The sequence below is a fragment of the Amycolatopsis tucumanensis genome (genome assembly GCF_021654135.1).
In the GTDB taxonomy this organism is placed as follows: Bacteria; Actinomycetota; Actinomycetes; order Mycobacteriales; family Pseudonocardiaceae; genus Amycolatopsis_E; species Amycolatopsis_E tucumanensis.
The window spans coordinates 112,177-165,748 of record NZ_JAKGSD010000004.1; the positions used below are offsets into that span (position 1 = coordinate 112,177).

Sequence of the window (53,572 nt, forward strand, 5' to 3'; positions counted from 1 at the left end):
CGGTGCTGGTCGGCGACAGCAGCACGACGTCGCAGGAGTGCGTGCCCGCCGTCAGCACCGAGCACAACCGGCTCACCGCGCCGGCGAACTGGCCGTAGGCGGGCCAGTACGGCTGCCGCCAGCACGTCGACGGCGGCGCCCACTCCCACCAGCCGCCCGCGGTCGAGTAGTACACCGCGTGCGGGTCGTAGAGCGTGGCGCCGCGGCGCAGGAACGGCGCGAGCCAGTCGTAGGTCTCCTCCAGCGTGCCGCCCCAGCCCGACGAGTGGAACGCCTCGATCCAGGTGCGCGGGTGCCCGTGCGCGTGGGCGAGCGAGCTGTGCACCTTCGCGTCGCCCCAGTGGTCGCTGCCCGGCGCGCCGAACCCGGAGTGGGTGCCGAGGTAGTCGCCGTAGATCCGCACGCCGCCGACCGGGTCGCCTTCGCGGGCCGGGCTCGCCTGGTCGAAACCGCAGATCAGCCCGCGGTGGCTGAACCACTGAGCCAGTGGGTCGAAGAACGCCCGGCGCGCCAGGCGGGCACGGTGTTCCTGGTAGTCCCGGCGTACCCGGGCCGACTCGGCGTCCGCGCCCTCGTACAGCGCGGACAGCCGGGGCAGCAGGTCGTAGCCGTACTCGGCGGCGAAGGTCTCCGCGAAGTCGTGCCCCCACGTCGGCAGCGGCGGCAGCTCGTCCTGGAAGAACCCGGGGATCACCGTGCCGAACCAGCGCCCGACGTGCCGTTCCAGCTCGCCGTGCACCTGATCGAGCAGGGCCGCGCAGGCGTCCGGGTTGAAGTAGTCGAAGCCGCTGACGTGGTGGCCGACCGTGCCGTCGGGGTTCCGGTGCAGGGCGAGCCCGGCGAACTCCGGGCGGGCCGCGGTGAGGCGGCCCTGGAAGTTCGCACCGGAGAACCCGATCTGGTCGTACATCCACAGCTGGAACCCCAGCTCGGCGGCGTCCGCGCACGCGCCGTCCAGCAGCTCGATCCACTTAGGACTCAGGAACGGCGGGTCGTCCGCCAGCGATCCGAACATCGGGCCGGTGGGCGCCAGGCATATCACCACCGCCTGCCGGACGCCCTGCGACACCAGCTGTTCCATCTGCCACCGGACCCGGTCCCCGGTGACCCGGCCGCCGCTCCACCACCAGATCGGCAGCGGGGAGAACTCGGGGCCGGGATCGGTGAACCGGGTCAGCAGCTCGTCGGAACTCATGCGGTGGCGCGCTCCGCCTCGATCTGCTCCAGCGACTTGCCGGACGTGTTGGGCATGAAGAAGAACCCGACGCCGCCGCTGATCACCAGGAACAGCGTGAGCAGGCCGCCTGCGACGGTGAACCCGCCGCTGGCCAGCGTCGGCAGGAAGAAGCTCCACACGCCGAGCAGCGTCCGGGCGACGCCGAAGGTGAAGCCCTGCGCGGTGCCGCGCAGCATCGTCGGGAACAGTTCCTGGCTCCACACCTTGTAGAACGCCTCACCGGCGAGCGAGCAGCCGACGCCGAACAACACGATGTTCGCGATGATCACCGGGATGTTGAACGGCAGCACCACGTAGATGCCGTAGGCGACGATCTGCATGACCGCGCCGATGCCCCACATCCACTTGCGCGTGTGGTGGCTGCGGTCGGCGAAGCGCATGAACACCAGCGTGGTGACCAGGATGCCGATCAGGAACCCGGCGCAGGACAACGCGACACTGGCCGCCTGGCTGCCCGCGTTGAGCGTTTTGATGACGTACGGGGTGAAGATGCCGCCGGTGCCCGCCGCGATGTTCCAGAACACGTAGACGAGGCCGGTGAACAGCAGCGCCTTGAGGTGCGCGCCCTGGAAAAGCGCTTTCAGCTGGTACTTGACGTCCTTGGTGGACGACGCCGACGTCCAGCGCGCGGACTCCGACAGGCCGCGGCGCATCGCCCACGTCACCAGCGCGATGACGAACAGGTGCAGGAACACGATCCGCGTGCCGAGCAGGTCCAGCGGGGTGAGCGCGAGCGACAGCAACAGCACGATCACCGGGCCGAGGTTCCACGCGACCTGCGTGAACCCGAGCAGCTTCCCGCGCGCCTTCGACGGGGAGAACTCGCCGACCAGCGCCAGCGACGTCGGCACGTCCGCGCCGACCGCGACGCCGACGACGAAGGTGCCGATGAACAGCATCGGCGTGTTCACCGCGAGCGCGATGCACAGGATGCCTGCCGCGTAGACCAGCAGGTCGTACTTGTAGATCCGCTTCCGGCCCAGCTTGTCGCCCAGCCTGCCGCCGATGAACGCGCCGATCGCGCAGCCGATGGCGTTCGGGCCGATCGCGGCGAGCGCGCCCACCGCGCCGTCGGAGAGGCCGAGGTAGCTTTGGAAGAGGGCGAGACCCGCGCCGAGCGCGACGATGGAACCGGCATCCAGGTAGGAGGCCATGCCCGCGAGCACGGACCACCGCCACTGCTGGCGGGTGATCGTGCCGCCGTCCTCGACCGAGCTCGTGCCGACGGTTTCGCGTGAGGTCATGTGGTTCTCCTCGTCTTCGTTGACGCAGGACACATTTTGAAACGTATTAAGGACGCAGGTTAGCGTTTGAGTGGGGGAATAACAAGCTTCCGTTCGGCCCATTGAACGTTTCATGCGTGCTACGCTGTGGTCCCTGGGAGATCGAGGGGACGCATGGTTGGCATCAAGGATGTGGCCCGGCGCGCCGGGGTCTCCATCGGCACGGTGTCCAATGTGGTCAACCGGCCACACATCGTTTCCCCGGCCACCCGGTCACGTGTGCTGTCCGTGATCGAGGAGCTGGGGTACGTCCGCGACGAGTCCGCCCGGCAGCTCCGGGCCGGCCGCAGCCGCATCATGGCGCTGCTCGTCCTCGACCTCGCGAACCCGTTCTTCGTCGACGTCGCCCGCGGCGCCGAGCAGGCCGCGCACGACGCGGGCCTGAGCGTCATCACGTGCAACAGCGGGCAGCGCGTCGACCGCGAGGAGTCGTACCTGTCGCTGCTGGCCGAGCAGCGGGTGCGGGGGCTGCTGCTGAGCCCGGTCGACACGTCGGGTGCGGCGCTGGAGACCTTCCGCCGCAGCGGGATCCCGTACGTGTTCGTGGACCGGAAGGTGCCTGCGGACGAGGCGAGCTCGGTGTCGGTGGACGACCTCGCGGGCGGCGAGCTCGCCGGGCGGCACCTGCTGGAGACCGGGCACCGGCACGTCGCGTTCGTGAACGGGCCGCGGATACTCACGCAGTGCCGCGACCGGGAGCAGGGGCTGCGGACCGCGTTGGAGGGGTCCGGGGCGGAGCTGTCGGTGATCGAGACGAGCGAGCTGGACGTGGTGTCCGGGCGGGACGCCGGCGCGCGGCTGCTCGGGATGAGCCCCCGGCCGACGGCGGTGTTCTGCGCCAACGACCTGCTGGCGCTGGGTGTGCTGCAGGCGATGGTCGGCGCGGGCGTGCGGGTGCCGGACGAGATGGCGATCGTGGGCTACGACGACATCGAGTTCGCCGGCGCGGCTGCGGTCCCGCTGACGTCGGTGCGCCAGCCCGCGCGGCGGCTGGGGCAGACGGCGGCGGAGCTGCTGATCGCGGAGACGGCCGATCCGGAGAACCGGCCGCCGCACCGGTCGGTGGTGTTCAAGCCGGAGCTGGTCGTCCGGGCCTCGACGCAGTACCGCCGCTGAGCGGTTCGCATCCGCGGCGCCGACTGGGGTGGCCGGGATGCCCCAGGCCGGGGCGAGGGCGCTCAGTGTTTGGCCACGTAGCGGCGCCAGAGCCGGCGCGGTTCCGGCTCGCGCGGGGCGGGCACCAGCAGGTGCGTCAGGCACTCCTCGCAGGTCCGGCCCGGCGGGGCGGTCATGGCGGCGGGGAGGAACCGCGCGCCGCACACCGCTTCCAGTTCCAGGCCGGGTGCCATGGCCGTGTCGGGGACCGCGTGCTCGGCCGTGCCGTCCGCGCTGGTCACCCAGACCGGGTGGTCGTCCGGGGTCGCTTCCACCGCTTCTCCCCTCCGCCGCTGCTCCGTCCGGGCCTACCCGCGGCCGTCCGGCTCATGCCGGATTCACCTGGCCGTGGCGGTCACCTCGGCCCGAACTCGAGGTTCAGGCAGGCCAGCCGCCCGCCCGCCGTCCCGGCGTGACCCGGGTCCGTGTGCGTGTGCGTCTCGTGGATCACGACGGAGCCGGGTAGCCGGTCGCCGTAGGTCCAGTCCACCCGCGACACGGCGAACCCGCTGCCGTTCGCGGAGGTGGTGAAGTCCAGCCAGATCTCGTTGCGCGGGTTGGCGTACGCGGGGTCGGTCGACGGCTGCACCGGGTCGGGAACGTGCTGGTAGTGCGGCCCCGAATCGTTCGGGGACGCGCCGCAGGGCTTGGTGTGGACGTGGGCGCCGTACTCGCGGCCGGGCAGCAGGCCGCGCACGGAAAGCGTGGTCAGCGTGCCCGTCACCGACGCCGTGAACGCCCGCGCGCTCGCCCCCTCCGGCACGAGGGCCGTGTTGTAGCGCACGACGGAGGCGCCGACGCCCACCTGCGCGGCGGGCGCGGCGGCGGCTTCGGCCGGCCAGAGGGCCGGCAGCGCGGCCGCGGCGAGGAGCAAGGGGACGATTCGCATGATGTTCCATTTATCGGTCATTCTGTGACCGCGCAAATCCTCCCATAGGCTGATCTCCGTGAACGGCCGTGACGAAGAGACCCCGAACCAGCGCCTCGCGCGCAACGTGAACGAACTCCTGGGCGAGCTGCGGGTCGCGCAGGCCGGGGTGCAGATCCTGTTCGGCTTCCTCCTGACGGTGGTGTTCACCGGCGAGTTCCGCGCGGCCAGCGGGTTCGAGAAGGCCGTGCACCTGGTCGCGGTCCTCCTCGCGGTCGTCTCCACGGCGCTGCTGTCCTCGCCCGCGGCGTGGCACCGGATCCTGTTCCGCGCGGGCCGCCGCGACGACATCCTGCGCGCGGGCAATCGCGCCGTACTGGCCGGCCTGGTGTGCCTGGCGGCCGCGATCACCGCGACGGTGTCGCTGATCGCGAAGGTGGTCTACGGCCCGATCGCGATGGCCGTGGTCGGTGGGCTGGTCGGCGTCACGTTCGCGGTGCTGTGGTTCGTGGTCCCGAACTTCCTGTCCAACCACTCGGGCAACGACACGCGCCCGTCCCCGGTGCCGCCGAGCGACTCCGCGACGGCCGAATGACCGTCAGTACAACCGGTGCAGCCAGGCGCGCCAGATCAGCGCCGTCGGCACCACGGAAGTGAACACGGTTCCGATCACGAACAGGATCACTGCCTGTGACTGGGCCGCCGCTACGAGCAGGAAAAGCCCCAGCACGGGCGAGCAGAGGATCCCGAGCACGGACAGCAGGATGCCGGACACGCGCATCGGCCGTAGTTCGGCAAGCCGCTGCGCCAGCCGTGGGTTTTCGGCGGCCAGTTGCCGCTCGATCTCCGAGAGCCGTCGCTGTTCTTCGCCGTGGAGTGCCATCGCCTGCACCGCCTCTACCGACCAGTATCGCTCGCCGACGGGTCCTTGTCACGATGTGATCTGCGCTGTGCTTTGGCTGTCGTTCCGTGCGCCCTCACGGTGAGTAGGTAATATTACCTCCCGTTAACCCGATCGCGGGAACCAAAGGGCGAGGGGAGAGCGTCCGATCCTGCGAGAACGAACCGTGTGGGAGTGCACGCGCGGGCGAGGGAGAAGGTGCTGTTGATGAGCAAGACCGACGAGCGCGTCATCGGTGACACGCCGATCTTCGAGGCGCTGCGCGAGGAGTTCGACTTCGACCGCCTGCTCGAGGACCTGGTCGAGGAGCCGAAGCAGGCCGAGTGAGACGTTACGGTGGTGGCTGTGAGCGGTGATCCCGGCACGGCCACCACCACTCGCCGATCGCAGGCCCCCGTCTTGGCGGCCGTGGCGGTCGGCGGTGGGATCGGTGCGCTGGCCAGATACGAACTGGCCACCACCTGGCCCACGGCCCCGGGCCACTTCCCCTGGACCACGTTCGCCATCAACGTCAGCGGCTGCCTGCTGATCGGCGTCCTGATGGTGCTGGTCACCGAGGTCCGCGTGGCGCATCCCCTGGTCCGGCCCTTCCTCGGGGTCGGCGTCCTCGGCGGGTTCACCACGTTTTCCACCTACGCCGTGGAGATCCACGGGCTGCTGAAGCCCGGCTCGGCGGGCGTCGCGCTCGCCTACTTCGGTGGCACGCTCCTCGCGGCTGGGCTCGCGGTCCTCACCGGGGTCGCCGTCACGCGCCGGCTGGCAGGCCGATGACGGCCGTCCTCGTCGTCGCCGGCGCGCTGGTCGGCGCGCCCCTGCGCTACCTCACCGACCGCGCCGTGCGGTCCCGGCACGACGGCCCGTTCCCGTGGGGCACGCTGCTGGTCAACCTGGCCGGCTGCCTGGTGCTCGGCGGCCTCACCGGCGCCGGCACCGCGTTGCCCGCCCCGCTGCTCGCGCTGCTCGGCACCGGTTTCTGCGGCGCGCTGACCACCTACAGCACGTTCAGCTACGAGACGTTGCGGCTGGTCGAGCAGAAGGCGTACTTCTACGCGGCGATGAACATCGTGGTCAGCGTCGCGGCCGGGATCGGTGGCGCGTATGCCGGATTTGCCGCTGTGCAGGCGTTTTTGCCGGTGTGACGAGGACCTCGCGCCGTGCCAGGCTGACGCCATGACCGATGCGATGCGGGCCGAGACCGTCAGGATCACCGGGCACGGTGGCGACGAGATCGAGGCCTACCTGGCCACGCCACTGGACCCGGCGCCACGCGGCGGGGTGGTGGTGATCCACCACATGCCCGGCTACGACGAGGCGACCAAGGAGATCGTGCGGCGCTTCGCCGTCCACGGCTACCACGCGATCTGCCCCAACCTCTACTGGCGCGAGGCGCCGGGCGCGGACCCCGACGACGCCGCCGCGACCGCCCGCGCCCAGGGTGGCGTCCCGGACGAGCGGCTCGTCGGGGACGTCGAGGGCGCGGCGAACCACCTGAAGGGGCTGGACGGCGCCAACGGCAAGATCGGCGTGATCGGCTACTGCTCCGGCGGGCGGCAGACGTTCCTGACCGCGTGCAGCATCCGGATCGACGCCGCGGTCGACTGCTACGGCGCGTTCGTGGTCAACGACCCGCCGCCGCAGATGGCCGGGATGAAGCCGCTGCTGGGGCTCGCGCCGCAGCTGTCGTGCCCGCTGCTGGGTCTGTTCGGGGCCGAGGACAAGTTCCCCTCGCCCGAGGAGGTCGCCACGCTGTCCGCCGAGCTCGACCGGCTGGGCAAACCACACGAGTTCCACACCTACGAAGGCGCCGGACACGGGTTCTTCTCGGTCGACCGGCCCAGCTACCGCCCGGAGGCCGCGGTCGACGGGTGGCGGCGGGTCTTCGACTTCTTCGGCGAGCACCTGGTTTGAGGAGAGACGACATGTGCACCTACCTGACCGAGCAGATCGAGATCGACGGCAGCGGCAAATCGGCGCGGGGGTGGATCCCGCTGACGCACGCCTCGGTGTACGTCGACCACCCGACACACGCGCAGTACACGCACACCGTGAACATCGACTTCCTCAACCCGGCGGAAGGGCCGTCGGCGCGGGTGCCGGTGGAGCTGACCGAGGAGGCCGCGCTGGCACTGGCGGACGCGATCCACCGGGCGATCGCCTCCGCGCCGAAGGGGCTCGCCTCGGCGAAGCAGCCGATGTGACCGTCGAGGACGGGCTGCCCACCGTGGCGGAGTACCGCGCGCTGCGGGCCGCGGTGGGCTGGCCGTCGCCGGCGGACGACGTGTGCCAGGCCGCGCTGGACGGCTCGGTGCACGGCGTGCTGGCCCGCGACGGCTCCGGGCTCGCCGGGATGGCGCGGCTGGTCGGCGACGGCGCGATGTACCTGCTGATCGTCGACGTGGTGGTGCACCCGCATCACCAGGGCGCCGGGCTGGGCAGGCGGATGGTCGAACGACTGGTGCGGGTCGCGGGCACACGACGTGTGCAACTCGTGGCGGCGGGCGAGGTCGTGCCGTTCTACGAGCGGCTGGGATTCGCTTGTGAGGCCAGCCACCTGATGGCGTACCGCACTCTGGGATGACCTGGGCGAATGGTTCACGGAGTCTTAACGTTGTCCGTGGTTGACCCCCATGGCCCGTTTTGGAGTGCTCTGTGTCCGCTGTCACCGACCGGCCCCCGGCCGGCAACTTCCTGCTGCGCTCGCCCACCTCGTGCGCCGCGCCGATTCCGGAGCCGGAGGCGCCCATCCGCTGGGTGCCGCTCGCGATCTCGGCCGCCGGGTCCGTCGCGCTGAGCTGGTACGTCTGGGCCACCTACGGCGGCAAGTTCGGCGCGCTGCTGGTCATCGGGCTGTTCCTCGGCCTCGCGCTGTACCACTCGCGCTTCGGGTTCACCTCGGCGTGGCGGCAGCTCATCGCGGTCGGCAACGGTGAAGGCCTGCGTGCCCACGCCCTGCTGCTCGGCACCGCCGCGACCCTGATCGCCCTGCTCATCGGCACCGGCACCGGCCTGTTCGGCACCACGCCGAAGGCCACCGCGGGACCGATCGGCCTCGCGTTGTTCGTCGGCGCCGCGTTGTTCGCCGTCGGCATGCAGCTCGGCGGCGCGTGCGCGTCCGGCACGCTGTTCGCGGTCGGGTCCGGGCAGTCGTCGATCGTGCTCACGCTGGGCGGGTTCATCGCCGGATCGGTCCTCTACACCTGGGCGTTCCCGCTCTTCGACGGCTGGCCGCAGGTGTCCGGCGTGCTGCTCGCCGACCACGTCGGCTGGTTCGGCTCGTGGGCCATCACCATCGCGGTGCTCGGGCTGGTCGTCGTCGCGACGCGGGTGGTCCAGGCGCGCCGCAACCCGCCGCCGGTCGGGGTGCCGCCCACCGCGAAGGGCTTCGCCCGCGTGTTCCGCGGGTCGTGGCCGCTGCTCGTCGGCGCGGTCGTGCTGGCCGTGCTCGCCGCCGCGGTCGTGCTCGTCTCGGGTGGCACCTGGGGCGTCACGTTCGCCTTCGCCCTGTGGGGCGCGAAGTTCCTGCAGCTGATCGGCCTGCACCCGGAAACCTGGGAGTTCTGGCAGACCACCAGCAACGCCAAGTCGCTGGCGAGTCCGATCTGGACGGACAAGACCAGCCTCACCGACATCGGCATCATCCTGGGCGCCGCCGTCGCCGCCGCGGCCGCGGGAACCTGGAAGATCCACTCGGAGATCCCGTGGCGCACGGCGATCGCGTCCGTCCTCGGTGGAATCCTGATGGGCATCGGCGCCCGGCTCGCCGGCGGCTGCAACATCGGCGCCTACCTGGCTGGCATCTCCACCGGCAGCCTGCACGGCTGGCTGTGGGGCATCTTCGCGCTGGGCGGCACGTGGATCGGCCTGAAGCTGCGGCCCCTGTTCGGGCTCGCCAACCCGAAGCCGGCCGACTCGATCTGCTGACCTTCCCAAGCCCTGGAATGGCAGGACAACCGCCGGGTTGTCCTGCCATTCTTCGTTGCGGGGAAGGAAAATCCCCGACAGAGAAAGGTGGGAACATGAAGAAGACCGTGATCCGGGGCCTCGTCGCGAGCGCCCTCGCCGGGGCGGCCGTGCTCGGCGCCGCGGCACCCGCGCTGGCCGCTCCCGCGCCGGGCGACGTGGCCGTGGTGGACGAGCCGGACACGACCAACCTCGACAACGCCTACACCTTCGCGCCGCTGGGCGTGCCGGTGATCGGCCTGGTCCGGTCGATCAACGCGGCGCCGGGCAAGCTGCTGCCGAGCTTCGGCTGAGGTTGAACACGGAAGAGCCCCGCGCCACCCACCTGGCGCGGGGCTTTTCTGTTTGGTCCGCTGGCACTGCCTGGCGCGGGGTCATGGACCGCCGCCTGCCGCCGGGCTGCGGAGGGGCCGGGCCTGCACACGAAAGAGCCCCGCGCCACCCACCTGGCGCGGGGCTCCTCCTGTTCCCGCTCAGCCCGCCAGTTCGGTCAGCAGGCCGTAGACCGGGGCCAGCACCGTGGTCGGCGCCCCGATCGTCGGGTCGAGCAGGGGGCCCGCGTCGGCTCCCGGGACGAGCCAGATCGGCACCTCGTCGGCGCTCGCGACGCCGCCGCCGAGCCCCAGCGCCGCGGCCGCGATCACGCCGCCCGCCAGCACCCTCGCCACACTCCTGCGCACTTGCACTCTCCTTTCTGCTCCGCCCGTCTCAACCGAGCGGAAAACTGATCGGCACTACTGTCCCCTGTGGAATGAAGAACCCGGCACCCTCACCCGGCACGTCCATGCCCGGCGCGTGCGGCTGTCCCGGCGCCATCGGCATCGCGTTGACCTGCGCCGCCGCGAACAGCTGCACCCGCGGCGGTTCGGGCTGCTCCGGGCCGAGCCACTGCCGGAACCCGGTCACCGTCGCCGCCTCGCCGGGGAACGCGTTGTCCAGCGCCACGGCGTAACTGACCGCCGCCTGCTCGCGCGGGTCGAACCGCAGCGGCACCGTCGAGCTGGCGACCGTGTTCACCAGCGGCCCGGTCAGCAACCACGGCGCGACGTACAGCCCGTACGGGTACGCCGGCCGCTCCCGCTGCGCCGCGGCCGCACCGTCCAGCGCCGACGCCGCCTGCGCCCACCCGGACACCACCACCAGCGCCGCACCGTCCGGCCGCACGGCGACACCACCAGCCGCAGCCGCGTCCCGGACCACCCGGGCCGCCTCCGTGCCCCGCGCCGACGAATCGCCGACGACCGTGATCGAGCCGGTCCCGCGGGCGGCCAGGAAACCGACGAGCTTGCGCAGCGCGTCCGCGTCCGCTTCGGACAGCGCGTCCGCCGGGCAGCTCGTCAGCACGTCCTTCCGCCCGGCGACCAGACCGCCCAGCGCGGTCGTCGCGCACTCCGGTCCGTCCGGGCTGGACGCCGTCGCGACCCCGCTCGCCGAACCGGTGTCCACCTCGATGGTCCGGCCGGACACCACAACCGAGCTGCGCCCCGCGGGCAGGTCGACCTCGGCCCAGAACCCGGAGGCCCCCGGCCGCGCGACCGCCTGGACGGCCGGCCCGTCCCCGACCGCGACCGACCCGGCCGTGGGCAGGTGGACGAGGTTCCGCCCGGGCCGCTGCGGGCTCACCAGCACCGGCGTGCCACCCGCGTCGGCGAGCAACGGCACCCCGGGCACCGGCAGCTCGGCCGGCTCCGGCAGAGCGACGAACGCGCTCCACGCCACGAACGCGGCCGCGACACCGACGACCGCGACCCGCCGCCACAACACGGCCGCCACGATCGGCAGCACGAACGCGGCCAGCAACGCGATCCCGAACCCGGTCTCGTACAGCCGCCGGTCGAACGCCACCCCGGACAGGACCAGCTGCACCGCGCCCGCCAGCGCCAGCACACCGCCGAGCGTCCAGGACAGCGGACCGAGCCGGGGCGTCTCCGCACGCGCCAGCGCCAGCGACGCCAGCCCGAACCAGGCGGCCGTCGCCCCGACGTAGACCGTGTCGATCGCGAACTCCACCCCGGACCGGCCCAGGGCGGTCTCCAGCACCAGCAACACCAGCAACGCCGTGGCCACCCAGCGGCCCACCGGCGGCCGTCGCGTGGTCAGCACCGGCACGGCGAGCACCAGCAGCGCGTGCACGACCGCGCCGACGGCGTTGACGTCGAAGGCCACCGCCGACACCACGGCCAGCACTGCCGACAGACCGCCCAGCACGGCGGTGACCTGCCACAACCGGCGGGGCAGCGTCTCCACCTGCGGCCGCAGCAGCCCGATCCCCGCGACGAAGGCCGTGGCGGGCAGCAGCACCAGCCGCACGATCAGCGCGGCCAGATCCAGCCCGGCGGAGCCGGTGACCGGATGGGACCCGTGGTCCATGAGTTACCTCTTCCGCGCACCGTCCGTGCGGGGCCGGGGACGGCCCCGCACGGAGAGCGCTTACTTCACGTCCGCGTCGGCGACGACGAACAGTTCCGAGTGGGGCTTCGCGTTGCCGAAATCGCCGTGCGGCCACGACTTCCGGTTGAAGTTGATGCCCACCTGGCCGGTGAACTCGTCGCGGAAGTCCTGGTCCACCGTGGCCTTGCCGTCCGGCGACAGCTTCACGATGTTGACCTTGTGGTCACCGTCCAATCCGGACCGGGCGACGAAGTAGTTCGACACCGCGAGCCGGTCCGGCGAGGTGACCTCGTGGTAGAAGCCGTCCTCGCCCAGCTCGAAGTTGTCGTACGCGCCCCAGTGCGGGCCCGCCCCCGGCGTGCCCGGGTTGATCGGCGCCGCACCGGCGAGCGTGGGCAGCACCCCGTTGTCCGCGCCGCTGCGCGCCTGCTCCTTGGTCTGGATGCCGGGACCCGCCCAGTCGGGACCCTGCGCGAGCAGGTTCTCGATGTTCAAGATGTAGACGCCACCGGTGGTGCCGGGGTCGTCCGGCCCGAGGGTGCCCTTCTGCCGCCCCTGGATGGCGCGGTAGAGGAACCGGTCGTCCGGGCTGGTCTGGATCCAGCCGCCGTTGGAGCTGGCGCCGATGCTGTCGTTGTTGCCCAGCGCCCGGTTCGCCGCGCCGTCGTCCCACACCTGGTACCAGTGGGGCTCGGCCTTGGTGATGTCCGGCGTGTAGAACACCGCGCCGCCCTGCATGGTCTGGGCGAAGGCGCCCCTGTGGCCGGGCAGGTTGGTCACTGTGGTCTCCATGACCGCGCGGCTCTCCGCGTAGAGCGGGTCGTAGTCCCCGGCGCGTGGGCCGTCCGGCAGGTAGGACACGGCCTTGAGCTTCGGGTTGTTGCGGTCGGAGATGTCCCAGGTCCGGACCGTCGGGCGGCGCAGGTACGGGGACGGCTGCTTGACCGGGTCGAGGATGATGTTCCGCGGCTCGGCGTAGTCGCTGGTCACCAGCGTGTTCAGGTCCTCGCGGGCCTGGATGCCGTGCGGGTTGGCGCAGGTCGGCTGGCCCAGCGTCGGCAGGTTCTCGCACAGCTTCGCGTTGTCGCCCTGCGGCGTGGCGGCCGAGGTCTGCGACAGGACCTGCGCGTTCTGGTCGAACCGCACGACCTCGCCGGGGCTGCCCGCGAAGCCGTTGCTGATCACGGTCTGGCCGTTGGCGTAGGTGTACGGGCCGGGCGCGACCGGGCCACCCATGTAGGTGCCGTAGGCCGTCCCGTCCTTGAGCACCCAGTAGGCGTCCGGGACCGACCCGCCGAGGGTCTGCGTCGGCAGGCTGACGCCCTTGAGCTTGAGCTGCGGCAACGCGCTCACGTCGAACGCGTAGGTCGCGGCCGCGAACAACGCGCCGGCGTAGATCGTGTCGCCCTTGTGCCACACGTACTGCATGTGGTGCGGCTCGTTCTCGACCAGCGGGCCGACCGTGGCGGTGTTGACGACCTTGCCGTACGTCGGGGAGCCCTCGGTCGCGTCGATGACGGCGAGGAAGTCCGGCCCGGGCAGCGCGTTCTTCGCCTTGTTGAGCCCGCCGCTGATGGTGCCGGGCAGGTTCTTGACGTCCTTGACGACGGTGTCCGCGATGTTCTCGTCGCCCGCCCACACGAGCAGCCATTCCTTGCGCTGCCCATTGTTTTCACTGCGAATTTTATTGACGTCGCCGCCGACCAGGTGGTTCTCCACCCAGTACTGCTTTCCGTCGGCCCCGGTTTTCGAATCGGTGACCACCTGCACGTCGGCGTAGGCGCTGCTCGTGCCCGTGTAGGTCACGGCGCCGGCGGCGAGTGCGACGGCCGCCGTGCCCGTCAGTATTTTTCGCCATGACGGCGATTTCAGGCGCATGCCTTCTCCATGTTCCGTTCCCTGAATCTGTGCCCGGGAATTGGGCGGAACGGAATGGTTCCGCGCGGCGCCGAGGGGTGTCAAAGCAGTGTCAAAGGTTGGGAATAACCCACGCAAAAAGTTCCCCGTGTCACCCTGACGAGTGACACGGGGACAGTGTCCAGTACGGACAGTCAGCCGAGCGCGTCCAGGTGCGCCCGCACCGGAGTGGAGAACGCCCAGCCCGACGAGGCGTCCCAGTTGACCGACCACGTCATCACGCCGCTGATGCCGGGCCACGCGGTCGACGGCACGTAGGACCCGCAGCCGGTCCGCGTCGCCAGGCAGTCGAGCGCCGCGTTCACCACCGAGGGCGCCACGTACCCGCTGCCCGCCGCCTGCGCGGTCGCCGGCAACCCGATCGCGACCTGGTCCGGCCGCAGCACCTGCAGCAGGTGGCAGGCCTGCGCGGTGATGAAGTCGACACTGCCCTGCGACACCACCCGTCCGTCGCACCCGAGCATCGAGCCGGAGTTGTAGTACTGCGTGTGCACGACGGTGATCAGCGGTTTCACGCTCTCGATCAGCGTCAGGTACCGGCCGCCGGGCTGCACGTCGAGCGTCTGCGGCGCCATCGTGACCAGGAAGCCGTCGCCCATGCGGTCGTGCACCTGGGTCACCGCGCTCGCGGTGTTCGCCGCGTCGAAGGTGCCCTCCAGGTCGATGTCGATGCCCTGGACGCCGAACTCGGTCGCGACGCGGGTGAACGAGTCGACGAAAGCGCTCACCCGGTCGGCGCTGCTCAGGTCGATGTTGCCCCGCTCGCCGCCGATCGACAGCACGATCGACTTGCCGGCCGACTTCTTGGCCGCGATGTCGGCCTTCAGGTCGGCGTCGGTGTAGCCGCCGAGCGCGTTCGACAGGTCAGGGTCCACGCCGAAGGTCACCGCGCCGGGCGTGGCGGGGTCGGCGTTGGCGAAGGCGAGCACGATGACGTCGTAGGCGTCGGGCACCTGCGACAGCTTCAGCGGCTGCGCCGAGTTCACGAAGTTCTGCCAGTAGCCGGTGAGCTGCTTGGACGGCAACGCGGCCTGCGCGGGCGTCCAGCCGAGCGCGACGAGGAGCCCGGCGAGCACGAGCACGATCAGTCGTTTCATGTGCGAGCCCTTCCTAGAACGGGGTGAGGGTGACGGTGCAGGACCGCGGGGCGGGGTCTTCGATGTAGGAGGCGAACCCGCCGACGTCGTCGAACGCGAAGCCGTACGCCCGCCCGTCCGCGGTGGCGGTGTGCATGATCCGGGCGTAGTGGTTGGTCACCGCCGTGCGGTAGAACGCGCCGGGGTCGGAGACCGGCTGGTTCGGGTTGTCCAGCAGCGTCGAGCGGTTCAGCGCGGCGCCGAGCAGCGCCGCGACCGGGCCGGTGAGCCCGTCGTTCGGCGCGGCCAGCGCGCCGTCGCAGAACAGGATGTCCCGTGTGGACGGTCGCCGGATCGGCGACGCGGTGCGGCCGGAGCCGTCCCGGACGACGAGGTTGCCGTCGGACCCGACGCGCCCGGTGAAGACCGCGGATCCGGTGTCCAGCCGCAGGTCCGTGCCCGCGTACTTGGCCCACACCGCGTCGGTGTAGCTGTCGAAGTACGTGGCGGAGAACCGGCCGGCGTCCAGGCCGTGACCGGGCGCGATCACCCGCAGGTCGTCCACCACCAGGTTCGCGAAGTCCGGCTGCGCCCGGATCTGGTCGAAGATCTGCGCCCGGCCGCCCGCCTTGAGTGTCCCGGTGCTCTGCGACGCGGCGCCGGTGAGCTGGATCGACAGCGGCACGCTGAACTGGTCGACCATCGTGGTGTTGCAGTGCATGCCCAGGTCGTCGAGCGTGAACTCGACGAAGTCGTGCAGGATCCGGTAGTTCGGGTCGCTCGCCACCCACCCCGCCGGGTACTGCAGTGCCGGGCGGCCGGCGCCGTCGGTGACGGCCTTGAACTTGAGCTTCTGCCCCAGCGCGAAGTACAGGCGCCCGGACATCGGCGGCACGTTGATCGTGGTGGCGCCGCTGGCGTTCAGCGGGATCGCGTAGTCGGTGAACCCGTCGGAACCGTTGTCGGACAACGAAACCGGCGCAATGGACCCGTCCGCGCGGACCCGGAACTGGTTGCCCGCGCTGTCGGTGCCGACCAGGTAGCACCAGATCGAGGTGTTCGCGAACTCGCCGCTGTCGTTGACGATCGTCAGGGGCAGCGCGGTGGCCGCGCTCGCCGGTCTGACGGAGAGCGCCACCGCTCCGGCGCTCGCGGCGAGGAGGAAGCTCCGGCGACTCAGCATCGGCAGACCCTTTCATCCGATCGAGTGGATGGTCTATACCAATGTGAGTGGCGCGCGCGGTAACGGACAATAGGCTCATCAGGTGAAGTGCTGACAGGCGTTGTCCGGTCGCGGGACGGCCGGGAAGGGGCGGCTGCCCGATCAGGCAGGCTGGAGGGTGTCGGCCTCTTCGGTCGGCGGCGGCGTGATCGGGTCGTCCGACGGGCGGCGGCCGTGCTGGGTGATCAGGACGACCGTGGCGCCCTGCTCGGCGCCTGCCGTGCCGATGGGCGCCTGCGCGACGACCACGCCCTCCTCGGGCGCGGGCATGCCCTCGGGCCCGGCGGGGACCAGCCCGGCGCGGCGCACGATCGAGCACGCGTCGTCCGCGCCGAGGCCAACGACGTCGGGCACTTCGACTACCGGCCGGTGCCGCCGCATGTGACCAGTCTAGGCGCAGATCGACGACGTGCGCCGCGATCCGGAACCGGGTATACCGGGCATGTCGACAACGACCCAGGGAGGACGCCATGGTGCACCCCGTGCCTCCCGGTCCCGAGCCCATTCCGCCCGGGCCGGGTCCCGATCCGGTGCCGCCACCGCCCGAACCGCCGGTGCCGCCGACCCCGCCGGAGCCCCCGATGCCGCCGCCCGATCCACCGCTCGGCATATCCTGATCGCGTGACGGTGACCGGCTGGCGACGAGCGGTGCTGCTGTGCCTGCTCGCGTTCGGCCTGGTCGGCATGCACCACATCGCCGGAGCGGACCACCCGGAGAGCGCGGTCGTGACCGTGGTCGCCCACGCCGGGCAACCCGACGGCGACCACGGCCACGGCATGACGCACGACGTGCTGCACCTGTGCCTCGCCGTGCTGCTGGCCGGGGTGCTGCTCGGCCTGTGGACGCTGCTGCGCGCGGTGCGCAACCCGCCGCTCGCCCGTCGCCCCGCCGGCCGTCCCCGCTCGCGGGCGCCGGACCGGCCGTCCGGTCGCGCGGTGCTCGCCGGCCTCTGCGTGCTGCGGCTGTGATCGGCGCTCGTCCGCCGAATTCGCAGTAGCAAACACATGAGAGGTTTCCTTTCCCATGCGCAAGACCATGGGCGGCCTGCTGCTGGCCGCCATCCTCCTGGCCGGTTGCGGGACCCAGCCGCACGAGTCCCACGGCACCACCACGACCGCGGCCGAGCAGCAGGCCGGTCACAACCAGGCCGACGTCGACTTCGCCCGGATGATGATCCCGCACCACGAAGGTGCGCTCGCGATGGCGGAGCTGGCGCCCGGCCGCAGCACCGACCAGCGCGTGCTCGACCTCGCCGCCCGCATCCAGCGGGCGCAGGACCCGGAGATCCAGCAGATGCGCGGCTGGCTCACCCAGTGGGCCGCGCCGGCCACGCCGATGGACCACTCGATGCCGGGCGAGATGGGCCACGACGACATGGCCGCGCTCGAGCACGCCACCGGCGCCGAGTTCGACCGGCAGTTCCTGCGGATGATGATCGAGCACCACCAGGGCGCGATCGAGATGGCGCGGACCGAGCTGGCGGCGGGCTCGAACGCCGACGCGAAGGCACTGGCCCAGCGGATCATCGACAGCCAGCAGGCGGAGATCGCCGAAATGCAGGCGATGCTCGCCTGACCAGCGGGCGGCGGGGCGGGCGTCCGCCCCGCCGTCACGGCCGCAGCGCGCCGATCCGCAGGCACACGCCCGTGGTCAGGGCGAGGATGCCGACGAACAACAGGAACACGTTCGCGGTCACCGCGCCCAGCCCGATCAGGAGCGCGCCGAACGTCATCAACGCCAGGCACCCCAGCCTGCGGAACCGGCCGAGGTGGTGGAACCGGCCCTCGCGCAGCGCTCTGGTCAGCTCGGGATCGCTGATCTCGAACCACTGCTCGATCGCCCTGAGCTGCTGTTGCTCGTTCCGGCTCAACATGGGCCGCCCCTGGGTCGCCGTCGACTGGTCTGCACCGGCGGATACCCGGATCAGCGCAGGTCAATCCGGGTGGCGATGGGTTCGACCGCTCGGGGTACGGCCGCTTCGCGTGTGGTGCGGCTCATCGCGGATCCCCTGGACCGGGTGGTTTTCCCGGTCCAGACCACGGGTACGCGGCGACGGTGCCAGACCAAAACGTGAGCGTCGCTGATCCGGCGGTGGTCAAGCGGGCGGTCGGCGCGGCGGCGATCGGCAACATCACCGAGTGGTACGACTTCGGCGTCTACGGCTACCTCACCACGACGATCAGCAAGGTCTTCTTCACCGACCTGTCCGGTCCGGTCGCGACGATCGCCACCTTCGGCTTGTTCGCGGTGTCGTTCCTGATCCGGCCGTTCGGCGGGCTGTTCTTCGGGCCGCTGTCCGACCGCATCGGCCGCAAGCGCGTGCTGTCGCTGACCGTCGTGCTGATGGCGCTGGGCACCTTCGCGATCGGCGTGGTGCCCGGGTACGAGGCGATCGGCATCGCCGCGCCGCTGCTGGTTCTGTTCGCCCGGCTGCTCCAGGGCGTCTCGACGGGCGGCGAGTACGGCAGCGCCATGACGTTCATCGCCGAGTACGCGCCGGACCGCCGCCGCGGGTTCCTGGGCAGCTGGCTCGAATTCGGCACCCTGACCGGGTACGCGTTCGGCGCGACGATCGCGACCGTGCTGACCGCGGTGCTCACCGAGGACCAGCTGCTGAGCTGGGGCTGGCGGATCCCGTTCCTGATCGCGCTGCCGATCGGCCTGGTCGGCCTCTACCTGCGGCTGCGGCTGGAGGAGACGCCGGCGTTCGCGAACTACGTCTCCGGCGAGGGGAAGCAGCGCGGGTCGGCCGGGCAGGAGTTCCGCACGATCTTCAGCCGCTACTGGCCCGCGATGCTGCTGTGCGCCGGGCTGGTGCTCGCCTGGAACGTGACGAACTACATGCTCACCAGCTACATGCCGACCTACCTGACCGACACGCTGCCCGGCCACGGCGAGGACGGGGTCGGGGAGACCGCGGCGCAGGTGCTGCAGATCGTGGTGCTCGTGCTGCTGATGGTGGTGGTCACGATCCTCGGGCGGCTGTCGGACCGGTTCGGGCGCCGCCGGATCGTGATGGCGGGCTGTCTCGGGCTGATCGTGTTGTCGTTGCCCGCCGTGCTGCTGCTCCGCGTCGGCGGGGACGTCGCGACGTTCGCCGGGCTGACCGTGATGGGCCTGACACTGGTGTGCTTCTCCAGCACGCTGCCCGCGACGCTGCCCGCGATGTTCCCGACGCACATCCGCGCCGGAGCGCTGTCGATCGCGTTCAACATCTCGGTGTCGCTGTTCGGCGGCACCACGTCGACCGTGATGGGAGCCCTGGTGGCCGGCACCGGCGACCTGAACTGGCCCGCGTACTACCTGATCGCGGCCGGTGTCGTCGGCGCGATCTGCATCCACCTGACGCGGGAGTCGGCGGGCCGGCCGTTGCAGGGCTCCCCGGCGATCGTCAGCCCCGACGAGCTGACCGGGTCACGCCGCTGAGGCGGCGAGCACGGGTTCGACGACCCGGCGGCGCGCCCGCTGCAGCGCGAGCGTCGCCACACCGGTGGCGGCGAGGGTGACCACACCCGCGACCAGCAGGGCCTCGCTCGCGCCGAGCCGCTCGCACATCCAGCCGAGCAGCGGGGCGCCGGTCGCGCCCGCGGCCGCGGCGATCGCGCCGTCGATCGAGAGCACGCGGCCGCGCATGTCCTCGGCCGAGTCGAGCTGCAGCCGGGTGCTCTTCGCGGTGTCGATGAGGACCGCGCCTGCCGCGATCGGCAGGATCACCGCGCCGAAGCCGAGCATGCCGGGCAGGAAACCGCTGACGGTCTGCAGGAAGCTCGTGACCGCGGCGGCGCCGAGCAGGAGCGGGACGGTGAGCTCCCGCACGCGGGCCGCGATGATCCCGCCGATCACCGTGCCGACGGCGAACACGGACGACAGCAGCCCGTAGCCCGCGGCGCCCGAGTTCAGCGGCCCTTGGGCCATGGCGGCCATGGTGACCTGGTAGTTGCGGCCGAGGCCGGACAGCACGAAGCCGAGCGTGAACAGGACGATCAGCACGTGGCTGCGGCGCACGTAGGCCACGCCGGCGCGGACCCCGGCGCGTTCGGCCTTGGCGACGGCGAGCGGGTGCAGTTCGGCCGTGCGGATCACCAGGACGGTGACGATGACGGCGACGAAGCTGGCCGCGTTGAGCACGAACAGGAGCGCGTCCCCGACCGCGGCGGCGAGCACGCCGGCCAGGCTCATGCCGAGCACGCGCCCGGCGGAGTTGATGATGCTGCCGAGGGCGAGCGCGTTGCCGAGGTCGTGGCGGGGGACGACCTGGCCCGCGAACCGGCCCAGCGCGGGGGATTCGAAGGCGCCGACCATGCCGGCGAGCGCGGTGAGGCCGTAGATGGTGGCCAGCGGCATGTCCTGCCACACCATGAACGCCAGCAGCAACGCGATGACCAGGTGGGTGGTCTGGCCGGCGAGGATGATCCGCCGGGGCGGGAACCGGTCGGCGATCGCCCCCGCCCAGGGGCCGATGAGCAGCGCCGGGAGGGTCGAGAGGAGGACCGACAGGCCGACCGAGGTGGCCGAGCCGGTGCGGGCCATGACGACCCAGTTGAGGCCGAGTACCTGCATCCACGTACCGGTCACCGAGACGAAGTCGGCGGTCGCCCACAGGCGGTAGTTGTGGTTTCCGAGCGCGCGGATCATCGGCGGCATTTCTCGCCGCAAGGGTGTTTCCTTCCGAAGGAGCCGGGGTAGTCCTGAACGGGTCCCGGCGGTGGGACGTGCTTGAGGCCTGGGCCGGTCGGGGCCAAGACCTGCTTTTCTGGGCACTCGCCCAGGCGCGTCACCACGCTACCGGCGGGTCAGCGAGCTGTCCTTGTGTCGATGGCTACAGCGGCCGCTGCTAACACTTCTCCGGTGTGGCGAGGGCCGCAGTCACACCCGGAACCGGAGCGGGGCGGAGTAGCGCCGGCGGGCGTGGTGCAGGCGCCGTCGCAGTGCCCAGGTGATCTTCCTGGCTTCCCGGCGCTGGTAGCCGAGGTCCACCTCCGCGCGGCAGGTGAACCAGACCGGCGCGAGCAGGTTCTGGTCGGCATCGGCCTGCAGAAAACCGACGCGCAGGTTCGTCCGGCGCACTTCGGGCTCGTGACCGAGCACGGCTCGCGCGATGCGGGTCGCGGTTTCCACGTCCGCGCTGGTCTGCACGTAGTAGCCGCCGCGGGTCCAGGCCTCGGTCATGATCCGATCCTGGCGCGATCAGGCCGCCCGTTCCAGGGCGAAGGCCGTCAGGAACCCGGCCGCCGTGATCAGGCCCGTCACCAGCTGCGCCTCCTCGAACGCCTCCGGCACCATCGTGTCCGCGATCATCGCCAGGATCGCGCCTGCCGCCACCGCCGTGATCACCGCGATCGTCTCCGGCGCCGCGCCGCCGAGGAGCAGGTTCCCCAGCAGCGCGGCGGCGCCACTGGCCAGCGCGATGCCGCCCCACACCCCGAACACGTACCGCGCGCTCCGGCCCGCCTGCTTCATGCCGGCCGCGCTCGACAACCCCTCCGGCACGTTCGAGATGAACACCGCGGCCAGCACGGACACGCCGATCCCGCCACCGCCGAGCAGCGACAGCCCCAGCACGACCGACTCCGGCACCCCGTCCAGCAGCGCCCCGATCGCGATCGCGCTGCCGCTGCCCCGCACCTCGTCCTCCGAGGGCTGCCGGCCGTGCGACCGCTTCCGGTGCCGCGCGCCGCGCCGGGCCAGCGCGACGTTCGCCAGCACGTACGCCACGGCCCCGCCGAGGAACCCGAACGCCGTCGGGAGCAGGCCGCCGGTGCGCTCGGCCTCGTCCACCAGGTCGAAGGCGAGCGCCGAGATCAGCACCCCGGCCCCGAAGGCCATGATCCAGGCGACCACCCGCGACGGTACGCGCGCGAACCACGCCACCGCGGCGCCGATCACGAGCGCCGCCCCACCGACCAGGCCTCACACCCCGGCTTCGAGCCACTCCGGCATCCGCACCTCCCGCGTCGTGTCCGGGGATCATCGTCGCGCGGCGGGCGTGGTTCTGCTCGGTACGGCGCGGTGGAAAGCGCTTACAACGGCGGTGGGCGGTCCGTCCTAACCGGACGAGCTCTCCCGGCCCGGCCTGCGTTCACGTAGCGCGTCGAGCTGTTTGCGCACGTCCTCGACGTCCCAGCGGTACTGGCCGCCGGGGGTGACGAGCACCGGCCGGATCCAGCCGCGCTCGGCGTAACGGCTGATCGACCGCCGGGACAGGCCCAGCTCGGCCGCGAGTTCACCCGAGCCCACCGTACGTCGGCGTGCAGTCATGATCGTCACCGTATTGGGTGACCCGCCGGGGCCGCGCGGCCCATGGCCCGGTTGGCCCGCATAGCCTCCATGTCCTTGTCGGCCAAACCTTTTACCGGGTGGGGTAACGGGCCCGCCGAGCCGTCCGACTTCCGGGTCGGGAAGGGGCGACATGTCGAGATGGCGCCGGAGCGACACGGTGAGCCGCCGCGTGTTCCGGCGCGTGCGGTGCCCCCGGTGCGGACGGCGGCGGCGGGAAATGCGCGTGTTCGGCACGCTGCGGCATGACGCGTCCGGGAACCTCAAGCCGCGGTGGCAGGTCCGCCGCGAACTCGATGCGCAGGCCGGCGCTTGGCGCCCCGAGCCGCGCTGTGACCGCTGCCGCTAGTTTTAGAGCAGGTGCTCTGTTACTGTCCGGTCATGCCCCGGCCACGCGTGCACGACCTCGACCGGCTGCTCGACACCGCCGAGCGACTGGTCGCGGAGGACGGCGCGGTGTCGGTGCGCAGCCTGGCGAGCGCCGCCGGCGTGTCGAACGGCGCGATCTACCACGCGTTCGGCTCGATCGCGGCGTTGCTCGGCCGGGTGTGGCTGCGGGCGGCGACGGACTTCCTGGACCTGCAGTCGGAACTCGCCGACGCCGCCGTGTCGCCCGAGGACGCGGTGGTCGCGGCCGCCGCCGCCCCGGCCGTGTTCGCCGAGCGGCGCCCGCACGCGGCGCGGATGCTGCTGACCGTCGACAAGGACCAGCTGCTCGGCCCCGGTCTGCCGACCGAACTCGCCGATGCCCTGTTCGCACTGGACAAGCGCGTGGTGGCGTTGCTGGTCCGGCTGTCGCGGGCGATGTGGGACCGGCGGGACGCGGTGGCGGTCGGCGTGATGACGACGTGCGTGGTCGACTTGCCGACCGCGTTCTTCCGGCGGGAGCTGGACACCAGCGCCGACCACCGGGACCGGCTGGCCGCCGCCGTGCGGGCCGTTCTCGCTGTGCCACTTCGACCGAAGGGATGATCGTGCTGCATTTCGAAGACCCGGTGTACGTGCTCGACCTGGGCGCCGACGAGAACCGGTTCGCGCCGGACTGGCTGAAGGGCGTGCACGCCGCGCTCGACACGGTCGCCGGGAGTGCGTCCGCGCTGGTGACGATCGGGACCGGCAAGTTCTACTCGAACGGCCTCGACCTGGACTGGCTCTCGGCGCACGGCGACCAGGCGCAGAGCTACGTCGCCGACGTGCAGGACCTCCTCGCGCGCGTGCTGACGCTGCCGGTGCCCACGATCGCGGCGGTGAACGGCCACGCGTTCGGGGCGGGCGCGATGCTCGCGATGGCGCACGATTTCCGGATCATGCGCGCCGACCGGGGCTTCTTCTGCTTCCCGGAGGCCGACATCAACATCCCGTTCACCCCCGGCATGGCGGCGTTGATCCAGGCCAAGCTGACTCCGGCCGCCGCGATCGCGTCGATGACCACGGGAACCCGCTTCGGCGGCCCGGACGCGCGCGAGCTCGGCCTGGTCGACGACACGGCGAGCGAGGCCGAGCTGCGCGACCGGGCGGTGGCGAGGGTGCGCCCCCTGGCCGGCAAGGACCCGGGCACGCTGGGCACGATCAAGGCGACGATGTTCGCGGGGGCAGTGTCCGCGCTGCGTGCCTGAGGTTCGCGACCGTCCCTTGAGGACGGCCGTTACCCGTGCTGGGGGGAGAGGACGTCCCGGTGCTTGCCGGTGGTGAGCCGCAGCCAGGCCTCGGACCAGCCGCTGGAGACGGCGATCTCGTCGATGACGCCGGTGGGCAGGCACAAGCGCCGAACCTCCGCCGCCGCGTCATCGCCCCGCGCACGAAGCCGCTCCAACTCGGCGATCAGTTGGCCGACGGATTCGTAGCGGGTCCAGGAGGTGTCGTGGTCGCCGCTGCGCAGGATCAGGAGCAGATCGTCGATCAGCGACTGGACCGGGCTCATCGAGGGATTCTGACGCCGCGGGTCTGGTGACGGCAAGCGGCTGGCGCGCGGACCCCCGCCCACGAACAGCGCGAAGCCGGCATCTGCGGGGTTCTCTTCGATCTCGCCCACGACTCGGACTAAGACGGGCTGGCACCAGGATCAGCGGCGAGGGACACGGACAATTGAGGTTGCCCGGCCAGTGGGTAGTCGTACCACCCGTCTGCTCGCTCGGCGTCCGTTGCCGGAAGCGCCTCTTCGACCGCCTGCACGACGACAGGTGCTCCAGCGACTTGTGAACGTTGGTCTCGAAGACCCACCCGTGAACTTAGTCGCTGCCCATCTGAGGCCGGTGCGAACGGAGGGCACTGCGCCAGACAGCTTCGAACTCCTCGGCGTCGATGACGAACAACGTGAAGTCCGCATCGGCCGCGATCTCTTCGAGCGGCGGTTCCGGCTCCTGGCCCAGAAACGTCGTGCCGATGGAAGTCGACTCATCTGCGTAGTCCTGGCGGCCGTCTCGGTACAGGTCGACCTTGCGGGTCTCGTAGCCGTCGTCGCCGGTCTCGCTGTAGAGGAGAACCGGTTCGTCAGGGTGGTCGTGGTGCCAGATCACCTTCTTGTAGCTCGGCATCGGTCCTCTTCTCCGAACGGTGCCGGGGCCAGGGGGTAGTCGTTGTCTTCACCCGTACCGCCGAGGACGGCCCGGCAGACGCGTTCGACTTCATGGTCCGCACGCCGCGGCGCATGGCTCCGTCCCGATCAACAGAAACCGTCCACAGCCTGGCTGACCAGGCGAAAGAGTGGGGCGCCTGGGGCTCGAACCCAGAACCTACGGAGTAGTTGACCACTTGGCGGGTCGTCTGCCGTTGGTTGTTGATAGCGCCGATGAGCTGCCCGGATCGCGAGTGCAAACGCTCGCCGTTGCGGGCTGCTTGTCGGCGTCTGCCGTCGTTTCGTGGGGAAAAAGCGGGGAGATGATCTTCCGTAGGCTATGGGAAATATGGGTCATATATGCCATAGTCTCTCCCATGCGACGTGATCCAACTGAAGCAGTACGGCGAGCAGTCGGCAACTTGATCCGAGAGCTGCGGAAGGAACGAGGGTGGAATCAGACCCAGCTAGGAGCGGCGGTCGGGGTGGATCAAAGCACGGTCTCGGAGTGGGAGCGGGGCGCCGCAGTGCCGCGAGAGCTGCGGGCGATTGCAGACGCGCTCGGTGTGCCGTTCGACCGGTTCAGGCAGGTTATTGAAGCGGCCGCGGCCGCTGCTGATGCCGTTGAAGAGGCAATCCGGTCACAGTCGCTTCTCTCCAAGGAGTCGATGGAGGCGCTGGTTGTCATGTACAGGAAGGTACTGGCAGCCGACACCGCCGATCTTGGCCGAAATTGAGCGGGCACAACTTTCCACGCTGTCCCGCTGAGGTGATCTCCTCGCGGCGCGGGCTCACCCCTGCCAGGCCGGGTGGTGCCGGTCAAGGGTTTGCCGGAGGCCGCGAAGCGCCCTTGACCGGTGCCGGCCGGGCTGGCTGCCCTCGGGCGCGCCGTGAGGAGGTCACCGGTGCCTTTCCTGATCTCCGAAGCGGTGCCGGGTCCAGGGCGGAGCCCTGGCCGCCGGAGGCAGGGTGTGAATGCGCCGGGACCCCCAAAGCAACGTGCGGCAGCCACTACTCCTCAGCGCGAGGGAGGTACCTGCGGATGGTGCGAGGGGTGGGGAGGCCAGCGCGCCTATGTTCCTCGTCCACCGCTGTTGCGAGTTCTTCGATGATCTTGTCTGCTCGTACCGTGAGTCCGAGCCAACTGGCTCCGGTCCCCTTCTGGCCTACCCACGCGACGACGGTCGCCCCCTCGCGGTCCCCGATCAGGATCCCGCTCGGATTGGTATTGAGCGTGACCACGTCCTTCACTGCGACCGAGTACCTCCGCCACGGGTTCCGGACCAAGATCTCGCTTCCGGTAAGGGTCATCCGGGGCCACCACACCATGCGGTAGATCGTGATGAGAGCAAGCACCATGAGGACGGCGACGAGCACCGCGTCCAGGTCCTGTGTTCCGTCCAGGAGGCCGTCATGCATGGCTAACGCGCCGATGGCCGCGAAGCCGAGGGACGTTAGCAGGGCGCCGACCTTCAGAACCGGCCCGATGCGCCATTCCTGCACTTCCACGCAGCGATCGTACGGGGGGCAACCGGTTGAAGTTCAACTCGCGATGACGTTGCGATGTGGCGTCGACGTGTTGCGGCACGCTGCGCCTTGCTCGTGGGACAAAGAGTCCACAGCGTCGGCGACCGCCGGCCGAAGCGGAGCGGCAGGCCGAGCGGTCGCGCGGCGCGCTTGCGCGCCGCCTTGATCCCATAGAGCCAAATTCGGCAACGACACCCTGATCACGGATGGCTGTCCCTTGGGTAACAGATCATGCAGGCATGATGCGTATCTGATCGCTTACGCGAAGTAGTAGGGCGGAGAGATCGGAGACGTTGATGCCACGACCGCCGTCAAAGGCCGCGAAGGCCTCCCTATATCGACTCACACTCAAGTCGGATCAAGACCTTGTGCTTGGGATTCAGAAGAAGTACCTGGAGGGCGAAAACAGGTTTTCTACCGAAACAGTCAATATAGCAGGAATCGATGGCTTATTTGTTTACGGCGAAATTCCTAACGATGAGCCGGCGTGGACAAAACATGCGGTCTCTGTTACATCTTTCCAGTTCTCGGTTAGGAATCAAACGTCCGCCGGTCTTCTTCTGCTAAGAATCGACAAGAGTGATGACCATGCTTACTGCATATCATGGAGTATGGGTCATCTTCTCATCAACAGCACTCATATCGATGATGGGTTCGGGCTGAGATTCGCACTACGCAAGGCTGACCCGGATGACGTACGTTCGTTGACCTCGCATTCGATCGACACTGTTCCGAGAACTTCAAGGACGTCCGTCATCGGTGGTGCGCCACTCGGGTCTTTCGGGCTGGAAGAGATCGGGGAGATAGTAAGTCGATTCGTTGGTCAAGTAAGCTCCGAAGGTCTTTCGTGTTACGTCAAGCCTTCGTCCATCAAGGTTGGCGACAAGACGATTGCAGGTAGCCCGAAGAAGATAACAGTCAGAGGTGCCGACTCCCTTGGAATCCCTTTGGCCAAGTCTCCTTCGGAATTGATCGCAGACTTGAAGCTGATTGATTCGATTGTTGAGAAAAGCGCCCCGCGTGAAGAGTTGAAACATTTAGAGAATACACAACCACTTCGCCCAGGGAATCCGAAGATTGAACTACTTGAGCAACAACTGGCCAACGACCTGTGCATTGGAGGTAGTGGGCTGGCACTCTCGTGGCCGGCGGAGTTCGACGAAGAGCCAGGGGAGGTTTCGAAGTATCGAATGTCGAACACCGGTGCCGGTCGTCCAAGAGAGTTCGATGAACTGGAACTGGACTGTTTCCTGGAGATCCTCGATGAGCTTGAGCCGGATCTGCGCTTGCGCCGCTTACGCTCTATCAAGGTTCAAGCTAGGGCTGAAGGTGGCACGCCAATGACTAGAGAGATTCCTGGTGATCGATGGCTAACCTATCAGCTTGACTTCGGGGAGCAGCGCTACGTGCTACATAGGGGCAGATGGTATAACGTGGGTGGCGCGTACCTCGACATGCTCAAGGCCAAGGTTGAGCGCATATTTTCTAACAAATCCAGTGTATCTCTCCGCGCATGGCCGAAACAGATTAAACAAAAGAAGTCCGATGGTGCAGAATACATCGGTTGGGCGAATGAGCGCGTGTACAACGATCACGTAATGGGAAGTGTGAGCGGCTTCGTATCCCTCGACAGAAAGCTCGTTTACACCGCGCAGCATCCAGGCGGATTTGAGGCATGCGACCTGTTGAGCCCCGAAGGATATTTAGTTCATGTCAAACGTTTGGACGACTCCGTGGCAGCGAGCCACCTATTCAACCAAGCGATGAACTCTGCCGAAGCGCTTCGGCGGCAGCCTGACGCCTTAGAGAAGTTTCGCGCAAAGGTCGAAAGTGTCAGCGGTGGCCGACGCAAACTCCCCGCCGATTACCGGCCCTCTGTCGTAGTCATCGCATTCGCGGGCAAAGGGGCTTCTCCCGGCGATCTCTTCACGTTCTCTCAAGTGAGCTTGAGTCGATGTGCCGACAGAATTGACAGCCTCGGAGGGATGGAGTTGCAGATCGCATTCATTGAAGAAAGCGACGAAATTGTGACCGATGCACCCTTAGTGGATGAATCGAATTAGAGCAACCGCCTTGTCGTCGTGTAGTTTTGCGCGAGGGAGGTTGCGGCCATTTGGGTCCCCCACCTCTTCCCATGATTGACAGCGACGGAGAATTTCCCGAAGGAACGACGTATCGACGTTCGGGTCTACCAAGCTGTCAACGATATGGAGATGCTTTGCTGTGTTGAAGGTGCCGTCGGTCGCTAGTACGGCCCACGGCGTGCCACTGGTCATCCTTAAGAACTGATAGGCATGTTCCGCGGCAGCTGGGTCTGTTTCGGCGATCCAGTAGCCACCGGCGCGGTTCCGGTGTTGGGCCTGCTGAGTCTGTAGCTCGCGGAGCAGGGCTTTGTGTTCGTCGTCGAAGCCGTGGCCGGCGGCGAGGCGTTCGCGGTACTTGCGGCGGGGTTCGAGGTCCAGGCGGTCGATTCGGTCGTCCGTGAGGATTTCGCCGCCGGGGAGGACCACCGTGTTGTCACCGAGAAGCAGCAGGTCAAGGTGCTCGTCGCGTTCGCGGGCGATCGTGACCGTGCTCGATGGGGACTCCCCTGCTCGAAGGTCGTAGTGGGCCGCGGTTGCTTTGATGCCCTCGGCCAGGATCTCTTGCAGGTCGGCGGCCGGGTCTGCGGTTAGGGCGTCCGCCAGGAAGCGGCCGAGGTAGTCGGCGTAGGCGGAGGCTGGGACGGGCACCGGGACGAAGGCGGATGCGCCGTCGAGGAGGATGACGGCGTGCGGGGTCACGAAGATCTTGTCGGCGCTCTCCTCCATGGGCGGGAGCTGCGCGGTTGTGACTCGCATGTGTTCACCAAACGTAGGGTCCTGTGGCAAGTTCGCTGTCGGTGATGGTGAGCCCGTCGTAGGTCGCTCGCACGACCAGCGACATCGGCTGCTGTCCGACCTGCCGGAACACGTCGGCGAGATGCGCTCGGAGGTAGTGCGTCGCGCCGAGTGATCCGATGCCGTGGATACCCGCGATGTGGATGATCACACGGTTGTCGATCATGTGCCGGGCCACATACGCCACGTCGGCCGGCTGCGGCGTGGGCTCGTCGGAAGGCGAACCGATCCGCGTGCCGTCCTCGGGCTGCTCGATCCACCACCGGCCGCCGTCCTCGATCATGGCCAAGGCGGGGTCACGGGAGAGCAGGTCAGCGCCGATGGGAGCGGACTTCGGGCCGCAGACAACGATCGTGTCTCCGGCCGGCGGCTCGGTCCGGTCGGGCTCGATCTGGTAGCGGGAGGTGGCGAGGGAGAGCGCGGTCAACAGGGCTTCGAGCTGGTTGGCGGTCTCGGCGTCCTCGGCGGCGATCAGCGGGCGTTCGCGGTCGGTCGTCTGGTACCGGTACGGCACGCCGATGCTCACCGGGCCGACGCCGAAGAACGCTCGCTCGGCGGCCGGTGCGGTGCTGCGGATCTGGGTGATCCGGCCCTTGGTGATGCCGAGCGCTCCGGCGATCTCGGTGTAGCTCATGCCCAGCTCACGGTGCGCTTCCTCAATCGCGGCCTTCCGGAGCCGCGCCAGCTCGGTCGCTCGTTGCTGGTAGGTCGTGAGCAGCTCGGTTGCGCGCTTGCCCCGCCGGATCGGGTCGGGGTCGCGCCGGACGCTGTCGAAGTCCTCGGTGCTCACAAGCGCGGAGTTTAGACCCCCTTGACGCCTCCCGTCAGGGGCCGGTACATTGCTGTTTAGACCCCCTAGACACGCCAGGGCGCACTATGGAGCGGGTGTTTAGGGGCCTAAACCGGCCGAGAGGGCCACGACACGAGGAGTTCGAAGAGATGGCGATCAGCAGGGGGCACCGGTTCCCGGTCGAGTTCGATGAGGCGTTTCCGCAGGGTTTGGTGATGGTGGGCGAGGTGTCGCCGGACAACGAGTACCAGTCGCGGGAGGACCGGGCGGCGGGTCGTCCGGCTCGGCAGCGGGTGGACGAGATCACCGGTAAGCGGCAGTGGAAGGTCACGGTGACCGACCCGTCGGAGCCGAACGCGAAGCGGGCGTCGTTCGAGGTGACGTTGCTGGCTGATGTGCAGCCGGTGCCGACCACGGGTGAGGTGCTGCCGGGGATGCGCCCGGTCGAGCTGGAGGGCTTGACCGCGGAGCCGCGTGTGGCTGGCAACGGTGAGTTCAAGTACCAGTCGTACGTGTTCCGGGCGTCCGGGTTCAAGGCGGTCAACGCGGGTGGCGGCCGGGGCAAGTCGCAGGGCGGGCCGGCTGAGTCGGCCAAGGCCGCGTGACGGATGTGGTCACGATGACCTGCCACGACACCAAGCCGCCCAGGTTTCGGCTGAACGAGCAGCCGGGTCCGCCGGGCTACATGTACGAGAACGTTGCGAACCACGTGGCGGCGCGGATCGAGGCGGGGGAGCTGCCTCCGCACACGCCGCTGGCGAGCGAGCGGGAGTTCGCCAAGGAGTACGGCGTCTCGCTCGGCACCGCCCGGCACGCGATCGAGATCCTGCGCAAGCGCGGCCTGGTGATCACGATTCCGTCCAAGGGCACGTTCGTGACGGACCGGCGGAGTTCCTGAACCCGGCACGGGGACGAGTGAAGGAGTGTGACCGTCCCGCTCGTCCCCGTGCCCATCCCACCCACGACCACGAGGGGAGGTGATGGTGGTGTCGCCGAGGCTACCGCGCTCCCGACGCCGCTGGTTCATCCGGCGTCGGTGCTGGATCTGCGGAGGACGGCAACGAGTGATGCGAGACAAAGTGCTTGTCTGTAAGGCCTGCCAACGGAAGTCGACTGAAGGCCTCTGAGTCCGGATAGGACGAAAGCCAACGCGCGAAGGGTTCGTGCGGCGATGTCGTGCGCCCTGATTCACGTCCCGAGTTGTTAGGCGCAGAAGCGGTACCTGGCTACCAACCTTTCCCGCTTCTGCGCTGTCCACACCTGACGGAGCAGACGTTGAAGACCATAGACAACCGTACACAACCAGCGTCAAGAGACCGCGTCCCGGCGCGGTGCAGTGCGTGCCGCAAGTTCGCCCGTTTGGCACCGGGGGACACTGAGTGCGCTACGGGCGCGGGGCGGCTGCCCCTGGACATTCCGTCTGGGGGTGGCCGCTGATGGACGCGCACACCCTCGGAGTTCTCCTGCTCGGCAGTGGCGCCCTGGCCGTGGTCGTGTGGGTGCTGCACAAGCTGGGCAAGGCCCTGGCCGGCCTCGCGGAAGCGCTGGCCGCTGCTGCGGTGGTGTTCCTGGCGTTGTGGTGGCTGTGCAAGGGCCTGTTCTGGGTCCTCGCGCAGATCGTGATGCATCCGCGCACCAGCCTCACCGTGGTCGCGGTGGCGGCCTGGTGCTACTGGCTCGGCTGGCTCTCGCTGGTCGTCACCCTGACCGTGGTGGCGTCGGGCCTGGTGTCCTGGCGGTGGTTCCACCTGGTGTCCTACGACCAGTGGGCGGGGCGGGTGCTGCGGACGTGGTGGCAGAAGTGGGCGATCTACATGCCCAAGCTGCCGGAGTGGCTGCACGCCTGCGGTCTGAGCGTGAAGGACGACGCGATCCCCGTTGACGTGACGGTGACGTTGGTGGGGCGCAAGAAGGTGTCCCGCGAGCAGCGGTCGGCCGGGGTGCGTGTCCCGAAGGTGAAGCGGGTGCGCTCCGGGCCGTCCTGGGATGAGGTTCAGGTCCGGTTGGTGCCGGGGCAGAAGCCGGAGGACTTCGACGACGCCGCTCGGGCGCTGGCCTCGGCTCGGAAGGTGTCGCGTTGTCAGGTGCGGGAGATTGCGCCGAACGTGGTGTCGATCGACTTCCAGCGTCGCAATCTGCTCGCCGCGCCCGTGCCGTGCCCGGAGATCGGGGAGCGGGCGGTGGATCTGCGGCGGGTGTGGTCCGGGCGCACCGAGTACGGGCAGGACTGGCACGTCCCGCTGCACGGCTCCGGAAGTCACACCCTCGTCGCCGGGGCCAGCGGTGCCGGGAAGAACTCGATGATGTGGTGTCCGCTGGTGTCGATCGCCCCGGCGCTCCGGGATGGGCTGGTGCGGGTCTCGGGCATCGACCCGAAGGGCATGGAGCTGGCCTACGGGCGCGGAATCTTCCACCGCTACGCGGTCACGCCCAAGGACGCGCTCGAAGTCCTGGACGAGCTGGTGGCCGCGATGGATGCCCGCAAGGCCGAGTTCGCCGGGCGGGTCCGGAACGTGCCGATCAGCGCCGAGAACCCGCTTGAGCTGGTCGAGTTCGACGAGATCGGCGCCCTGACCAAGTACACCGACCGCAAGACGCGGGAGCAGATCGTGGAACGCGTCGCGCTGCTGACCACGCAGGGCCGAGCTCTGGGCTTCACGGTGCGCGGGTATGTGCAGGAGCCGACGAAGGACACGGTTCCGGTGCGGGAGTTGTTCCCCCGCCGTATCTGCCTGCGGGTGACCTCGAAGTCGCACGTCGGGATGGTTCTTGGTGACCAGGCGTACGAGCGGGGTGCGTGGGCGAACCGGATTGCCGAGACCGAGGCCGGCGTCGGCTACGTCTGGGGCGAAGGACTGCGCGAACCCCTCCGTGTCCGGGCCGGGTGGGTGCCCGACGACACCGTGAAGGCCCTGGAAGCGTTCGTCACCGGCCGCATTGCTTCGATCGGGGGTGCGGCGGCATGACCAGCCATGACGTGGTGCCCTACCTCGACGCGCTGCGGGATCACCTCGTCCGGCATGCGGTGCCCTCGCCGGTGTCGGTGGAGTGCACGACCTGGCGGGAGCCCGTGGCAGTGCACCTGCACGAGGTCGGTGTGGACGGGCTCGCCTCCGCGCTGTTGGCCTGGGCTCGCACGCTCGACGGCGTGACCGTGACCGGGAAGCGGATCGGCAACGGGCAGTCGGTGTGCCTGACCGCCGTGGGCCGGATGGCCACCGGAGTTCCGGTGCACGTCTGGGGCGCTGTCCGGTACGAGCGGGCGGTGTTCCCGGACCTGCCGCGCGGGGTGGAACAGGACGTGGAACTGGCCACCCTGCACGGCTGGGCTCGGCGGGAGGTGGCTGCGTGAGCACTCGTGCTGAGCGGATGCGGCTGCCGCTCTCGGCGGAGGTTATGAAGGCCACGGCGGAGAAGCACGGGGTGTGCGTGCGGCCGTTCACGATGGAGGTCGGCGACCCCGACACCGGCGAGCTCCGCTACGTAGCCGTGCCGTGCGGCTCGACCGTGGAGAGTGTCTGCGCGCCGTGCGCGAAGAAGGCGAAGGCGTTGCGGATGGCGCAGTGCCGGGAGGGCTGGCACCTCACCGAGGAACCCGACTTCACCCCGGCCCCGCCCACGGCTGAGCAGAAGGAGCTGATGGAGTTTCGCGCCGATTTGGTGGCGCGATACCGGGAGGCGGTCGAGCACGGGGAGGAAGGCCAGGCCGACGAGTTGCGGGAGGAGATCCGCGGGGTCGATGAGGAACTTCGGCAACTCGGCATGCGCGGCCGCTTGCCCTCGCCGGATCTGCCGGGCAAGCGGCCGGTGAAGCGGTCGACGAAACGGCGGCAGGACGCGCCCAACCTGCCGCGGAAGAAGGTCGCCAAAACGACAGTGGGCCGGGAGTACGCGGGCAAGTTCCGGCCGTCGATGTTCGTGACGCTGACCTGCGACACCTACGGCCGGGTGCGAGAGGACGGGACGCCGGTCGACATGGCGAGCTACGACTACAGGCGGGCGGCGCGGGATGCGGTGCACTTTGCCTCGCTGGTGGATCGGTGGTGGCAGAACCTCCGCCGGGTCGTGGGCTGGGATGTGCAGTACTTCGCGACAGTCGAACCCCAGAAGCGCACCGCCCCGCACCTGCACGCGGCGTTGCGGGGGTCGATTCCGCATGAGGTGCTGCGGCAGGTCACCGAGGCCACCTACCACCAGGTCTGGTGGCCGCCCCATGACGAGCCCATCTACGGCGGGGATCGGCTGCCGGTCTGGGATGCCCGGGCGAAGGGGTTTGTCGATCCGGAGAAGCACGAGCCGTTGACGCCGTGGGAGGAGGTGGTGGAAGAGGTCGAAGAACCCGCCCACGTGGTGACCTTCGGGCGGCAGGTGCACTCCAAAGGCATCCTCGGCGGCACCGAAGAAGCCGGACGCCACATCGGCTACCTGACCAAATACCTCACCAAGTCCACCGGCGAAGTGGTCGAAGCCACGAGCGCCCGGCAGCGGGAACACCACGACCGACTCCACGCCGAACTCGCCATCACCCCGTGTTCGCCCCGCTGCGCGGTCTGGCTGCTCTACGGCATCCAGCCACTCGGCGCGACCAGCAAGACCACTCCGGGGCACTGCAAGGGCAGGGCGCACCGCAGGACCACGCTCGGGCTCCCCGGCCGGCGGGTCCTGGTCTCCCGGAAGTGGTCGGGCAAGTCCCTGGCCGACCACAAGGCGGACCGGAAGGCGTTCGTGCGGGACATGCTCGCGAACGTCGGCATCGTCAAACCCGAGGAAGACACCTCGCGGCTGATCTGGCGCAAAGTCCAACCCGGCGACCGAGACGCACCACCCCGCGCCCACCTGCTCATGCGGGCCATCGCGGAACGGATCACCTGGAAAGCCGAGTACGACCGCGCACTACTCGCCGCAGGGCCACCACCAGGCGTTCCAGAAACTTCGGCAATTCCGCAAGCTGCCTGATCAGAGGGGGTCTGACATGGAGAACGTGAGCAAGATCGGCCGTCTCTGGACCGTCGACGACGTGTCCGAGTACCTGGGCATCCCGGTGGCGACGCTGTACCAGTGGCGCAGCAAGGGCTACGGCCCCGCCGGGCGGCGAGTGGGGAAGTACCTCCGCTACCGGCCCGAGGACGTGAAGGCCTGGGTCGACGGGCTCGCGGACGAGGTGGCGTGATGCCTCGCCCACCTCTGGAGATCGGCACGTACGGGAAGATTCGGTACTCGGCGCTTCCCGGCGGGGGATGGCGGGCACGCACCCAGTTCCGCGACTTCGACGGCAAGACGCGGCCCGTGGAGCGGACGGGTAAGACGCAGGGCAAGGCGGCTCAACGGCTGCGAAACGCCATCCGCGAGTGGACGGGATCGACGAGCGGGGAGGTCACGCGCGAAACCAAGTTGAAGGACCTGGCGGTGATCTGGATGCAGCAGGTGGAGGACGAGGTGGAGCAGGGGGAGAAGTCGCCGAACACGGCGACCACTTACGGCTCCATCTTGGACCGCCACGTCCTCCCGGGCCTGGGAGAGCTGCGGATCCGGGAGGCGACTGTGGCACGCATCGACCGGTTCTTGGCAGCCCTGCTCAGCAACGTCGGCTCGTCTTCGGCGAAGACCGCTCGGACTGTGCTGTCCGGCATGCTCGGCTTGGCCGCGCGGTACGACGCGATCACCAGCAACCCGACCAGGGACACGCGGCGGATCTCGGCCGGCCAGACGAAGCAGCCGCGGGCGCTGGACGCCGACGAGCGGGCCGAGTGGCTGGCCCAACTGGAGAAGAACGAGAAAGCCGTTCGCTGGGACCTGCCCGACCTGTCCAAGTTCATGATGGCGACCGGCGTCCGGATCGGGGAGGCGCTGGGCGTGTTCTGGGAGGACATCGACTTCGAGGCAGGCACGGTCGACGTCGCCCATACGGTCGTCCGGGTCAAGGGCAAGGGCCTCTACCGCAAGCCTCGGCCCAAGACGAAGAAGAGTGAGCGGGTCCTGCCGCTGCCGTCGTGGGCGCTGGAGATGTTGAAGGAGCGGTGGAACGCGGAAGCCCGGCCGATGGCGAGTCCGGTCTTCGCCAGCACCAGCGGCGGCCTCCGGGACCCGAGCAACGTGCTCCGGGTGATCCGGCAGACGCGGGGTCGTGAGGAGTTCCTATGGGTCACCTCGCACACATTCCGCAAGACGACGGCGACCGCCCTCGACGACGCGGACGTGCCGACCCGGCTCATCGCCGATCACCTCGGGCACGCGCGGGTGTCCATGACCCAGGACGTCTACCTCGGCCGGAAGTCGGTCAACCCCGCGACGGCGGCCGCCCTGGAAGGGCTCCTGGATAACCCGTCCACGGGCAAAAGTGGGGATAAAGCGGGGAGATGATCTTGTCACGGCGCCCCGCAACCACGCTGACCAGGCGAAAGAGTGGGGCGCCTGGGGCTCGAACCCAGAACCTACGGATTAAAAGTCCGCAGCTCTACCAATTGAGCTAACGCCCCGTGAGCTCAGCTTAGCGACCATCGCCCACCACTTCGGCCCGGGGTGGTGCCCTCACCGTCGCCGGGAGAGCTTCTAGTGTGGCCGCACGCCCGGGAAGAAGGAGCACACCGCGTGAAGCTGCTGACCGCCGTCGTGCGGCCGTTCGTTCTCGACGACGTTCGGCAGGCGCTCGAGCGGCTCGCGGTTCTCGGCATGACCGTGACCGAGGTGCAGGGCTACGGCAGGCAGAAGGGGCACCGCGAGGTCTACCGCGGCGCCGAGTACCAGGTCGACTTCGTGCAGAAGCTCCGCGTCGAAGTGCTGCTCGACGACGAACTCGTGGAACGCGCGATCGAGGCGGTCGTCGGGGCTTGCCGGACCGGGCGGATCGGCGACGGCAAGGTTTGGGTGACCCCCGTGGACACCGTCGTCCGCGTCCGGACCGGCGAGCGCGGCTCCGACGCCATCTAGCGGCGAGCCGTGCGCCGCAGCCAGAGCAGGCCGATCACCGGCAGCACCAGCGGGATGAAGAGGTACCCCTCGCCGTAACCGGACCACACCGTGGCGTCCGGGAAGGCCTCCTGGTCGAACACGCTCAGCGTCCCGACCACCAGCACGCCGAGCAGCTCGATCCCGATCGCCGCCACGGCCAGGCGGAACGAACCCTCGCCGCGGCGGGCCAGTGCCACCGTCGCCACGATGTAGATCACCGCGGCCAGCGCGGACAGCGTGTAGGCCAGCGGCGCCTCGTGCCACTTCGTCGAGATCTGCACCGCCGCGCGGGACGTCGCGGCCAGCGCGAAGATCCCGTACACCGCGACCAGGATCCGGCCCGGCCCGGTCGCGGTGGTGCGCCGCGTCCCCTGCTCCGAAGGCTCAGCCATGCCCGGCACTCCAAATCTGGTGAATCCGCTCGACCATCACCGGAATCGCCAGGCACGCGACGCCCAGGATGACCGTGCTCGACCGGCTCCGCTCGGCCAGCGCCCACGCCGCCCCGACCGGCAGGATCACCAGCGACCCCACGAGGTAGGCCAGGTACGTGACCATGCTCCCGGGCCGGTCGCCGCCGATCAGCAGCACGACCCCGACGACCAGCTGCGCGACGAGCAGGACCTCGACCACCCCGAGCGCCACCAGCAGCGCGCGCCCCGGCTCCCGGCCCCGCGCGGCGGCGACGAAGGCCCACACGGCGACCAGCGCCGCGCTCACCGCGACGGCCACGCCGAACCCAGTGATCACCGGTCCTCACCCACCGTCGAACGCCATTACCGGTCGCAGCTTAGCCGCGTGGCGCGCGCCACCAGCTGAGAGGAGCTGGGCCAGCGGAAAATCACCCACCGGTTTCCCGTCCACCCGGATGGCCGTACCGCGGCCGCTCCGCCGATACCGCCGTGACCTGTGCAGAGGGGCCGGACCCCGGGAAATACGCGGCAAACGGGTGGTGGAAAGTCCACGGGGCTCACCGTCCGTGAACCCGAAACTCTTTCCACGCCGCCGGTTCGGCGGTGCGGCAGGCCGCCGTCCGCGAGGGACCATGGCACCTGGGCAGGGCAGTGGTAGCGATCGAGGGGGATCGGGTGATCTTCCAGTTGAACTGGCGCGGAAACCCGGAACGGATATTCACGACGATCTTCGCCATGGCCACGGACCGGACACCGGGCCTGGGGCCGCCGGGCCGCTGCCCGCAGCGCGCCTGCCCGTGTCAGGCGAGCGCCTCCAGCGACTCCCGCAGCTTTCCCTCGACGGGCACCGGGCGCCTGGTCTCGCGGTCCACGAACACGTGCACGAAGTGACCCTCGGCGACCGGCTCGCCCCGGTCCGACCGGAAGATCCCGATCTCGTAGCGCACGCTGCTGCGGCCGAGGTGCGCGACCCGCAGGCCGATCGACAGCACCTCGGGGAACGCGACCGAGGCGTGGTAGTTGCAGTGCGACTCCACGCACAGGCCGATCACGCCGCCGTCGTGGATGTCGAGCCCGCCGCGCTCGATGAGGTAGGTGTTGATGACCGTGTCCATCAGCGCGTAGTGGACGACGTTGTTGACGTGCCCGTACACGTCGTTGTCCTTCCAGCGGGTGGGAACCTGCTGCCAGTGCGGGTACGAGGTCACGGCCGGAAGCTTAGGGCCTCTACTCTGGGGTGATCGTTCACTCGTAGGGAATCTCAAGATCACTTGACCGGAGTAGCGCCGCGCTGGGAACCTCTTCCCATCGGGTACCAAGAGGGATGGACCGTCGCCGAGATCACGGTCCGCGTGCTGGTCGACGCCGGGATCCGGCGTGCCTACACCGTGGCCGGTGACGCGTTCCTGGAACTGCTCGACGCCCTCCGGTTCGAGCCGCTGATGGCGTTGGTCACAGCGCGCCAGGACACCGGCGCCGCGTTCATGGCGGAGGCCGAGGGCAAGCTGCGGGAGGTCCCGGCGCTGCTGCTCGGCGGCCCCGGCCCGGGCATCGCGGACTTCCTGGTCGCCGTGCGCTCGGCCTACCAGGACGGTTCGCCGATGGTCGTGCTGGTCGAGGACCGCGCGAGCGTCCGGCTGGCCGGTCCCGGCATCCAGGACGGCCTCGCCGAGCTGGACCCGCTGACGTTGTTCGGCCGGTTCGCGAAGTGGACCGGCCGCGCCGAGACGGCCGCGCAGGTGCCGGTGCTCGCCGCGCAGGCGGCCCGCGCCGCGCGCGAGGGGCGCAAGGGGCCGGCGATCCTGGCGGTGCCCGCGGACTTCTGGGTCGCGCCGTTCGACGGCACGATCCCGGAGCCGGAGCAGCGCCCGGACGACACCGGCGCGGTGCTGCGGTCCGCGCACGAGGTCGCCGCTCTGCTGGCCGACTCGCGCTACCCGGTGGTGATCGCCGGCGGCATCGGGCGCAGCGCGCGCAAGGACCTGATCGCCGCCGCCGAGCAGCTCGGCCTGGCCGTCTACACCGCGTTCCGCCGCCAGGACAGCTTCCCGGAGAACCACGCGCGCTACGCGGGCCACCTCGGTGTGGGCATCCCGCCGGGGCAGCTCGACGCGCTGGAACGGGCCGACGTGGTGCTGGCCATCGGCACCCGCCTCGACGACGTGACCACGCAGAACAACCGGTACCCGCTGCCCGCGCAGACCCTCGTGGTGATCGGCCCCGGCCTGCCCGCCACGCACCGGCGCGGCCTGACGTTCCGGATCGACTGCGAGGTCGGCCCGTTCCTGCGGCAGCTGGTCGCGGTCGGCGTCGCCAGGTCGCGGCGCAGCTCGGCGGCCAACGCGGCCACGCACACGCACATGACCCCGCCGCGCACCAGCCCGGACCACCCGCTGGTGCACCCCGCGGACGTGGTGCGGGTGCTGCGCAAGGTGGCGCCCGAGGACACCGTGGTGGCCGCGGACTCGGACAAGACTGCCCGGTTCGTGCACCGGTACTGGTGCTTCACCGAGCCGCACACCCAGATCGAGCCGCCGGACGGCGTGCGGGGCTACGCCGTGCCCGCGGCGCTCGGCGCGAAGCTGGCCGCCCCGAAGCGCACGGTCGTCGCTGTGATTTCGGACGCCGCGGCCATGATGACCGGGCAGGAGCTGGAGACGGCGGTGCGGTACCGGGCGCCGATCCTCGTCGTGGTGTTCCAGAACGGCCTGTACGCCGACGTCGCCATGCACCAGGCGGCCAAGCACGGCCGGCTGGACGGGGTGTCGCTCACAGCGGTGGACTTCGCGGCCTGGGCGCGCTCGTTCGGCGCGGCCGGTTACACGATCGAATCGCCCGAGCAGCTGGAGCCGACTATGCGGCGGGCGCTGCAGCACCAGCGGCCGAGCGTGATCGACGTGCGGACCGATCCGGACGTGATCGATCCGGACACCCGGCTGTCCGCGCTGTTCCAGCGGTCACGCAAGACCTAGCGTTCGCGACGGATCTGTGATCTACTGGTGTCGGTCTTCGAAGATTTTGTGTTCGTGTTCAGGCACGCTCGCAAGATTTGGCGGGCGTAGTGGTTCCCCACTCGGGGAGGCAAACCGATCCGTCATTGACCCGGCGCACCGGAGCGGTGTGCCGTTTTGTTTGCAGTATATGGAGATTTTTTCATGGCTCAGGGCACCGTGAAGTGGTTCAACTCCGAGAAGGGGTTCGGCTTCATCACTCCCGACGATGGCGGCGGCGACGTCTTCGTCCACTACTCGGAGATCCAGGGCCGCGGCTTCCGCACCCTGGAGGAGAACCAGCGGGTTGAGTTCGAGATCGGCCAGGGCCAGAAGGGCCCGCAGGCGACCGGGGTCAACGTCCTCTGATTCGACTTCGAACGGCAGCCCCCACCTCTTCGTGAGGCGGGGGCTGCCTTCGTTTTCCAGCCCTTCGAACCGGTGTGCGCAATCCCGGCGACCTCGGTCCGGAAGATCGCGCCGTCCGGTACCTTCATGCGGGTGTGGTTCGAGGGCGAGGGGTGGAACCGATGACTGCTACCGCGACGCGGCCTGCCGTGCCCGGTGGCCCCGGCGGTGGAGTGCCGGAACCCGCCGCGCCCCCGAACGCCCCGCGCGGAGGCCTGGCCGGCCTGTTCGAGCTGCCCGGCGCCGCGGTTCGCGGGATCGCGCGCTCGGCCCGCACCACACCGGGCCGCCTGACGGTGATCGCGGTCGGGCTCGTCGTGCTGGCGCTGGTCACCGGCGTGGTCGCGACGATCACGCTGCAGGAGCGCAAGAACACGATCAACGACCTCATCGACCACCGCGAGCCGCTGGCCGCGGCCTCGCAGGAGGTCTACCGCTCGCTGTCGGACGCCGACGCGACCGCGGCGAGCGCGTTCCTGGCGATCGGCGTCGAACCACCGTCGCTGCGCCAGCGGTACGACACCGCGATCGCGCGCGCCGGCGTCGCGCTGGCGAAGGCCGCGTCCGACTCGGCAGGCGTGCCCGAGGCCGCGGCGCAGGTCGAGATCCTGACCCGCCAGCTGCCCGTCTACACCGGCCTGGTGGAGACCGCCCGCGCGAACAAGCGGCAGGGCTTCCCGGTCGGCTCGTCCTACCTGCTCGAGGCCTCCAGCCTCATGCGCACCACGATCCTGCCCGCCGCGCAGGACCTGTACCACATCGACACGGACCGGCTGGCCGAGGAGCAGGACGACGCCAGCAGCTTCCCGTGGATCACCACGTTCCTCGTGCTCGCCCTGCTCGCGGCGCTGATCACGACCCAGGTGTACCTGACCCGCAAGACCAACCGCGTGCTGAACGTGGGGCTCGTGATCGCCACCGCCGCGACGGTGCTCGCGCTGCTCTGGGGCGGCGTCGCGGTGACCGTGCAGAGCGTCCTGGTCAGCAGTGGCGACGAGGACGGCAGCCACCAGGTCGACGTGCTGGTCCGCGCCCGCATCGCGGCGCTGCAGGCCAGGGCGAACGAGATGCTGACCCTGGTCGCGCGCGGGGACGGCGGAACGTACGAACAGGACTTCAACAGGCTCGCGCCGCAGGTCACCGGCCTGCTGAACGAGGCACGCGGGTTCGCCACCGGCGACATGGCCCGCGAGGTGCAGGGCGCGGCGGACAGCGCGGAGCGGTGGCTGAACACGCACCAGGAGATCCGCGCCAAGGACGTCGACGGCGCCTACTCCGACGCCGTGAAGCTCGCGGTCGACTCGTCGGTGCAGGGCGGCGCGGCCACGACGTTCGCCAACCTCGACGACGCGCTGGTCGCCGCGATCGGGCACGGCAGGCAGGCGTTCCTCGACGACACGCGCGGCGGTGACCGTGCGCTGACGCTGCTCGCGCCCGGCTTCGCGGTGCTCGCGGTGGTCGCCGCGGCCGGCGCCACGATGGGGATCAGGGACAGGCTGAGGGAGTACCGCTGATGGCTCGGGGGAAGGTGGCCGCACTCGTGGCGGCCGTCGCGCTGCTGGCCGCGGGTTGCGGCAGCGCCGGGACGCCGGCCGACCCGGCGCCGGTCGGTGACGTGCAGGCGCCGCTGCCCGCCGGGGTCGGCGGCGGGGACACGGGCAGCGGCAGCGGCGCGGACAACAACTGCGACACGCGCAGCCTCTCGCCGAACGGCTCGATCCCGTCCGGGTCCACGATGGACAAGATCCGCGACCGCGGCCGCCTGATCGCCGGTGTCGACCAGACCAACTTCCTGTTCGGCTTCCTCAACCCCTCCAGCGGCAACCTGGAGGGCTTCGACATCGAGATCGTCAAGCAGATCGCGGCGTCGATCTTCGGCCGCTGGGAGGGGCACATCCAGTGGGTGGCCATCCCGTCGTCGGCGCGCGAGGACGTGCTGAAGGACCACCAGGTCGACATCGTCGTCCGGACCTACAGCATCACCTGCACCCGGATGAAGGACGTCGCGTTCTCCGCGCCCTACTACCAGGCCGGGCAGGCGGTGCTGGCGGCGAAGAACTCCGGCATCCGCGGCCTGCAGGACCTCGGCGGCAAGCGGGTGTGCGCGGCGAAGAACTCGACCTCGCTGTCGACGATCAGCACCGCGCCGTCGCGCCCGGTGCCGGTGTCGGTGAACAACTGGTCGGACTGCCTGGTGCTGATCCAGCAGGGCCAGGTCGACGCCATCTCCACCGACGACGTGATCCTCGCGGGCATGGCGCGGCAGGACCCCAACCTGGAGGTCGTCGGCGAGCCGTTCACGCGCGAGTTCTACGGCGTCGGCATCCCGCTGGGCCAGGACGACATGGTCCGGTTCGTCAACGCCGTGCTGGAGAACGTCCGCAACGGCAGCGCGTGGCAGAACACGTACAAGTACTGGATCGAGCCGGCGCTCGGACCGGGTTCGCCGCCGTCCGTGTCCTACCGCTGAGGGGGTGTCCACAGTGTCCGAAGAGGAGCGTCGACCGCGCCACGCGCGCCCGGACGACCGGCCGATCACGGGTTCGCTCGCCGACGAGCCCGGCACCGGGTGGCACAGGCCTGCCGACGAGCTGAGCGGCGCCCGGCCGACGCCGATCGGCGAACCGGTGCCCTCGGCAGCCGAGACGCAGATCATCGAGCCGGTCCGCCCGCCCGCGGAACCCGTGCAGCCGGACGACGTGCAGCTCACCAGCGTGCTCGCCTCGCCTGCGCCGATGACCGAGATGATCCGGCCGCCCGCGCCGCCGCCGGAGCCGAGCGGCCCGGCCGTGCTGCCGGACCCGGGCACCGACAGCGTGCTGCCCGAGCGGTCCAGCGGGCACACCGGGTCGGGCAGCCAGCCCGGCACCGGGCCGGGCACCGGAGCGGGCACCGGCACGGGCGCGTTCCCGGGCACCTCGCGGCGCACCGGGCGGCGGACCCGGCGCGGTCGTCTCGGGGCGGGCCTGGTCGAGGTGCCGCCGGTGCCCTACCGCGACCCGGCGTCGGCCGTCCTCACGAACCCGGTGGTGTCGGAGGAGAAGCGGTACTGCGGCAACTGCTCGGCGAAGGTCGGCCGGGGCTCGGCCGGGCCGGAGGGCGTGTGCGAGAAGTGCGGCACCGCCTACTCGTTCCTGCCCACGCTGCAGCCGGGCGACCTGGTCGGCGGGCAGTACGAGGTGCTCGGCGCGATCGCCTACGGCGGGCTCGGCTGGATCTATCTCGCCAAGGACCGCAACGTCAACGACCGCTGGGTCGTCCTCAAAGGACTGATCGACACCGGCGACCCGACGGCCGTCGCGGCGGCGGTGAACGAGACGCGGTTCCTGGCCGAGGTCGAGCACCCGAACATCGTCAAGATCTACAACTTCGTGCAGCACCCGGACGCGCGCACCGGGCACGCCATCGGCTACATCGTGATGGAGTACATCGGCGGCCAGTCGCTGCGGCAGCTCGCGCTCGCGCACCAGCGCGCCGCCGGGCGGCCGGAGCCGCTGCCGATCGCGCAGGTCATCGCGTACGGCCTGGAGATCCTGCCCGCGCTGGGGTACCTGCACAGCCAGGGGCTGCTGTACTGCGACCTCAAGCCGGACAACGTGATCCAGACGCACGAGCAGCTGAAGCTGATCGACATGGGCGCGGTGCGGCGGATCGACGACTACACCAGCCCGCTGTTCTTCACCACCGGCTACAGCGCGCCGGAGCTGACCACGCACGGCGCGTCGATCGCGTCGGACCTCTACACCGTCGGCCGCACGCTGGCCGTGCTGAGCTTCGAGTTCAACGGCTACACCACGAAGTACAAGGCCGGGCTGCCGACGCCGGACGAGATCCCGCTGTTCAAGCTGTTCGGCTCGTACTACCGGTTCCTCAAGCGGGCCACGCACCCGGACCCGGACCGCCGGTTCCTCTCCGCGGAGGAGATGGCCGACCAGCTCGCCGGTGTGCTGCGCGAGATCATCTCGATGGGCACCGGGAAACCGCGGCCCGCGGTGTCCACTGTGTTCGGTCCGGAAACCAACACGTTCGGCGTGGACCTGGTGGTGCCGGAGGCGGGCTGGACGGTGCCGCTGCCGGACGCCGTCGAGGTCGTGTCCGGCCTGCCGATCCCGCAGGTCGACACCGACGACCCGGCGGCCGGTGTGCTGGCGACGACGACGGCGCTCGACCCCCGCGCCGCGATCGACGCGCTCGCCGGGGCGCCGCCGGACTCGATCGAGGTGCGGCTGCGGATCGTCCGCGCGCGCATCGAGCTGGGCGAGCTGGCCGAGGCGAACCGCCAGCTGCAGGCGGCGCAGTACCTGGCCATCCGGGCCGGGTACCCGCACGACTGGCGCATCGACTGGCACCGCGGGCTGATCGAGCTCGCCGGCGGGCGGCCGCGGGTGGCGAACGTCGCGTTCGAGACCGTGTACGACGACCTGCCCGGCGAAATCGCGCCCAAGCTCGCGCTGGCGGTCAGCGCGGAGGGCATCGGCGACTACTTCACCGCGGCGCGGTTGTACGAGCAGGTGTGGCGCACCGACCGGGCGTACGTGAGCGCGGCGTTCGGGCTGGCGCGGGTGTACCTGGCGCAGGGCGCGCGGGCGGGCGCGATCGAGGTGCTGGAGTCGGTGCCCTCGACGTCGACGCACTACGTGGCGGCGCAGGTGGCGGCCATCAAGATCAAGACCCGGGCGAGCGGGCCGAACACCTCGGTCAGCGAGGCGGATCTGGTCGACGCGGGCGTGAAGCTGGAGCAGTTGCGCCTGGACGCCGAGCGGCGGACGCGCATCTCGGCGGAGGTGCTGGAAGCGGCGTTCACGTACGTGCAGGGCGCACCGCCGGGATACCGCACCAGCGCGAAGGTGCTGGGCTGCGAACTGTCCGAACGGGACATCCGCTTCGGACTGGAACGCTGCTACCGCACACTGGCGCGACTGGCCCACACGGCGGGCGAGCGGATCGAGCTGGTCGACCGGGCCAACTCGGTGCGCCCGCGCACGCTCACCTGACCCGGCCACCGCCCACCAGCTGACACGCCCACCCAGCCAGCTCGCCACCCCGGGGTGGCCGACTGGCCACCGGCAAGCGCGAACACGCCACCGGGAGCGGCCAACTCGCTGCCCGGGGCGCCACTGCCACCCGAAAACGGTCAACCAGCCGCCCGGGCGGCCAATACGCCGCCCGCAACGGCAGACTTGCCGCTGGGAACGGCAACTCGCCGTCGCAACGGCAGACTTGCCGCTGGGAACGGCAACTCGCCGCCGGGGCGGGGAACTTGCCGCTGGGAACGGCAACTCGCCGCCGGGGCGGGGAACTTGCCGCCGGGAACGGCAACTCACCGCCGGGGCGGGGAACTTCCCGCCGGGGCGGGGAACTTGCCGCCGGGAACGGCAACTCACCGCCGGGGCGGGGAACTTCCCGCCGGGGCGGCTAACCTGCTACCCAGGGCGTCCAACTCGCCGCCCGCAGCGGCAAACACCCTGGTGGGTCCGCGTGTTTGCGGTTCGCCGCGCCGTGCTGGTCGAGGGGGCACGGATTGAGCGTCAGGGGTTGATGTCCCAGTCCTCGCGGCGTTCGGTCCGCGCCTGGGAGAACTTCTGCAACGCCTCGGGATCCCCGTGCGTCGTGAAGTGTTCCAGTCCCACCTGGACGAACAGTCCCCGCGCGCGCACGGCCACCGGGCCGTCGGCGGAGTCGAGGTGCCCGTCGGCGCTGGCGTAGATCTTGCGGCCGGCCACGCCGTCCACGCGCGCGGCGATGAACAGCGTCGTACCGACCGGAACCGGCCGCAGGAAGTCGGTTTCCAGCTTGCCGGTCACCGCGGGGCGGCGCAGCAGATTGCCGACCGTCGAGCCGAGCGCTTCGTCGAAGGCGCACGCCAGCAGGCCGCCGTGGGCGAGCCCCGGCGCGCCCTGGTGCGCGCTCGTCACCGGGAACTGCGAGTACACGACTCCGGCGTCACCGACGGTGGAGTGCATGTGCAGACCGTTGTCGACCTCACCGCACCCGAAGCACTCGGCGTAGTGCATCTCGAGTTTCGTGCCCGGCCCGGGCGCCTTGGGGTGGATCTCCGGCTGTTCGGTCTGGACCGGAGGCCACGGATTCGCAGGTCGGCGCTTGTCGCTCACATCGGACACGGTAACCGGTTCTACCCCGAAAACGACGGGCTACCCCGGCTTCGAAGAGACAAAAACCACGACAGGAGAGAAAATCACTACCCGATGGCACTAAGGTCGCAACCTTGACCGCGCTGGCACGAAACAGTTTGAGGAGGTCGGGGCGAACATGACGAACACAGCGCAGGCACCCGAGGTCGACGAGAAGACGGTCAGACGAGCCGTCATCGCGTCGGCCATGGGTAACGCAACAGAGTGGTACGACTACGGGGTGTTCACCTCGGGTGCGATTGCCGCCAGCATCGGCACCGTGTTCTTTCCCGGCGAGGGGAACGCGATTCTGAAATCGCTGGCGCTGGTGGCGATCGGGTTCGTGGTTAGGCCGTTCGGCGGAGCGTTCTTCGGCCCTCTGGGGGACAAGATCGGGCGGCAGCGCGTGCTGGCGATCACGATCCTGTTGATGTCCGGCTGCACGTTCCTCGTCGGCTGTCTGCCGACGTACTCGGGCGAGTACGCGATCGGGATCGGCGCCCCCATCCTGGTCCTGCTGCTCCGGTTGATCCAGGGCTTCTCGACCGGCGGCGAGTACGGCGGGGCGGCGACGTTCATCGCCGAGTACGCCCCGACGCGCAAGCGCGGGTTCTGGGGCAGCTTCCTGGAGATGGGCACGCTGGCCGGCTACGTGCTGGGCAACCTGGTCGTGCTGACGGTGACGTTGTCGTTCACCGCGGACCAGGTGGACAGCTGGGCGTGGCGGATTCCGTTCTGGGTGGCGCTCCCGCTCGGCATCATCGGTCTGTACCTGCGGAACAAGCTCGAGGACACGCCGGAGTTCCGGCGGCTGGAGGCCGCGGGCGAGAAGGCGGAGAAGGCGCCGCTGAAGGAGACCCTGACGCGCAACTGGCGCATGATCATGAACCTGATCGGGATCGTGCTGCTGCTCAACATCGCCGACTACATGTTGCTGACGACGATGCCCACGTACTTCACGGACACGCTGAAGATCAGCGACAACACGGCGACGGTGATCATCATCATCGTGGAGCTGATCCAGATCGCGTTGATCGCGCCGATCGGCGCGCTGTCCGACCGGGTCGGGCGAAAACCCATGCTGATCACCGCGGCGATCGGTTTCCTCGTGCTGAGTTACCCGTCGATCAAGCTCATGCAGAGCGGCAGCACGGTGCTGCTGTTCCTCGGATTCCTGATCGTGGCGCTGCTGCTGGTGCTGATGCTGGCGGTGATCGGGTCGACCTTCCCGGCGATGTTCCCGACCCGCGTGCGCTACGGCGCCTTCGCGATCGGCTACAACGTCTCGACGTCCATCTTCGGTGGCACCTGCGGTGTGGTCGTGACCGCGCTGATCCACGGCACCGGCAACCAGGACTGGCCGGCTTACTACCTGATGATCGCCGCGGCGATCGCGCTGTTCCCGATCTTCAAGATCCCGGAGACGGCGCGGGTCCCGATGGACCACATCAACGAAGAGGGTGTGACCGCGCCGCCGGCGGCCAAGACCGCCGCGAACTGACGCCACACCGGAACGGAAGAGGGCCGGGTCCCCGATGGGGCCCGGCCCTCGCTCACTCGGTGACCTCGGCGGGGGCTTCGGCACGAGGAGCGAAGTGCCGCCGTGCGTAGGTGGTGAGAGCCGATGCCACCGCAACCGCCAAGCCGGCTTCCACCAGCAGAGCAGCGAACACCATTGCTTCCTCCTCGTGAGTGTTCGGGCGCGGCTGTCACCGCGCCGTGTTACAGGGGTGTGGTCGGGGGATGTTCCCCGTGTTACTCATCGCCGCGAAGTTGGTGAGTATTTCTCCGACAGACCCCCATTGAGGGGTGATCTCGCCCACGGCAGAATGAACCGTGGCAAAACCGGAATCCCAGAGGAGGCGGCTGCGGGATGGGCGAGCAACGTCGGCCCGGAGTGGGCGAAGCGGCGCGGCTGCTGGACGACATGACGCAGCAGATGGTCGTGGTGCCGCCGCTGCTCGATGCCCCGGAACCGGGCGAGGTCCCTTCGGTGCCCGCGCCGCCGCCCGCCCTGGACGGCCACGCGCTCTAGACAACAGTGAAGGCCACCCCCGTGGCGGGAGTGGCCTTCACGCCTTGACAGATCAGCCCGCGAGGGCGGACAGCTTCGTCCAGTCCGCCCAGGAGTAGGTCCAGTCCGAGTAGTCGCCGTCCTTCGCGGACAGCGTCTGGGTGCTGCCGGTGATCTCGACCGGGTCGCCGACCAACGCGCCGTCGTAGTACTCCTTCGCCCGCGCCGGCGACAGGTTCAGGCAGCCGTGCGAGACGTTCTGCTTGCCCTGCGCCCACATCGACGACGCCAGTCCGTGGATGAACTCGCCGTTGTTGGAGATCCGCACCGCCCACGGCACGTTCACGTCGTAGTAGTCGTACCGTGGGTTGCTCATCGAGTAGGTCGCGTGCTTCGACATCACCACGTGGATGCCGCTGTGCGTGACGCGGCCGGGGTCGGAGTCCAGGCCGTAGCTCACCGGGTAGTCGGCGATCTGCACGCCGTCGCGGATGACCTGCATCCGGTGGGTCCTGGTGTCGCCCTTGACGATCTGCGAGCGGCCTATCGAGAACGCGGCCGTGACGTCCTGCTTGCCGTAGGTCCCGTCGCCGATCTTCACGCCGTAGATGTTCGCGGCGACCTTGACCTGCGTGTTCGGCTGCCAGTACTCCTTCGGCCGCCAGTGCACGCTGGTGTCGGAGACCCAGGCCCACGAGCCCTCGGTCTTCGGCGTGGTCTCGACGGTCAGCGCGCGCTCGACGGCGGCCTTGTCGGCGACCTTGGAGCTGAAGGTCAGCGCGATCGGCATCGCGATGCCGTAGGTCTGGTTGTCGCCGACGTTCAGGCTGGCGGACAGCTGCTTGCGCGGGCTGACGGTGGTGAACGAGCCGCCGATGGCGACCTGCTTGCCGTCGCTGCCCAGCGCGGTGCCCGACCACGTGTACTTCTTGCCGTAGCCGAGCGGTTCGGTGATGGTCCAGCTGCGCTTGTCGGCGCCGAGCTGGCCCGCGACCTGCTTGCCCTCCGGGTTGGTGAGCGTGACCGACTGCAGCTCACCGTCCGTGACCGTAACCTGCGCGGAGTCCGCGGGCGCCACGTCCTTGGCGCCGTCCGCGGGCTGCACGGCGAGCTTGGCCGGCCCCGCCGAGGTCTGCTGCGCGTCGGCGGACGTGGTCTGCCCGGTCCCGGTCGTGCCCGGCGAATCGCCGCCGCTGCACGCACTCAGCGCCAGCAGCGCGGCCAGACCGAGCCCGATCAGCGCCAGCGGCTTGCGCCGCTTGTGAAGTCCTGTCACCTCTGAAGCCCCTTCTCCCCTGTCGCCAGACAGACGCGCGTCCGTAGGTGATCGTTGACGCTGAGGAGTGTGACTCGCCTCACTATCGAGGGACCCTCGATGCCGGAACGCCACGGTCGGCCGCTAGTTGATCAGCCTATCGAGTGGGTCCGACAGTGACCGGGTGACCGCACTACGCCATCCCAGTGACGGAATCAATGGGGTCCGAAATCGCTCACATCCGGGTAGGCTTCCGCGCAGGCCGTTGTTTTGCGTGGTCGTGGCTACACACTCGCGGAACTTTCGACGCGAGCCGGGAGCCGCACGCGCTCGTCGCTCACCCCGTCGGAACCGTCCGGGCGGCCCGAGTTATTGACGAGGAGCAACAGCGGTGGCGCAAGGCACTGTGAAGTGGTTCAACGCCGAGAAGGGCTTCGGCTTCATCGCCCAGGACGGCGGCGAGGGCGATGTCTTCGTGCACTACTCGGAGATCGAGGGCCGCGGGTTCCGCACCCTCGAAGAGAACCAGCGCGTGGAGTTCGAGATCGGCCAGGGGCAGAAGGGGCCGCAGGCCCAGAAGGTGCGCGTCATCTGACGCTCACCTGTCCATGAACGTCCCGTCCCCGGCGGTCCTCCGCCGGGGACGGTTTTTATGTCTGCGGTCAGACGCGGCCGGCGCGCGGCCGGTCCCAGTTCTGGTCGAAGTGGTGCTGGTCGGTGTCGGCGACACCGGTGTGGTCGGCGAACTGGCGGCGCTCCTGCGAGGCGGCCTGCGCCTCCCAGGCGAGGCGCTCGAGCACCCATTCGCGGGCCAGCGCCTGCGGCGAGGTGCCGCGCTCGGCGGCGATGTCCTTGAGCTGGGAGCTCGCGACCAGGTTCATGCGCAGCTGGTAGACCTGCGCCTCGCCGAAGCGCTTGCCGGTCCCGGTGCTTTCCGGGCCGGTTTCCGGCGCGAGCGCGGCGAGGTAGCTGGTGAGCTCGTGGTCCTCGACGGCGCCCTGCGATTCCTTGTCCGCCGAGTTCCGGTGCTTGCCCGGGTTGACCGGCTTCAGGTTGGTCCGGGTGTTGTTCCGGCGTCCGAGAGAGGGAAGAGGCACCCGGCCACGATAACGGTTAGGTCTCGGGACGACCCTCATTGTGGTGCACGACACACGGGTTCTTCCCGATCTCCTGGGCCGTTCGGGTGGGACGTACGCCCACATGTCGCAATCCCGGGCTGACCGCGAGCCATTCACGCAGGCCGGAAATGCGGGCCGGAATGTGCCCTGGAAATGGAGGGGCCCCCGCGCCAGGGGGAGGAACGCGGGGGCCGGAGGGGATCTCCACAGGCGCTGACCGGGGGTGTGTCAGCAAGTCGATTGTTACATGATGCGGCCCGATGACGCGAGTGCTGGACGGGAAAAATTGCCCCAACCCGTCATCGCACCGTCGCCTGCGGTTCATCTGCGCGGACGCGGAACGGGAACGTTGCGTGTTCACAGGTTCACTCTGCGGGGGGCTGCGTGGCCGACGTCCCGCTCGCTAGCCTCGCGGCGAAGTTGTTGGCGTGACAGTCCTTTCGGGAGGAGCTATGAGCGGGTCTGTGGAAGTTCGGCAGTTCCTCCTTCGATACGAAGGCGGCGATCCGGCCGGGGTCCCCACGCAGCGTTCCGGGCAGGCCGACGCGCCACGTGTGTCGGACGACCAGGTGCGACGTGCGAGGTTGGCGGTGGCCGCCGGCGCGATCGACGCGCAGGACTGCGCCCAGTTGCTGGACATGCTCGGCCTGGTGCCGGACGAGGAAGGCGTGAACCCGGTCCAGCGGTGATGTTCCCGGTGCTTCCCGGTCAGGGGTGCACCCCCTGGTCGCACCCCTGACCGGCCCCAGGTCCGGAAAGATACCGGCGTTGCTCCGCTCGGGGCAAACAATTTCCACCCAGTTGCTTCGCTGTCGGTGAAATTGCCGCCATGGTTCTTCGCTGCAGGTAACATAACACTGTTACCAGCCGAGAGGAGCCGGTCGTGGCGGTGGAGATCGCGCGGGAGATCCGTCCTGTGGTGCAGAAGTACGGGGGCGCGTTCATGACGTCGCCGGAGCTGGCCGAGGTCGAGCGCGAGGTGGGGCTCGGGCGGCGGGCGTTGTACTTCCGCGGCCGGTCCGCCGTGCTCGGCGACCCGTCACCGTCCGTGGTCGCCGAGCTGTTCGGGATCTTCCCGCGCTGGGTGGTGGATCTTGTTTTGCCCTCCGCAGCCGAGGTTTTGGGTTCGACCGCGGCGGTCTCGGCGTACACCGAGGCGCTGTACCGGTGGTCGAAGGCGCACCTGTGGGAGTCGGCGCTCGGCGAGTTGCTGCCCAGCTTGGTGGCGGCCGCGGACGCGAGCGGGCTGGCGTTGTTCGCGGGCTGGCAGGAGGTCTCGTGGCCGGATGATCCGGTCGCTCGGATCGGCCACGGGTTGATGGTGCTGCGCGAGTACCGCGGCGGGCTGCACTTCGCGGCGCTGCGGGCGGTGGGGCTGACGGTGCCGGAGGCGGTGGTGGCGGACCCGGAGGGCGGCCGGGCGCGCCTGTTGCGGACGGCGTGGTCCCCGGAGGCGGCCGACGAGCTGATCGCCCGCGCCCGGCGGCGCCCGCGCCCGGCGGCGCCCGGACCTGGAAGCCCGCTGGCGGCGAGCGGAGTCGCTGACGGATGAGCGGATGGGCGAGCTGCTGGAGGTGCTGTCCGAGGGCGAGCGGGATGCCTTGGTGCGCTCCCTGGCTGACCTCGGTCGCGAAGAGTGACCGGGGACACGTTGGCGGCTGGCTGCTGCCCGGGCTGGGTTGCCGGGGGTTCGGCTCTCGTGTTTCCGCAGCTCAGGCACGGTTTTTACCGTTAAGGGATACCCGGTGGAAGGGGGCTCGTGGAGTGCCCTATGCTTGTAATCGCTCCCAGGGAGACCTGAGAGCGCGGTCGGTCGGTCACCCGAACCGGCCGGGCTCCCATCGTCTAGCGGCCTAGGACTCCGCCCTTTCAAGGCGGCAACGCGGGTTCGAATCCCGTTGGGAGTACGCATGACAAATGCATATGGCCCTGTGGCGCAGTTGGTTAGCGCGTCGCCCTGTCACGGCGAAGGTCGCGGGTTCGAGTCCCGTCAGGGTCGCAGTAGCGTCTGGCTTCAGCCGGCGTTTCCGGCCAGGTAGCTCAGTTGGTACGAGCGTCCGCCTGAAAAGCGGAAGGTCGCCGGTTCGACCCCGGCCCTGGCCACGGTCGATGAACCGCTCCGATGCAGGTCGGGGCGGTTTTTTCATGTCTGCGCCACCGGCCGGTGGTGATCTTGGTTCACCGCCGATGGCCGCGTCTTGACCGGAGGGTGCTGTGGAGCTGGTTCGCCTTGGGGACGAACTCAACGGTGTCCTGGT

The 53,572-nt window shown here is 69.6% G+C and carries 62 protein-coding genes, 4 tRNA genes and 1 pseudogene (2 of these 67 running past the window's edge); 38 read left to right on the top strand and 29 right to left on the bottom strand.

The features are described 5' to 3' along the window. Both L2C96_RS06825 and L2C96_RS06830 read right to left on the bottom strand, forming a co-directional pair. On the bottom strand, positions 1-1,195 hold the beginning of the coding sequence (locus L2C96_RS06825; protein WP_237335580.1) for a hypothetical protein. Its footprint begins 2,357 nt before the window's first position; only the first 1,195 of its 3,552 coding nucleotides appear in the window; it begins with the start codon at positions 1,193-1,195; its stop codon lies beyond the left edge, outside the window. Next, complete coding sequence (locus L2C96_RS06830) at positions 1,192-2,481, bottom strand: MFS transporter (RefSeq protein WP_237335581.1); 1,290 nt, start codon at positions 2,479-2,481, stop codon at positions 1,192-1,194. The genes L2C96_RS06825 and L2C96_RS06830 overlap by 4 nt, the downstream gene beginning before the upstream one ends. A gap of 153 nt (positions 2,482-2,634) precedes the next feature. On the opposite strand from L2C96_RS06830, the gene L2C96_RS06835 reads away from it, so the two are divergent. Then, a complete protein-coding gene (locus L2C96_RS06835; RefSeq protein ID WP_237335582.1) occupies positions 2,635-3,636 on the top strand; it encodes a LacI family DNA-binding transcriptional regulator in 1,002 nt (333 codons plus the stop codon). Positions 3,637-3,698: 62 nt separating this feature from the next. Here the strand turns inward: L2C96_RS06835 and L2C96_RS06840 are convergent, their stop codons facing one another. Beyond that, positions 3,699-3,950 (bottom strand): hypothetical protein, encoded by a 252-nt coding sequence (locus L2C96_RS06840; protein ID WP_020418324.1) that lies wholly within the window; start codon positions 3,948-3,950, stop codon positions 3,699-3,701. Positions 3,951-4,030: 80 nt separating this feature from the next. Then, positions 4,031-4,564: a superoxide dismutase family protein gene (locus tag L2C96_RS06845; protein ID WP_027935917.1), complete on the bottom strand. Its 534-nt coding sequence runs from the start codon at positions 4,562-4,564 to the stop codon at positions 4,031-4,033. 58 nt (positions 4,565-4,622) lie between these two features. Between L2C96_RS06845 and L2C96_RS06850 the strand changes: the two genes are divergently transcribed. Continuing rightward, on the top strand, positions 4,623-5,138 hold the full coding sequence (locus tag L2C96_RS06850; RefSeq protein ID WP_020418322.1) for a DUF6328 family protein: 516 nt from the start codon (positions 4,623-4,625) through the stop codon (positions 5,136-5,138). Between the two features lie 3 nt (positions 5,139-5,141). On the opposite strand, the gene L2C96_RS06855 is transcribed toward L2C96_RS06850, so the two are convergent. Further along, positions 5,142-5,426 (bottom strand): DUF3040 domain-containing protein, encoded by a 285-nt coding sequence (locus L2C96_RS06855; RefSeq protein WP_037324126.1) that lies wholly within the window; start codon positions 5,424-5,426, stop codon positions 5,142-5,144. A 417-nt stretch (positions 5,427-5,843) separates the two neighbouring features. On the opposite strand from L2C96_RS06855, the gene crcB (L2C96_RS06860) reads away from it, so the two are divergent. The 7 genes from crcB (L2C96_RS06860) (at position 5,844) to L2C96_RS06890 (ending at position 9,697) form a co-directional block, all read left to right on the top strand. Beyond that, a complete protein-coding gene (gene crcB / locus L2C96_RS06860) occupies positions 5,844-6,215 on the top strand; it encodes a fluoride efflux transporter CrcB (protein WP_020418320.1) in 372 nt (123 codons plus the stop codon). Beyond that, positions 6,212-6,583 carry a fluoride efflux transporter CrcB gene (gene crcB, locus L2C96_RS06865; protein ID WP_237335584.1) on the top strand — a complete coding sequence of 124 codons (372 nt, stop codon included), beginning with the start codon at positions 6,212-6,214 and terminating at the stop codon, positions 6,581-6,583. Before crcB (L2C96_RS06860) ends, crcB (L2C96_RS06865) begins: the two co-directional genes overlap by 4 nt. Positions 6,584-6,614: 31 nt before the next feature. Next, on the top strand, positions 6,615-7,352 hold the full coding sequence (locus tag L2C96_RS06870) for a dienelactone hydrolase family protein (RefSeq protein ID WP_020418318.1): 738 nt from the start codon (positions 6,615-6,617) through the stop codon (positions 7,350-7,352). An 11-nt stretch (positions 7,353-7,363) separates the two neighbouring features. Then, complete coding sequence (locus L2C96_RS06875; RefSeq protein WP_237335585.1) at positions 7,364-7,642, top strand: DUF6295 family protein; 279 nt, start codon at positions 7,364-7,366, stop codon at positions 7,640-7,642. Further along, a complete protein-coding gene (locus L2C96_RS06880) occupies positions 7,639-8,022 on the top strand; it encodes a GNAT family N-acetyltransferase (RefSeq protein WP_237335586.1) in 384 nt (127 codons plus the stop codon). Before L2C96_RS06875 ends, L2C96_RS06880 begins: the two co-directional genes overlap by 4 nt. A gap of 71 nt (positions 8,023-8,093) precedes the next feature. Then, complete coding sequence (locus L2C96_RS06885; protein WP_237335587.1) at positions 8,094-9,365, top strand: YeeE/YedE family protein; 1,272 nt, start codon at positions 8,094-8,096, stop codon at positions 9,363-9,365. Positions 9,366-9,460: 95 nt separating this feature from the next. Beyond that, positions 9,461-9,697 carry a hypothetical protein gene (locus L2C96_RS06890; protein ID WP_020418315.1) on the top strand — a complete coding sequence of 79 codons (237 nt, stop codon included), beginning with the start codon at positions 9,461-9,463 and terminating at the stop codon, positions 9,695-9,697. Positions 9,698-9,877: 180 nt separating this feature from the next. On the opposite strand, the gene L2C96_RS06895 is transcribed toward L2C96_RS06890, so the two are convergent. The 6 genes from L2C96_RS06895 to L2C96_RS06920 form a co-directional block, all read right to left on the bottom strand. Further along, positions 9,878-10,084, bottom strand: coding sequence for a hypothetical protein (locus L2C96_RS06895; RefSeq protein WP_039791504.1), 207 nt, complete (start codon positions 10,082-10,084; stop codon positions 9,878-9,880). A gap of 28 nt (positions 10,085-10,112) precedes the next feature. Beyond that, positions 10,113-11,774, bottom strand: coding sequence for a hypothetical protein (locus tag L2C96_RS06900; RefSeq protein WP_237335588.1), 1,662 nt, complete (start codon positions 11,772-11,774; stop codon positions 10,113-10,115). A gap of 60 nt (positions 11,775-11,834) precedes the next feature. After that, a complete protein-coding gene (locus L2C96_RS06905; protein ID WP_020418312.1) occupies positions 11,835-13,673 on the bottom strand; it encodes a hypothetical protein in 1,839 nt (612 codons plus the stop codon). A gap of 173 nt (positions 13,674-13,846) precedes the next feature. After that, complete coding sequence (locus L2C96_RS06910) at positions 13,847-14,809, bottom strand: chitinase (protein ID WP_237335589.1); 963 nt, start codon at positions 14,807-14,809, stop codon at positions 13,847-13,849. Between the two features lie 13 nt (positions 14,810-14,822). Next, positions 14,823-15,971, bottom strand: coding sequence for a beta-1,3-glucanase family protein (locus tag L2C96_RS06915; RefSeq protein WP_237335590.1), 1,149 nt, complete (start codon positions 15,969-15,971; stop codon positions 14,823-14,825). A 141-nt stretch (positions 15,972-16,112) separates the two neighbouring features. Further along, positions 16,113-16,391, bottom strand: coding sequence for a PASTA domain-containing protein (locus tag L2C96_RS06920; protein ID WP_228685023.1), 279 nt, complete (start codon positions 16,389-16,391; stop codon positions 16,113-16,115). Positions 16,392-16,631: 240 nt separating this feature from the next. Between L2C96_RS06920 and L2C96_RS06925 the strand changes: the two genes are divergently transcribed. Together L2C96_RS06925 and L2C96_RS06930 are read left to right on the top strand one after the other, a co-directional pair. Beyond that, on the top strand, positions 16,632-16,979 hold the full coding sequence (locus tag L2C96_RS06925) for a hypothetical protein (RefSeq protein ID WP_237335591.1): 348 nt from the start codon (positions 16,632-16,634) through the stop codon (positions 16,977-16,979). Between the two features lie 55 nt (positions 16,980-17,034). After that, the gene (locus L2C96_RS06930) at positions 17,035-17,586 is read left to right on the top strand and encodes a DUF305 domain-containing protein (protein WP_237335592.1); all 552 of its coding nucleotides are present in this window, start codon (positions 17,035-17,037) and stop codon (positions 17,584-17,586) included. 34 nt (positions 17,587-17,620) lie between these two features. On the opposite strand, the gene L2C96_RS06935 is transcribed toward L2C96_RS06930, so the two are convergent. After that, positions 17,621-17,884 (bottom strand): DUF3040 domain-containing protein, encoded by a 264-nt coding sequence (locus L2C96_RS06935; RefSeq protein ID WP_020418306.1) that lies wholly within the window; start codon positions 17,882-17,884, stop codon positions 17,621-17,623. 197 nt (positions 17,885-18,081) lie between these two features. On the opposite strand from L2C96_RS06935, the gene L2C96_RS06940 reads away from it, so the two are divergent. Continuing rightward, positions 18,082-19,437, top strand: a complete 1,356-nt coding sequence (locus tag L2C96_RS06940) for an MFS transporter (RefSeq protein ID WP_237335593.1) — start codon at positions 18,082-18,084, stop codon at positions 19,435-19,437. Here the strand turns inward: L2C96_RS06940 and L2C96_RS06945 are convergent. The 4 genes from L2C96_RS06945 to L2C96_RS06960 form a co-directional block, all read right to left on the bottom strand. Continuing rightward, positions 19,426-20,667: an MFS transporter gene (locus tag L2C96_RS06945; protein ID WP_372491172.1), complete on the bottom strand. Its 1,242-nt coding sequence runs from the start codon at positions 20,665-20,667 to the stop codon at positions 19,426-19,428. The two genes, L2C96_RS06940 and L2C96_RS06945, sit on opposite strands and share 12 nt — an antisense overlap. Before the next feature lie 210 nt (positions 20,668-20,877). Continuing rightward, entirely contained in the window at positions 20,878-21,180 is a 303-nt protein-coding gene (locus L2C96_RS06950; RefSeq protein WP_237335594.1) for a hypothetical protein, read from the bottom strand. Between the two features lie 18 nt (positions 21,181-21,198). Then, the gene (locus tag L2C96_RS06955; RefSeq protein ID WP_237335643.1) at positions 21,199-21,918 is read right to left on the bottom strand and encodes a ZIP family metal transporter; all 720 of its coding nucleotides are present in this window, start codon (positions 21,916-21,918) and stop codon (positions 21,199-21,201) included. 138 nt (positions 21,919-22,056) lie between these two features. Continuing rightward, on the bottom strand, positions 22,057-22,269 hold the full coding sequence (locus L2C96_RS06960; RefSeq protein WP_272882124.1) for a MerR family transcriptional regulator: 213 nt from the start codon (positions 22,267-22,269) through the stop codon (positions 22,057-22,059). 399 nt (positions 22,270-22,668) lie between these two features. Between L2C96_RS06960 and L2C96_RS06965 the strand changes: the two genes are divergently transcribed. Together L2C96_RS06965 and L2C96_RS06970 are read left to right on the top strand one after the other, a co-directional pair. Next, positions 22,669-23,259 (top strand): TetR/AcrR family transcriptional regulator, encoded by a 591-nt coding sequence (locus L2C96_RS06965; RefSeq protein ID WP_237335595.1) that lies wholly within the window; start codon positions 22,669-22,671, stop codon positions 23,257-23,259. Next, on the top strand, positions 23,256-23,903 hold the full coding sequence (locus L2C96_RS06970) for an enoyl-CoA hydratase-related protein (RefSeq protein ID WP_237335596.1): 648 nt from the start codon (positions 23,256-23,258) through the stop codon (positions 23,901-23,903). Before L2C96_RS06965 ends, L2C96_RS06970 begins: the two co-directional genes overlap by 4 nt. Positions 23,904-23,932: 29 nt before the next feature. Here L2C96_RS06970 and L2C96_RS06975 read toward each other — a convergent pair whose 3' ends face one another. Continuing rightward, positions 23,933-24,319 carry a hypothetical protein gene (locus L2C96_RS06975; RefSeq protein ID WP_237335597.1) on the bottom strand — a complete coding sequence of 129 codons (387 nt, stop codon included), beginning with the start codon at positions 24,317-24,319 and terminating at the stop codon, positions 23,933-23,935. A gap of 196 nt (positions 24,320-24,515) precedes the next feature. Further along, positions 24,516-24,821, bottom strand: coding sequence for a DUF6881 domain-containing protein (locus L2C96_RS06980; RefSeq protein ID WP_237335598.1), 306 nt, complete (start codon positions 24,819-24,821; stop codon positions 24,516-24,518). Positions 24,822-25,218: 397 nt separating this feature from the next. Between L2C96_RS06980 and L2C96_RS06985 the strand changes: the two genes are divergently transcribed. Continuing rightward, the gene (locus L2C96_RS06985; RefSeq protein ID WP_237335599.1) at positions 25,219-25,578 is read left to right on the top strand and encodes a helix-turn-helix domain-containing protein; all 360 of its coding nucleotides are present in this window, start codon (positions 25,219-25,221) and stop codon (positions 25,576-25,578) included. A gap of 274 nt (positions 25,579-25,852) precedes the next feature. Here the strand turns inward: L2C96_RS06985 and L2C96_RS06990 are convergent, their stop codons facing one another. After that, positions 25,853-26,350: a hypothetical protein gene (locus tag L2C96_RS06990; RefSeq protein WP_237335600.1), complete on the bottom strand. Its 498-nt coding sequence runs from the start codon at positions 26,348-26,350 to the stop codon at positions 25,853-25,855. A gap of 314 nt (positions 26,351-26,664) precedes the next feature. On the opposite strand from L2C96_RS06990, the gene L2C96_RS06995 reads away from it, so the two are divergent. Beyond that, positions 26,665-28,431, top strand: a complete 1,767-nt coding sequence (locus L2C96_RS06995; protein ID WP_272882125.1) for a DUF6119 family protein — start codon at positions 26,665-26,667, stop codon at positions 28,429-28,431. On the opposite strand, the gene L2C96_RS07000 is transcribed toward L2C96_RS06995, so the two are convergent. Together L2C96_RS07000 and L2C96_RS07005 are read right to left on the bottom strand one after the other, a co-directional pair. Further along, a complete protein-coding gene (locus tag L2C96_RS07000; RefSeq protein WP_237335602.1) occupies positions 28,411-29,178 on the bottom strand; it encodes a hypothetical protein in 768 nt (255 codons plus the stop codon). The two genes, L2C96_RS06995 and L2C96_RS07000, sit on opposite strands and share 21 nt — an antisense overlap. 34 nt (positions 29,179-29,212) lie before the next feature. Next, on the bottom strand, positions 29,213-30,037 hold the full coding sequence (locus L2C96_RS07005) for a hypothetical protein (protein WP_237335603.1): 825 nt from the start codon (positions 30,035-30,037) through the stop codon (positions 29,213-29,215). A gap of 149 nt (positions 30,038-30,186) precedes the next feature. On the opposite strand from L2C96_RS07005, the gene L2C96_RS07010 reads away from it, so the two are divergent. The 7 genes from L2C96_RS07010 to L2C96_RS07040 all read left to right on the top strand — a co-directional run bounded on the left by L2C96_RS07010 (position 30,187) and on the right by L2C96_RS07040 (position 36,397). Then, a complete protein-coding gene (locus L2C96_RS07010) occupies positions 30,187-30,642 on the top strand; it encodes a hypothetical protein (RefSeq protein ID WP_027933484.1) in 456 nt (151 codons plus the stop codon). Then, positions 30,639-30,935: a winged helix-turn-helix domain-containing protein gene (locus L2C96_RS07015; RefSeq protein WP_372491173.1), complete on the top strand. Its 297-nt coding sequence runs from the start codon at positions 30,639-30,641 to the stop codon at positions 30,933-30,935. Before L2C96_RS07010 ends, L2C96_RS07015 begins: the two co-directional genes overlap by 4 nt. Before the next feature lie 538 nt (positions 30,936-31,473). After that, entirely contained in the window at positions 31,474-33,003 is a 1,530-nt protein-coding gene (locus L2C96_RS07020; RefSeq protein WP_237335604.1) for an FtsK/SpoIIIE domain-containing protein, read from the top strand. Further along, positions 33,000-33,389, top strand: coding sequence for a hypothetical protein (locus tag L2C96_RS07025; protein ID WP_237335605.1), 390 nt, complete (start codon positions 33,000-33,002; stop codon positions 33,387-33,389). The genes L2C96_RS07020 and L2C96_RS07025 overlap by 4 nt, the downstream gene beginning before the upstream one ends. A 17-nt stretch (positions 33,390-33,406) precedes the next feature. Beyond that, a complete protein-coding gene (locus L2C96_RS07030) occupies positions 33,407-34,993 on the top strand; it encodes a replication initiator (RefSeq protein WP_237335645.1) in 1,587 nt (528 codons plus the stop codon). A 16-nt stretch (positions 34,994-35,009) separates the two neighbouring features. Next, positions 35,010-35,207 carry a helix-turn-helix transcriptional regulator gene (locus L2C96_RS07035; protein WP_237335606.1) on the top strand — a complete coding sequence of 66 codons (198 nt, stop codon included), beginning with the start codon at positions 35,010-35,012 and terminating at the stop codon, positions 35,205-35,207. Next, a complete protein-coding gene (locus L2C96_RS07040) occupies positions 35,207-36,397 on the top strand; it encodes a tyrosine-type recombinase/integrase (protein ID WP_237335607.1) in 1,191 nt (396 codons plus the stop codon). The genes L2C96_RS07035 and L2C96_RS07040 overlap by 1 nt, the downstream gene beginning before the upstream one ends. 43 nt (positions 36,398-36,440) lie before the next feature. Here the strand turns inward: L2C96_RS07040 and L2C96_RS07045 are convergent. Beyond that, positions 36,441-36,513 (bottom strand) — tRNA-Lys (locus L2C96_RS07045). Between the two features lie 112 nt (positions 36,514-36,625). On the opposite strand from L2C96_RS07045, the gene L2C96_RS07050 reads away from it, so the two are divergent. Continuing rightward, the gene (locus L2C96_RS07050) at positions 36,626-36,964 is read left to right on the top strand and encodes a P-II family nitrogen regulator (protein WP_237335608.1); all 339 of its coding nucleotides are present in this window, start codon (positions 36,626-36,628) and stop codon (positions 36,962-36,964) included. Here L2C96_RS07050 and L2C96_RS07055 read toward each other — a convergent pair. The 3 genes from L2C96_RS07055 to L2C96_RS07065 form a co-directional block, all read right to left on the bottom strand. Continuing rightward, complete coding sequence (locus tag L2C96_RS07055; RefSeq protein WP_039791501.1) at positions 36,961-37,377, bottom strand: hypothetical protein; 417 nt, start codon at positions 37,375-37,377, stop codon at positions 36,961-36,963. The two genes, L2C96_RS07050 and L2C96_RS07055, sit on opposite strands and share 4 nt — an antisense overlap. Further along, positions 37,370-37,735 carry a hypothetical protein gene (locus tag L2C96_RS07060; protein ID WP_017985578.1) on the bottom strand — a complete coding sequence of 122 codons (366 nt, stop codon included), beginning with the start codon at positions 37,733-37,735 and terminating at the stop codon, positions 37,370-37,372. The genes L2C96_RS07055 and L2C96_RS07060 overlap by 8 nt, the downstream gene beginning before the upstream one ends. A gap of 463 nt (positions 37,736-38,198) precedes the next feature. Continuing rightward, positions 38,199-38,606 carry an acyl-CoA thioesterase gene (locus L2C96_RS07065; protein ID WP_020418292.1) on the bottom strand — a complete coding sequence of 136 codons (408 nt, stop codon included), beginning with the start codon at positions 38,604-38,606 and terminating at the stop codon, positions 38,199-38,201. Positions 38,607-38,705: 99 nt separating this feature from the next. Here L2C96_RS07065 and L2C96_RS07070 point away from each other — a divergent pair, with 99 nt between their 5' ends. The 5 genes from L2C96_RS07070 (at position 38,706) to L2C96_RS07090 (ending at position 45,790) form a co-directional block, all read left to right on the top strand. Beyond that, the gene (locus tag L2C96_RS07070; RefSeq protein ID WP_425550236.1) at positions 38,706-40,370 is read left to right on the top strand and encodes a thiamine pyrophosphate-binding protein; all 1,665 of its coding nucleotides are present in this window, start codon (positions 38,706-38,708) and stop codon (positions 40,368-40,370) included. A 183-nt stretch (positions 40,371-40,553) separates the two neighbouring features. Beyond that, entirely contained in the window at positions 40,554-40,757 is a 204-nt protein-coding gene (locus L2C96_RS07075; RefSeq protein WP_017985575.1) for a cold-shock protein, read from the top strand. 161 nt (positions 40,758-40,918) lie between these two features. Then, positions 40,919-42,310 carry a GlnX family signal transduction membrane protein gene (locus tag L2C96_RS07080; protein WP_237335609.1) on the top strand — a complete coding sequence of 464 codons (1,392 nt, stop codon included), beginning with the start codon at positions 40,919-40,921 and terminating at the stop codon, positions 42,308-42,310. Then, the gene (locus L2C96_RS07085) at positions 42,310-43,266 is read left to right on the top strand and encodes a glutamate ABC transporter substrate-binding protein (RefSeq protein ID WP_020418289.1); all 957 of its coding nucleotides are present in this window, start codon (positions 42,310-42,312) and stop codon (positions 43,264-43,266) included. Before L2C96_RS07080 ends, L2C96_RS07085 begins: the two co-directional genes overlap by 1 nt. A 13-nt stretch (positions 43,267-43,279) precedes the next feature. Beyond that, complete coding sequence (locus tag L2C96_RS07090; RefSeq protein ID WP_020418288.1) at positions 43,280-45,790, top strand: serine/threonine-protein kinase; 2,511 nt, start codon at positions 43,280-43,282, stop codon at positions 45,788-45,790. 534 nt (positions 45,791-46,324) lie between these two features. Here L2C96_RS07090 and L2C96_RS07095 read toward each other — a convergent pair. Next, positions 46,325-46,810 (bottom strand): PaaI family thioesterase, encoded by a 486-nt coding sequence (locus L2C96_RS07095; protein WP_020418287.1) that lies wholly within the window; start codon positions 46,808-46,810, stop codon positions 46,325-46,327. Positions 46,811-47,066: 256 nt separating this feature from the next. Between L2C96_RS07095 and L2C96_RS07100 the strand changes: the two genes are divergently transcribed. Continuing rightward, on the top strand, positions 47,067-48,428 hold the full coding sequence (locus L2C96_RS07100; protein ID WP_020418286.1) for an MFS transporter: 1,362 nt from the start codon (positions 47,067-47,069) through the stop codon (positions 48,426-48,428). Between the two features lie 52 nt (positions 48,429-48,480). Here L2C96_RS07100 and L2C96_RS44370 read toward each other — a convergent pair whose 3' ends face one another. Beyond that, entirely contained in the window at positions 48,481-48,603 is a 123-nt protein-coding gene (locus tag L2C96_RS44370; protein WP_020418285.1) for a hypothetical protein, read from the bottom strand. 197 nt (positions 48,604-48,800) lie between these two features. Here L2C96_RS44370 and L2C96_RS07105 point away from each other — a divergent pair, with 197 nt between their 5' ends. After that, entirely contained in the window at positions 48,801-48,962 is a 162-nt protein-coding gene (locus L2C96_RS07105) for a hypothetical protein (protein ID WP_237335610.1), read from the top strand. A gap of 52 nt (positions 48,963-49,014) precedes the next feature. On the opposite strand, the gene L2C96_RS07110 is transcribed toward L2C96_RS07105, so the two are convergent. After that, positions 49,015-50,217, bottom strand: a complete 1,203-nt coding sequence (locus L2C96_RS07110; RefSeq protein WP_237335611.1) for a L,D-transpeptidase — start codon at positions 50,215-50,217, stop codon at positions 49,015-49,017. Between the two features lie 370 nt (positions 50,218-50,587). On the opposite strand from L2C96_RS07110, the gene L2C96_RS07115 reads away from it, so the two are divergent. After that, the gene (locus L2C96_RS07115; RefSeq protein ID WP_017985566.1) at positions 50,588-50,791 is read left to right on the top strand and encodes a cold-shock protein; all 204 of its coding nucleotides are present in this window, start codon (positions 50,588-50,590) and stop codon (positions 50,789-50,791) included. A 67-nt stretch (positions 50,792-50,858) separates the two neighbouring features. On the opposite strand, the gene L2C96_RS07120 is transcribed toward L2C96_RS07115, so the two are convergent. Further along, a complete protein-coding gene (locus L2C96_RS07120) occupies positions 50,859-51,293 on the bottom strand; it encodes a hypothetical protein (RefSeq protein WP_020418282.1) in 435 nt (144 codons plus the stop codon). A gap of 473 nt (positions 51,294-51,766) precedes the next feature. Here L2C96_RS07120 and L2C96_RS07125 point away from each other — a divergent pair, with 473 nt between their 5' ends. The 6 genes and pseudogenes from L2C96_RS07125 to L2C96_RS07150 form a co-directional block, all read left to right on the top strand. Next, on the top strand, positions 51,767-52,003 hold the full coding sequence (locus tag L2C96_RS07125) for a hypothetical protein (protein ID WP_020418281.1): 237 nt from the start codon (positions 51,767-51,769) through the stop codon (positions 52,001-52,003). Positions 52,004-52,257: 254 nt separating this feature from the next. Continuing rightward, positions 52,258-52,954, top strand: a pseudogene (locus tag L2C96_RS07130) (SCO6745 family protein). 194 nt (positions 52,955-53,148) lie between these two features. Then, positions 53,149-53,221: transfer RNA gene (locus tag L2C96_RS07135), tRNA-Glu, on the top strand. 18 nt (positions 53,222-53,239) lie between these two features. Further along, a tRNA-Asp gene (locus L2C96_RS07140) sits at positions 53,240-53,313 on the top strand. Between the two features lie 30 nt (positions 53,314-53,343). Next, positions 53,344-53,417, top strand: a tRNA-Phe gene (locus tag L2C96_RS07145). Positions 53,418-53,528: 111 nt separating this feature from the next. After that, positions 53,529-53,572, top strand: the beginning of a protein-coding gene (locus tag L2C96_RS07150) for a DUF5959 family protein (protein WP_308191139.1). Its footprint extends 403 nt past the window's final position; the window shows 44 of its 447 coding nt (coding positions 1-44); its start codon is at positions 53,529-53,531; its stop codon lies off the right edge, out of view.

What these genes read in the sequence shown, in the direction of transcription:
- L2C96_RS06960 (WP_272882124.1), bottom strand. Translation starts at nt 22,269, where the DNA reads ATGACTGCACGCCGACGTACGGTGGGCTCGGGTGAACTCGCGGCCGAG.
- L2C96_RS06835 (WP_237335582.1), top strand. Translation starts at nt 2,635, where the DNA reads ATGGTTGGCATCAAGGATGTGGCCCGGCGCGCCGGGGTCTCCATCGGC.
- L2C96_RS07080 (WP_237335609.1), top strand. Translation starts at nt 40,919, where the DNA reads ATGACTGCTACCGCGACGCGGCCTGCCGTGCCCGGTGGCCCCGGCGGT.
- L2C96_RS06985 (WP_237335599.1), top strand. Translation starts at nt 25,219, where the DNA reads ATGCGACGTGATCCAACTGAAGCAGTACGGCGAGCAGTCGGCAACTTG.
- L2C96_RS06920 (WP_228685023.1), bottom strand. Translation starts at nt 16,391, where the DNA reads ATGCGGCGGCACCGGCCGGTAGTCGAAGTGCCCGACGTCGTTGGCCTC.
- L2C96_RS06855 (WP_037324126.1), bottom strand. Translation starts at nt 5,426, where the DNA reads ATGGCACTCCACGGCGAAGAACAGCGACGGCTCTCGGAGATCGAGCGG.
- L2C96_RS06930 (WP_237335592.1), top strand. Translation starts at nt 17,035, where the DNA reads ATGCGCAAGACCATGGGCGGCCTGCTGCTGGCCGCCATCCTCCTGGCC.
- L2C96_RS06965 (WP_237335595.1), top strand. Translation starts at nt 22,669, where the DNA reads ATGCCCCGGCCACGCGTGCACGACCTCGACCGGCTGCTCGACACCGCC.
- L2C96_RS07125 (WP_020418281.1), top strand. Translation starts at nt 51,767, where the DNA reads ATGAGCGGGTCTGTGGAAGTTCGGCAGTTCCTCCTTCGATACGAAGGC.
- L2C96_RS44370 (WP_020418285.1), bottom strand. Translation starts at nt 48,603, where the DNA reads ATGGTGTTCGCTGCTCTGCTGGTGGAAGCCGGCTTGGCGGTTGCGGTG.
- L2C96_RS06935 (WP_020418306.1), bottom strand. Translation starts at nt 17,884, where the DNA reads ATGTTGAGCCGGAACGAGCAACAGCAGCTCAGGGCGATCGAGCAGTGG.
- L2C96_RS06905 (WP_020418312.1), bottom strand. Translation starts at nt 13,673, where the DNA reads ATGCGCCTGAAATCGCCGTCATGGCGAAAAATACTGACGGGCACGGCG.
- L2C96_RS07035 (WP_237335606.1), top strand. Translation starts at nt 35,010, where the DNA reads ATGGAGAACGTGAGCAAGATCGGCCGTCTCTGGACCGTCGACGACGTG.
- L2C96_RS06890 (WP_020418315.1), top strand. Translation starts at nt 9,461, where the DNA reads ATGAAGAAGACCGTGATCCGGGGCCTCGTCGCGAGCGCCCTCGCCGGG.
- L2C96_RS07000 (WP_237335602.1), bottom strand. Translation starts at nt 29,178, where the DNA reads ATGGAGGAGAGCGCCGACAAGATCTTCGTGACCCCGCACGCCGTCATC.
- L2C96_RS06875 (WP_237335585.1), top strand. Translation starts at nt 7,364, where the DNA reads ATGTGCACCTACCTGACCGAGCAGATCGAGATCGACGGCAGCGGCAAA.
- L2C96_RS07030 (WP_237335645.1), top strand. Translation starts at nt 33,407, where the DNA reads ATGCGGCTGCCGCTCTCGGCGGAGGTTATGAAGGCCACGGCGGAGAAG.
- L2C96_RS06910 (WP_237335589.1), bottom strand. Translation starts at nt 14,809, where the DNA reads ATGAAACGACTGATCGTGCTCGTGCTCGCCGGGCTCCTCGTCGCGCTC.
- L2C96_RS06830 (WP_237335581.1), bottom strand. Translation starts at nt 2,481, where the DNA reads ATGACCTCACGCGAAACCGTCGGCACGAGCTCGGTCGAGGACGGCGGC.
- L2C96_RS07010 (WP_027933484.1), top strand. Translation starts at nt 30,187, where the DNA reads ATGGCGATCAGCAGGGGGCACCGGTTCCCGGTCGAGTTCGATGAGGCG.
- L2C96_RS06900 (WP_237335588.1), bottom strand. Translation starts at nt 11,774, where the DNA reads ATGGACCACGGGTCCCATCCGGTCACCGGCTCCGCCGGGCTGGATCTG.
- L2C96_RS06970 (WP_237335596.1), top strand. Translation starts at nt 23,256, where the DNA reads ATGATCGTGCTGCATTTCGAAGACCCGGTGTACGTGCTCGACCTGGGC.
- L2C96_RS07095 (WP_020418287.1), bottom strand. Translation starts at nt 46,810, where the DNA reads ATGCACTACGCCGAGTGCTTCGGGTGCGGTGAGGTCGACAACGGTCTG.
- L2C96_RS07085 (WP_020418289.1), top strand. Translation starts at nt 42,310, where the DNA reads ATGGCTCGGGGGAAGGTGGCCGCACTCGTGGCGGCCGTCGCGCTGCTG.
- L2C96_RS06870 (WP_020418318.1), top strand. Translation starts at nt 6,615, where the DNA reads ATGACCGATGCGATGCGGGCCGAGACCGTCAGGATCACCGGGCACGGT.
- L2C96_RS06980 (WP_237335598.1), bottom strand. Translation starts at nt 24,821, where the DNA reads ATGCCGAGCTACAAGAAGGTGATCTGGCACCACGACCACCCTGACGAA.
- L2C96_RS07100 (WP_020418286.1), top strand. Translation starts at nt 47,067, where the DNA reads ATGACGAACACAGCGCAGGCACCCGAGGTCGACGAGAAGACGGTCAGA.
- L2C96_RS07040 (WP_237335607.1), top strand. Translation starts at nt 35,207, where the DNA reads ATGCCTCGCCCACCTCTGGAGATCGGCACGTACGGGAAGATTCGGTAC.
- L2C96_RS07075 (WP_017985575.1), top strand. Translation starts at nt 40,554, where the DNA reads ATGGCTCAGGGCACCGTGAAGTGGTTCAACTCCGAGAAGGGGTTCGGC.
- L2C96_RS07105 (WP_237335610.1), top strand. Translation starts at nt 48,801, where the DNA reads ATGGGCGAGCAACGTCGGCCCGGAGTGGGCGAAGCGGCGCGGCTGCTG.
- L2C96_RS07055 (WP_039791501.1), bottom strand. Translation starts at nt 37,377, where the DNA reads ATGGCTGAGCCTTCGGAGCAGGGGACGCGGCGCACCACCGCGACCGGG.
- L2C96_RS06915 (WP_237335590.1), bottom strand. Translation starts at nt 15,971, where the DNA reads ATGCTGAGTCGCCGGAGCTTCCTCCTCGCCGCGAGCGCCGGAGCGGTG.
- L2C96_RS06995 (WP_272882125.1), top strand. Translation starts at nt 26,665, where the DNA reads ATGCCACGACCGCCGTCAAAGGCCGCGAAGGCCTCCCTATATCGACTC.
- L2C96_RS06950 (WP_237335594.1), bottom strand. Translation starts at nt 21,180, where the DNA reads ATGACCGAGGCCTGGACCCGCGGCGGCTACTACGTGCAGACCAGCGCG.
- L2C96_RS07025 (WP_237335605.1), top strand. Translation starts at nt 33,000, where the DNA reads ATGACCAGCCATGACGTGGTGCCCTACCTCGACGCGCTGCGGGATCAC.
- crcB (WP_237335584.1), top strand. Translation starts at nt 6,212, where the DNA reads ATGACGGCCGTCCTCGTCGTCGCCGGCGCGCTGGTCGGCGCGCCCCTG.
- L2C96_RS07020 (WP_237335604.1), top strand. Translation starts at nt 31,474, where the DNA reads ATGGACGCGCACACCCTCGGAGTTCTCCTGCTCGGCAGTGGCGCCCTG.
- L2C96_RS06845 (WP_027935917.1), bottom strand. Translation starts at nt 4,564, where the DNA reads ATGCGAATCGTCCCCTTGCTCCTCGCCGCGGCCGCGCTGCCGGCCCTC.